Raw genomic sequence first — 57,671 nt, forward strand, 5'->3', positions numbered from 1 at the left:
TACGAGGCCAAAAGTCGTGATCGTCAGCTTAGAGCCTTACAGCGTAAGGCTACAAAGCTGGGTGTTCGATTGGTCGCGGCTTAAAAAGCTTTGGAGAACAAGGGGATGGATTTTGTTTGATGAGAGCTTGCTCCCGCTGGGCTGCGAAGCAGACCCAAAAAAAGGCGACCGCTGCGCGCTCGAGCGGGAGCAAGCTCCCTCGCCACGGTCATGAGTGAAATACCAGAAACAACAGCACTACATTCACCACCAGCGACACCAGCGCCAACGTCCGCCAGACCTTCAGCGGCTCTCTTTCCAGCAATGGCCGGGGCCTTACACTCAAGCTGCGGCGTTCGCCCTGCTCCAGCAGCAACAGCCATTCCTCGGCGGTTTCAAAGCGCTGGCCCGGGTCTGCCGCGACGGCCCGTTCCAGGCTTTGCCCGAGCCATTCGGCCAAGTCCGGCCGATAGCGGCTGGCACTGACCGGCACCCCAAAGCGCGGGCGCTGGAAGGCTTCGATCTCGCCGTAGGGATAATGCCCGGTCAACAGGAAATACAAGGTCACGCCGACGGCGTACAAATCCTGTTGCGCAGTGGGCGCGGTGCCGCCGAAGGCTTCCGGAGCAATGTAGCTGGGTGTGCCGGGCAGCACGTTGGCCTGGTCCTCGGACAAGCCCGGGCAATACGCCAGGCCGAAATCCAGCAAGCGCAATTCTCCGTCGTCGCCCAGGTGCAGGTTTTCCGGCTTGATGTCGCGGTGGTAGATCTGCCGTCGATGCAACAGGCCCACCGCCCGCACCAGCCGTTGCGCCAGGTCCTGCCATTGGGCCAGGGGCAGCGGACCGCCCTGGTTGCACACCTCGGCCAGGGTCGCGCCCGGATATTCACGCATCACGTAGTACAAATGCTGACGCTGGGGCACCCCATGGACTTCGGGAAACTGCCGTCCGGCGACGCGTTTGAGAAACCATTCCTCCGAGAGCAAGGCCTGACCGGCCCGGCTGTCGTCACGTAGCTGCACGGGCAAGGTTTTCAGCAGCCAAGGTTGGCCTTGGCCGTCGTGCACCCGGTAAAGCAATGATTGCTGGCTCTGGCCGAGCAGGCTTTCGATCTGCCAGCCCTCGAATACCTGGCCCGGTTTCAGCGCCGGCGGCAAGGGCCATTGCTGCAGCTGGATCAAGGCATCGCCAATGCTGGCTTCGCCGAGGGCATCGACCCGCACCAACAACGCACTGGCATTGTCCTGGCTACCGGCCAGGTGCGCGGCGTTGACCAGCGTCTGCGCAGCGAGGTCCAGGTCGGGTTGGTCGCGAAGGATGCCGGCGATGGCCGTGTCCCCCAAGACCGCCCAGACGCCGTCGCTGAGCAACACGAAGGTTTCGTCGGTGCGCAGTTCACCATCGAGAAAGTCGAGGATCAGGTGCTGATCCAGCCCCAGGGCCCGCTTGAGTACATGCTGCATGCCCTGCTGTTCCCAGACGTGATCTTCGCTGACCCGTTGCAGGTGATCGGCATGCCAGCGGTAGACCCGGCAATCGCCGACGTGGGCCAAGGTGAAGCGCCGGCCCCGCAGGACCAGGGCGCTCACGGTGGTGAGCAGCGGTTGCCCGCCGCCGTTGGCCTGCAGCCAGCGGTTCTGGGCCAGCAACAGCCGGTCCAGCGCCTGGGCCACGCCCCAGGTTTGCGGCGTGGAATAGTAGTCCAGGGCCAGGGCCTGCAAGGTCGAACGGGCGGCCAGCCCACCATCGGCGCATTGGCTCACGCCGTCGGCGATGGCGAACAGGTAACCCTTGCTGGCAGCCAGGGCCGGGGCGGGGGTGACCAGGCGCAGGGCGTCCTGGTTTTCTTCTCGCGGGCCGATGGCGCTGGCCTCGGCAAAACTCAATTGCAGGCTCATGGTTGCAGGTTATACCCGAGCAGCGGTGACGGCTGCCGACCCCCAAGTGGTTCTCCAGCGACGCTTGACGCCATACAGGCCGAACCAGGCCAGGACACCGAGGCTGGCGAACAACCACAGCGCCAGTTGATAGCTGCCGGTGCTTTGCTAGATCGCGCCCATGCCCGCCGCCAGGGCGAAACCACCGCTGCCGCCGGCCATGCCGATCAGCCCGGTCATCACGCCGATTTCGCGACGGAAGCGTTGTGGCACCAGTTGGAACACCGCGCCGTTGCCCGCACCCAAGCCGAGCATGGTGCAAACGAACAGGGCCAGGGCCGCATAGGAACTCGGCAGGTTGAAGCCCACCGCGGCGATGCAGACGGCCGCTACGGTGTACATGCCGAGCAAAGTGCGGATGCCGCCAAAACGGTCCGCCAGGGCGCCGCCCAAGGGGCGCATCAGGCTGCCACCGAAGACGCAGGCAGCGGTGTAGTAGCCGGCGGTGACGGGGCTCAGGCCATATTGGTCGTTGAAGTAGCCGGGCAGGGCGCTGGCCAGGCCGATGAAGCCGCCGAAGGTCACGCTGTAGAAGAACATGAACCACCAGCTGTCACGGTCGCCCAGGGCCTTGAGGTAGTCGGCCATGGATTTGGCTTTTGGTCGCTCAGGGGCATTCTTGGCCAGCCAGGCGAAGAGGACCAGCGTCAGCACCAGCGGGATCAGCGCGAAGCCGAACACGTTGGTCCAGCCGAAGGCTACGGCCATGACCGGTGCGATCAACGCGGCGAGCACGGTGCCCGAGTTGCCAGCCCCGGCGATGCCCATGGCCTTGCCCTGGTGTTGCGGCGGATACCACTGGGAGGCCAGGGGCAGGGCGACGGCGAACGAAGCGCCGGCCACACCGAGGAACAGGCCCAGCAGCAGGGCTTGTTCGTAACTGTGGATGCCCAGTTTCCAGGCGCAGAACAGCGCACCGATCACGATCACCTGGCCAACCATGCCGGCGGTCTTGGGTGAAATCCGGTCGGCCAGTAGGCCCATGAACAGGCGCAGCACGGCGCCAGCCAGGATCGGTGTCGCCACCATCAGGCCGCGTTGCTGAGTGGTCAGGTGCAGGTCGGCGGAGATCTGTACCGCCAGTGGCCCGAGCAGGTACCAGACCATGAAGCTCAGGTCGAAATAAAGAAAGGCCGCGAACAGTGTCGGGGTGTGGCCGGATTTCCAGAAGCTTGAATTCATCGCGCACCTCAGCTGTAAAAGTCTCGAGAAATGAGTCAGTGCTTGGAGCAGTGCGCCGCCTGTGGTCGCACCACCGGCCCAGAAGGGCCAAAACAAAAAAACGCCGCAACCCGGATCGCCAGAGAGGCAAGGAGGGTGTGCGACGTCTTTGTCGTAGGTGGGGCAACCGCCGTTGGTTACCTGTGGGGTTGTTTAAGCGAGATCTGTGCCAACAGGAGAGACTGGTGTGAGGGCTATCGCGAGCAGGCTCGCTCCCACAGTGGATGTGTGGCGTTCATAAATATGAAGTCCGCTCCGGCCCCCCCTGTGGGAGCGAGCTTGCTCGCGATGACGGTGGGTCAGTCGACAGTGATGTTGGATGCAAGACCGCTATCGCGAGCAAGCTCGCTCCCACAGTAGATTTGTGGTGCTCACAAATATGAAGTCCGTTCCGGAACCCCTGTGGGAGCGAGCCTGCTCGCGATGGCGCAGGCCCTGCGCTACAAGGCTTTCAGCCGAGCAACTCGTTCATGGCAATGATCTGCTCCGCCACCTGTATCAGCTTCTGCTGGCGGCTCATGGCCTGGCGGCGCATCAGGGTGTAGGCCTGCTCCTCGTTGCATTCCTTCATCTTCATCAGCATGCCCTTGGCCAGTTCGATGCGCTTGCGTTCGGCCAGTTGCTGGTCCCGGGCCAGGAGTTGGGCGCGCAGGGCCTGGTCGCTTTCGAAGCGGGCCATGGCCACGTCGAGGATCGGTTGCAGGCGCGCGGCGTGGATGCCTTCGACGATGTAGGCGCTGACGCCCGACTTGATCGCCTGGCGCATCACATTGGGGTCGTGCTCGTCGGTAAACATGACGATCGGGCGTGGCTGGTCGCGACTGACCAGCACCACTTGCTCCATCACATCGCGTCCGGGTGACTCGGTATCGATCAGGATTACGTCCGGACGCACCGTTTCGACGCGCGCCGGCAGGTCGATGGTCAGGCCGGATTCGTCGATCACTTCGAAGCCGGCTTCAATCAGGGCAGCCTTGAGGCGGCCGACTTTTTTCGCGGTGTCGTTGATCAGCAGGATACGCAGCATGGTCGTGGCTCCTGTCAGCGGCTGGCGAGAAGGGGAGCCGCATCGCTCAAGGCGTGCAGTTTGAAGCTGCGGGCGTACCCGGCCGGGTCCGAGCCGTCCCAGGTGGTGCCGTCGATCAGTTGGCTGCTGCGCATGTCCTGGCTCGGGGACGCAATGTCCAGCGCCCCACAGGCTTCACGGTACAACGTGAGTTGCTGAACGTCCCGGGCCACGGCCAGGTAATCCGGGTCTTCGCGCAGCAAGCCCCAGCGACGGAACTGGGTCATGAACCACATGCCGTCGGACAGGTACGGCAGGTTCACCTCGCCGTTGCCATGGAAGCGCATCGCGTGGGGATCCTGCCAGCTGTTGCCCAAGCCGTCGGCATAGATGCCCAGCAGGCGCGGCTCGATGCAGTCCAGCGGGGCGTCGAGGTATTCCGGTGCGCTCAACAGTTGCGCGGTGCTGCGACGGTTTTCGCTGCTTTGTTCGATGAAACGGCTGGCTTCGAGAATGGCCATCACCACCGCCCGGGCGGTATTGGGGTATTGCTCGACGAACGCACGGGTGCAGCCCAGGACTTTTTCCGGGTGGTCGGGCCAGATGGTCTGGGTGGTCGCCAGGGTAAAGCCAAGGTTCTGTTTCACCGCGCTGGCGCACCAGGGCTCGCCGACGCAAAACCCGTCGATGCGCCCGGCTTGCAGGTGCGCGATCATTTGCGGCGGCGGTACCACGACGCTGTCGACATCGGATAGAGGATGGATGCCCTGGGCCGCAAGCCAATAATAGAGCCACATGGCGTGGGTGCCGGTGGGGAACGTCTGGGCGAAGGTCAGTTTCGGGCGAGTTTGGTGCACGTGCCGTTCCAGTGCTTCAGGACTGGTCACGCCTTGGGCCTGCAAGCCATGGGACAGGTTGATGCTCTGGCCGTTCTGGTTCAGCCCCATCAGCACCGCCATGTCGGTCGGTGCGACCCCGCCAATGCCCAGGTGCACCGCATAGACCAGGCCATACAGGCTGTGGGCGGCATCGATTTCACCGCTGACCAGCTTGTCCCGCAGGTTGGCCCAGGACGCCTGGCGCTTGAGATTCAGGGTCAAGCCGTAGGGTTGGGCGAAGCCCTGGGTGGCAGCGACCACCACTGGGGCACAGTCGCTCAAGGCCATGAAGCCGAGGTTGACCGCGCTCTTTTCCGGGGCATCGCTACCGTTGACCCAGGCCAGGGGGTTGGCTGGAACTTCATTCATCACTATCACCTTCCACATGAAAAAGCGCCGGGTCCGGGCCCAGGAGACCGGACGACGACGCCGTTGTCCCTTAAAACAGTGTGGCACTCATTCCGTCGCTGGCATGGGCGCTGATGACCAAAAGGGTGCAAGGCATATGCCAGCGCTATCGTTTTGTGCGGGCGCCTCGCTTGAGCCGCCGTTGCCCGGCTATAATCGCCGCCTCATTTCTTCGCCCGAGTCAAAGCCGCCCATGTACACCCTGGCCCGTCAGCTGTTGTTCAAACTTTCCCCGGAAACCTCCCACGACCTGTCCCTGGACTTGATCGGCGCGGGCGGGCGTTTGGGCCGCAACGGTTTGCTGTGCAAGGCGCCGGCGAAAGTGCCGGTGACGGTCATGGGCCTGGCGTTTCCCAACCCGGTCGGGTTGGCGGCGGGCCTGGACAAGAATGGCGCGGCCATCGACGGCGTTGCGCAGTTGGGTTTCGGCTTTGTGGAAATCGGCACCGTCACGCCGCGTCCGCAGCCGGGCAACCCCAAGCCACGGTTGTTCCGCCTGCCACAAGCCGAGGCGATCATCAACCGCATGGGCTTCAACAACCTGGGCGTCGATCACCTGCTGGCCCGTGTGGCCGCGGCCAAGTACAAGGGCGTGCTGGGCATCAACATCGGCAAGAATTTCGACACGCCGGTGGAGCGCGCCGTCGACGACTACCTGATCTGCCTGGACAAGGTCTACGCCCACGCCAGCTACGTGACCGTCAACGTCAGCTCCCCCAACACCCCGGGGCTGCGCAGCCTGCAATTTGGTGATTCCCTCAAGCAACTGCTGGCCGACCTGGCCCAACGTCGCGCGGAACTGGCGTTGACCCACGGCCGGCACGTGCCCCTGGCGATCAAGATCGCCCCGGACATGACCGACGAGGAGACCGCCCAGGTAGCCCAGGCCCTGATCGAGACGGGTATGGACGCAGTGATCGCCACCAACACGACCCTGGGACGCGAAGGCGTCGAAGGGCTGGAGCACGGTGACGAGGCGGGTGGCTTGTCGGGCGCGCCAGTGCGTGACAAGAGCACCCACACCGTGAAGGGGCTGGCCGCTGAATTGGCGGGGCGCCTGCCGATCATTGCGGCGGGCGGGATCAGCGAAGGCCGGCACGCCGCCGAGAAGATCACCGCCGGGGCGAGCCTGGTGCAGGTTTACTCGGGCTTCATCTACAAGGGGCCGGCGTTGATTCGTGAGTCGGTGGATGCGATTGCGGCGTTGGGGTGAACCGAGGATTAAAGTTCGGCGCTGATCGTGGCGAGGGAGCTTGCTCCCGCTGGACTCTGTAGGAGCTGGCGTAGCCTGCGATCTTTTGATCTTGGTCGTTCGCTCTCGACTCAACTGTCTGGAGCAAGATCGCAGCCTCGTTGCACTCGTCAGCTCCTACAGGGCGCAGCCCAGCGGGAGCAAGCTCCCTCGCCACAATAATGTTCACAGCTCAGGCATTCGTAAGTGCCCATGAAACCCAGGCATTAAAAAGGGCTCCTCGAAGGAGCCCCCTGGGCCGTAGCCCGCCGCCCGGATGGGACGTGCGTGGTTAAATCGATTGGGATGTCAAATTGTCGAGTTCTTGAGTAATAAGCCCTGTGTCAGCCGACGGCGTGAAGTTCGTTGAGTCTGTGGATACCCGCAGTGCCGGTCATACCGTCCCAGTTGTCGCCGCGTCCTTCTCGCCAGCCATTGCTCCAGGCTTGACGTACCGACGGTAGAGTAAAGGGGCAAAGCTCACGGGATTTACCACCAACGCCATATTGGTAACCACGCAAAAATGCTCTTTCCAACGGATCACGCTTAAGTCTTCTCATAGGGTGTTGCCCTCACTTGTTGACTGTTGCTTAGCGTCGACCTCTATCGAGGCCGGGGCAGAATCATTCTGCCGTTGGTGGCTCGTTGCCGGCGTGACGAGCCGAGGTGTTGACGCCGTTGCGACGTCAACCTGTGTTGAGTTCTAACCAAAGCGTCACAGGGATGGAATGATCGTTTTGTCATAAGCACGTAACAATAAAGATGTTAGGGCGATAAGTAACTTGATGTTCGTTGACCGCTTTTGAGCAAGACCCCTGTATGATCGGCCCTGCGCCAACAGGGGCTGCCCTTTCTCGAATGAGAATGTCCACCCGTTGCACTCGGGTACTATTCGACGAAAGGGTCGAGTTTTTCACAATTTGTTGCACAGAATTTTTTATCTGCCTTCGCATCTAAGCTCTTTTAACCTGAGCGGCGAGGGCGGCACGGCACACTTTCGTGCCACGCGGGTGCTCTTGAGAAAAGCACCTGATTGAACCCGGCCCGGCAATGCGTTGCCCGGTCCACTTAGCCAAAGGCTCTGGAAATCCCATGTCCGATCGTTTCGAACTCTTCCTCACTTGCCCCAAGGGCCTCGAAGGCCTGCTGATCGAGGAAGCCGTCGGGCTTGGCCTTGAAGAGGCGCGCGAGCACACTTCGGCCGTGCGCGGCATGGCCGACATGGAAACGGCCTATCGCCTGTGCCTTTGGTCGCGCCTGGCCAACCGCGTGTTGCTGGTACTCAAGCGCTTCCCGATGAAGGACGCCGAAGACCTCTATCACGGCGTGCTGGACGTGGACTGGCAAGACCATATGCTGGCCGATGGCACCCTGGCGGTTGAGTTCAGCGGCCATGGCTCGGGCATCGACAATACTCACTTCGGTGCCTTGAAGGTCAAGGATGCCATCGTCGACAAGCTGCGCACGCCATCGGGTGAGCGGCCGTCCATCGACAAGCTCAACCCGGACCTGCGTATCCACCTGCGCCTGGACCGCGGCGAAGCGATCCTTTCCCTCGACCTTTCCGGCCACAGCCTGCACCAGCGCGGTTATCGCCTGCAGCAGGGCGCCGCGCCGCTGAAGGAAAACCTCGCCGCCGCGATCCTGATCCGCGCCGGTTGGCCGCGCATTGCCGCTGAAGGCGGGGCGCTGGCCGACCCGATGTGCGGTGTTGGCACGTTCCTGGTGGAAGCCGGCATGATCGCCGCCGATATGGCACCGAACCTGCGTCGCCAGCAGTGGGGCTTCACCGCCTGGCTCGGCCACGTGCCGGCGTTGTGGAAGAAACTCCACGAGGAAGCCTCCGAGCGCGCCGCCGCCGGGCTGGCCAAGCCACCGTTGTGGATTCGTGGCTACGAAGCCGACCCGCGGCTGATCCAGCCGGGCCGCAATAACGTCGAGCGTGCGGGCCTGAGCGAGTGGATCAAGATCTATCAAGGCGAAGTCGCCACCTTCGAGCCGCGCCCGGACCAGAACCAGAAGGGCCTGGTGATCTGCACCCCGCCGTACGGCGAGCGCCTGGGTGACGAAGCCAGTCTGCTTTACCTCTACCAGAACCTCGGCGAGCGCCTGCGCCAGGCGTGCCTGAACTGGGAGGCAGCGGTGTTCACCGGCGCGCCGGACCTGGGCAAGCGCATGGGCATTCGCAGCCACAAGCAGTATTCGTTCTGGAACGGCGCCTTGCCGTGCAAGTTGCTGCTGATCAAGGTGTTGCCGGACCAGTTCGTCACCGGCGAGCGTCGCACCCCGGAACAGCGCCAGGCCGAGCGTGAACAGGCCGCCTATGATCAAACCCCTGAAGTGCCACAAGAGCGCCAGTACAACAAGAACGGCAACCCGATCACGCCGGCGCCGGCGCCAGCCCCTGTGAACGAGCAGGCGCGGTTGAGCGAAGGCGGGCAGATGTTCGCCAATCGCCTGCAAAAAAACCTCAAGACGCTGAGTAAGTGGGCCAAGCGTGAAGGTGTGGATTGCTACCGGGTCTACGACGCCGACATGCCGGAATACTCCATGGCCATCGACCTCTACCACGACTGGGTGCACGTACAGGAATACGTCGCGCCGAAGTCCATCGACCCGGAAAAAGCCTCGGCCCGGTAGTTCGATGCCTTGGCGGCCATTCCCCAGGCGCTGAACGTGGACAAGAGTCGCGTGGTGATCAAGCGCCGCGAGCGTCAGAGCGGCACCAAGCAGTACGAGCGCCAGAGCGCCCAGGGTAAGTTCACCGAGGTCAACGAAGGCGGCGTGAAGCTGCTGGTCAACCTCACCGATTCCCTGGACACCGGGCTGGTTCTCGACCATCGGCCGATGCGCCTGCGGATCCAGAAAGAGGCGGCCGGCAAGCGTTTCCTCAACCTGTTCTGCTACACCGCGACTGCCAGCGTCCACGCCGCCAAGGGCGGTGCCCGGAGCACCACCAGTGTCGACTTGTCGAAAACCTACCTGGATTGGGCGCGACGCAACCTGTCGCTCAATGGTTTTTCCGACAAGAACCGCCTGGAGCAGGGCGACGTGATGGCCTGGCTGGAAGCCAGTCGTGACGAGTACGACCTGATCTTCATCGACCCGCCGACCTTCTCCAACTCCAAGCGCATGGAAGGTGTGTTCGATGTGCAGCGCGACCACGTCCAGTTGCTGGACCTGGCCATGGCGCGCCTGGCGCCGGGCGGCGTGCTGTATTTTTCCAACAACTTCCGCAAGTTCCAGCTCGAGGACAACCTCGGCGAGCGCTATGCAGTGGAAGAGATCACTGCCAAGACCATCGATCCGGATTTCGCCCGCAACGGCAAGATCCACCGCGCTTGGAAGATCATGGCGCGTTGAAGGAGATCGATTGGATCCACTGAGCCTTGTAGTCCAAGGCTTCTAGCCTCATTGGGGACTGGCCAAAGTGATGGCGAATAGCTATAACTTAGGCTGTGTCCGGGGCTGTGCCTATGCCTGGTACCTTTGCGAGTTGTATTTATGGCATTGCATCAGGTGCGCCCCAGGATCCTGGGCTTTATCCGCGAAGACGTTTCGGCCTGGCTGGTGGCTTCGCTGGTGCTGCTGGCCGGTACCTGCCTGAGCGGCGTGCTGAGCTGGGCGATGATGGACCTGTTCAATCGGCAATTGCGCGAGCGCTTCGAGTTGCAAGTCGAGGAGCGCTTCAGCCGCATCGAGGAACAGTTCCAGGACCAGGAGCAGTTTCTCGACAGCCTCGGGCGTTTTTTTGCCAACTCCGAAGCGGTAGCCAGCAATGAGTTCCATGGCTACGCCGACTCGCTGATGCGTCGTACCCGGGCCTTCGCCTGGGCGCCCAGGGTCCTTCGGGACGAGCGGCAAGCGTTCGAACGGCAGGCGCAGGCCGACGGTGGGGCTCAATTCATGATTCGCGAGCCGGACGGCCACGGTGGCCTGCAACTGGCCGCCGAACGGGACGAGTACGTTCCGGTGCTCTACATTCATAGTCGGAGCGCCTACGGGCCCCCACTGGGCCTGGACCTGTTTTCCGAGCCCGTGCGCCGTGCCACTGTCGAGCGGTCGCGTCAGCGTGGCGGGGTGGCGGCCTCGCAACCCCTGGATTTTATGGGGGCCGACCCGAGGTTCACTCGCGGGGTGCTGCTGTTCGCGCCGGTTATACGGGAATCGGCCAGCGAACCGTGCGGGTACGTGATGGCGGCCATCAGCATGCGTCAGTTGGCGGGCGACGGACTGCCCGCGCCCGGTCACGACAATCTGTCGATGCGTGTCGTGGACCTGTCTAGCGAAAACGGGGGGGAGGCGCTGTTCGAATCCCCAAACCCGCCGGGCCAGAGCGAGTTGTCGGCGACGCGCCTGCTACGCCTGGCCGATCGCGACTACCGGGTGGAGTTGCGGCCCCGCCGGGTGTTCCTGTCGACCAATCATTCTTCGGTCACGAGCATAGTGATACTCGGTGGTCTGCTCAGCCTGCTGCTCAGTGCCTTGCTCTATGTGCTGGTCAGCCAGCGGCAGCGAGCCTTGGCACTGGTGGAACAACGCACCGGTGAACTGCGTGCCCGGGAGCAGGAGTTGCGCGGTACCCACGGCCAGTTGCGCGGTGTGCTGGATGCCGCGACCCAGGTGGCGATCATTGCCACCGACTTGCGCGGCGTCATCACCACTTTCAATGCTGGCGCCGAGCAGATGCTCGGCTACCCGAGCTGCGACGTGCTGCAAAGCATGACCCTGGAGAGCCTGCATGTGCCGCGCGAACTCCAGGCTCGGGCCGCTCAGCTTGCCGCGCGCTTTGGTAAACCCATTCCGACCTGCCATGCGATGCTGCTCGAGGGCGGCGAGCAGGGTGGGCAGCAGGCGCGGGAATGGACCCTGGTGCGCCGCGATGGCAGTCACCTGACCGTGAACATGCTGGCCACGCCGATGCTCGATGAGCAGGGGCGGTGGGTCGGGCACCTGGCGATCTGCATCGACATCACCGAACGCAAGCGCGTCCACGAAGCCCTGGCGGCCCGCGACCTGTTGCTGAAAAAACTCAGTGCTCATGTGCCTGGGGGGATCTACCAGTTCAGGATGGATTTCAATGGTCGCTTCAGCGTGATTTATGCCAGCGACGGTATCCGCGACATCTATGAATTGGAACCCGATGTACTGGTGCAGAACGCCGAGGCGATTTTCTCGCGTATTCATCCGTTGGACAGTACGCGCGTCCGCGCTTCGATCCGTGCTTCGGCCAATACCTTGAGCCCATGGCGGGAAGAGTATCGGGTGCAATTACCCTTGCGCGGGCTGCGCTGGGTGCGCGGCGAGGCCACACCCGAGGAGCTGCCTGGCGGCGGGGTGTTGTGGCACGGCTATATCTCGGATATCTCCGACCTCAAGCGTGTGGAAGAAGAGCTGCGGGCCTTGTCCGTGACCGACGCCCTGACCGGCATTCGCAACCGCCGGTATTTCCAGGAACGCTTGACCTCGGAAATGGCCCGGGTCGAGCGCGGTTCCGGTGGGCTGGCGGTCATCATGCTCGACATCGATCACTTCAAGCGCATCAACGACCAGCACGGCCATGCGGTGGGCGACCGGGTGTTGCAGGCGGTCTGCCAGCGCATCGTCCAACGGTTGCGCCGTACCGATGTGTTCTGCCGGTTGGGTGGGGAAGAGTTCGTGGTGCTGTGCCCGGACACCGACAGTGACAGCGCATATTCCCTGGCGCTGGGGCTTTGGGAAGGCTTGCGGGCTGGGCCCATCGACGATGTCGGGGTGGTCACCGCCAGCTTCGGCATCGCCACCTGGCGCGCCGGGGAGGGCGCCGATGCGTTACTGCTCAGGGCCGACTCAGGCGTGTACGCGGCCAAGCAGGCCGGGCGGGATCGGGTCGAGACGCAGTTGGGATAGCCAGGGGATATTGAGGTCAAAGTGTGGGAGCGGGCTTGCTCGCGAAGGCGGCATGTCAGTCAACACAATGGTTGAATGTTGTACCGCCTTCGCGAGCAAGCCCGCTCCCACAGTTGATCTTCAGTGGGCACAAGATTTGTGTATGGCCCGATTCACTGTAGGAGCGAGCCTGCTCGCGATTCGGTCGGTCAGCAACATCGATGTTGAATGACATACCGCATTCGCGAGCAGGCTCGCTCCCACATTGGGTATGTGCTGGGTTAGAGCACCGAAGCCGTCTGTGGCAATTTCGGCTGGCGGTACAGGTCCAGCAGCACCTGGTCCAGCACCGACGAAGCGCCCCATGGCTTTGGATCGTTGAGGATCGCCACCACTGCCCAAGTGTTGCCGTTGATGTCGCGGCTGTAGCCAGCGATGGCGCGGACGGTGTTCAGGGTCCCGGTCTTGACGTGGGCTTCGCCGGCCATGGCGGTGGTCTTCAGGCGTTTGCGCATGGTGCCGTCGGTGCCGGCAATCGGCATCGAACTGATGAACTCCGCCGAATACGGGCTGCGCCAGGCGGCTTGCAGCATCGCAGCCATTTCCCGCGCGCTGACCCGTTCGGCGCGGGACAGGCCCGAGCCGTTCTCCATCACCAGGTGCGGTGCGGTGATGCCTTTCTTCGCCAGCCACTGGCGTACCACCCGTTGCGCAGCCTTCGCGTCGTCACCGTCGGCTTCGTTGCGAAATTGTGCGCCCAGGCTCAGGAACAGTTGCTGGGCCATGGTGTTGTTACTGTATTTATTGATGTCGCGGATGATCTCTGCCAGGTCCGGGGAGAACGCCCGGGCCAATACCTTGGCGTTGCCCGGGGTCGTGGCCAGGCGGTCCTGGCCCTGGATGCTGCCGCCCAATTCCTTCCAGATGGCCCGCACCGCGCCAGCGGTGTAGGTGGCATGATCGAGCAGCGACAGGTAGGTCTGGGAGCTGCAACCTTCACCGAGTTGGCCGCTGACAGTGACGGTCATGCTGCCATCGGCCTGGGCGACGGGGTTGTAGCGAACGCCGCCGGCACATTGCTTGCCGTTGACGGCCTTGACCACGTTTTCGATGCGAATGCTGGCAATCGGCGGCTCACCCGACACCAGCACCCGGCCGCCATCATTGCGAGCGACGAAGCGCAGGGCCTTGAGGTTGACCAGCAGCGAGTCGGGCTTGACCAGGAAGGGTTTGTTTTCGTCGTTGCCGTCGTCGTTGAACTCGGGCAGTTGCGGCTGGATGAAGAAACTGCGGTCCAGCACCAGCTCACCGGTGACCTGCTGGACGCCGTTGGCCCGCAGATCGCGCATCAGCAGCCAGAGTTTTTCCATGTTCAGCTTGGGATCGCCGCCGCCCTTGAGGTACAAGTTGCCGTTGAGGATCCCGCCGCTCAGGGTGCCGTCGGTGTAGAACTCGGTTTTCCACTGATGATTGGGACCGAGCATCTCCAGGGCCGCATAGGTGGTCACCAGTTTCATGGTGGATGCCGGATTGACCGAAACATCGGCGTTGTACAGGGTTGGCGTGCCGGGGCCGTTGAGCGGCACCAGCACCAGCGACAGGGCGTCGTTCTGCAGTTTGCTGGCCTTGAGGGCCTTTTGTACGTTGGGCGACAGGGCGGTGTTGATCGTGGCAGCGTGGGCGGTGACAGGGAGGGCCAGGGGAAGAAGAAGGCTGGCCAGAAGCAATGGACGCAAAGATTTGATCATTTGAAATAAAACCCTACAGGCGAGGGGGAAAATACGAGGACATGAAAATGAACGTCCTCAACGGGCATGAAAGTGTCGGCATTATGCCCCAAGGCGCAACGGCATGTGCCGTGCCCAAGCCCAGCGAAGCGGTATTTTTTTACCAACGGTTAACGGACTTGCCCGATGAGTCGGGCAATCGACGCACCAAACTGGTAAAGTGCCGGCCGTTATTACTTATGAGGATTGTTCCAATGGCGACTAACCGTTCCCAGCGTCTGCGCAAAAAGCTGTGCGTGGATGAATTTCAAGAGCTGGGTTTCGAACTGAACCTGGATTTCAAGGAAGATCTGGCCGATGAGGCTATTGACGCTTTCCTCGACGCGTTCCTGAAAGAAGCCATGGAAGCCAATGGCCTGGGCTACGTCGGCGGTGACGACTACGGTCTGGTTTGCCTGCAGAAGCGTGGCTCGGTCACCGAAGAGCAGCGCGCTGCCGTTGAAGCCTGGCTCAAGGCCCGTCCTGAGCTGACCAGCGTTGAAGTCAGCCCGTTGCTGGACGTGTGGTACCCGGAAAAGCCGATCAATCCGGTCGCGTGATGGTCAGAAACCGGCAGCCCTTTTGGGTGCCGGTTTTTTTGTGTCTGTCTGTTGGGTCGCTGTTGCCCTTCAGGCCGCTATCGCGAGCAAGCTCGCTCCCACAGGGGTGATGTGAACGACACACATCCCCTGTGGGAGCGAGCTTGCTCGCGATGCTTTCAATTGTTGCGCCAGTTCAGGATCAGCAACGTCAACACCCCCGCCACAATCCCCCAGAACGCCGAACCGATGGAGAACAGCGTCAGCCCCGACGCCGTGACCATGAAGGTGATCAGCGCCGCTTCCCGCTCCTTCACTTCGCTCATGGCGATGCTCAGGCCATTGATGATCGAGCCGAACAGCGCCAGGGCCGCGATGGACAGCACCAGTTCCTTGGGCAGCGCCGCGAACAATGCCGCCAGCGTCGCGCCGAACACCCCGGCAATTCCGTAGAAAATCCCGCACCAGACCGCCGCCGTGTAGCGCTTGTTGCGATCTTCGTGGGCGTGGGGCCCGGTGCAGATGGCCGCGCTGATGGCCGCCAGGTTGATGCCATGGGAGCCGAACGGTGCCAGCAGCAGCGAGGCGATGCCGGTGCTGGTGATCAGCGGCGAAGCCGGCACGTTGTAGCCGTCGGCCCGCAACACGGCGATGCCGGGCATGGTCTGCGAGGTCATCGCCACCACGAACAGCGGAATGCCGATGCTGATGGTGGCTGCCAAGGAAAAGTGCGGCGTGGTCCAGACCGGCGTCGCGACTTCCAGGGCAAAGCCGCTGAAGTCCAGCAACCCCAGCAGGCCGGAAAGCGCTGTGCCGATCAGCAGCGCCGCGAGCACCGCGTAGCGCGGCGACAGGCGCTTGACGATCAGGTAAGTAAAGAACATCCCCAGAACCAGGCCGGTGCGATGCTGGGTGGCGACGAAGATCTCGCTGCCGATCTTGAACAGATTCCCCGCCAGCAACGCCGCCGCCAGCGAGGCCGGAATGCGCTTGACCAGGCGCTCGAAACTGCCGGTCAGGCCGCAGATCGTCACCAGTACCGCGCAGGTTATATAGGCGCCGATGGCCTCGCCATAACTCACGCCGCCCAGGCTGGTGATTAGCAGCGCGGCGCCGGGTGTCGACCAGGCGATGGTGATCGGCGTGCGATAGCGCAGCGACAGCCCGATGGAGCACACCGCCATGCCGATGGAGATCGCCCAGATCCACGAGGAAATCTGCCCGCTGGTCAGTCCCGCCGCCTGTCCGGCCTGGAACATCAGCACCAGGGAACTGGTGTAGCCGGTCATCATCGCGATGAACCCGGCGACGATGGCCGAAGGCGAGGTGTCGGCCAATGGACGAAGTGGCGTGGTCGTGACTTCGGTCATGGTGGGCGGTGGTCCTTGTTATAGATTGTCTGGACTCGGGCGAGCCATTGCTTTTGTGGCAAGGGAGCTTGCTCCCGCTCGGCCGCGGAGCGGTCGTCATGCATCCTGTTGGAGGTCTGAACGAATGCGGGGGGATTGCTTCGCAATCCAGCGGGAGCAAGCTCCCTCGCCACAAAACCGAGGTTTAAGCCTAAACTCAACCCCATCATCGATTGCAATACAGCCATGCCCGCAAACAGCCGTACAGTCGTGTTGCCATCAGAGGTTGTGTACAATCGAGCTGTTTTTTACGCGATACTTGCCAGCGACCCGCTGTGCCGTATTACAGTCACGGTCAATTCGCCGCAGTTCTCCCGACTCGAGTGCCCATGAACGAACAGTTGCAGCCCCTCAAGAAACAACCGCGAGCTGGTAAAACCGGCCGCAGCGGAACTCAGGACGATATTGTCTATGCGCACATCTTCGAGGCCATCCTCGAACAACGCCTGGCGCCCGGGACCAAATTGAGCGAAGAGGCGCTGGGGGAGATTTTCGGAGTCAGCCGCACGATCATCCGCCGGGCCTTGTCCCGCCTGGCCCACGAAGGCGTGGTGTTGCTGCGGCCCAATCGCGGTGCCGTGGTGGCGAGCCCGAGTGTCGAAGAGGCCCGCCAGGTGTTCATGGCCCGGCGCCTGGTGGAAAGGGCGATCACCGAACTGGCGGTGCAGCACGCCACGGCCGAACAACTGGCTGAGCTGCGGCAGATGGTCAGCGACGAGCGCGACAGTTTTTCCCGGGGCGACCGTGGCGCTGGCATCCGTTTGTCGGGCGAGTTCCACCTCAAGCTGGCCGAAGCGGCGAAGAATGCCCCGCTGATCAGCTTCCAGCGCAGCCTCGTGTCCCAGACCTCGTTGATCATCGCCCAGTACGAAAGCGGCAACCGGTCCCACTGTTCCTACGATGAACACACCCAGTTGATCGACGCCATCGAGGCCCGCGATGCGACGCTGGCCGTGGACCTGATGATGCATCACATGGACCACATCGACAGCAAGCTCAACCTCGACGAAGAAAGCGCGTCGGATGACCTGCACGCGGTGTTTTCGCATTTGTTGCAGAGCAAGAAGCCGGGGCGGTCGACGGCCAAGCTCTGAGGGTTGAATCAGTCATACCGAGTCGCCTTCATCGCGAGCAGGCTCGCTCCCACAGTGGATTTGTGTTGTCCACACTGACCCTGTGGGAGCGAGCCTGCTCGCGATAGCGATCCAACAGGCGCTGAAATTTTAGCGCTGATGCACCAACCGACCGGCCGCATAAGTCTGCGCCACCGTCCGGTCATCCCCCAGCGTCATCAACACGAACAACCGTTCGGCAATGTCCTTGGCCTGCTTGAGGCGATAGCTCAGCAGCGGCGTGGCGTTGTAGTCCAGCACCAGGAAGTCCGCGTCCGTCCCCGGTTGCAACGTGCCGATCTTGTCCTCCAGGCGCAGGGCCCGCGCGCCGCCGAGGGTGGCCAGGTACAGCGACTTGAACGGGCTCAGCCGCGCGCCCTGCAGCTGCATCACCTTGTAGGCTTCGTTCAGGGTGTGGAGCAGCGAAAAACTGGTGCCGCCACCTACGTCGGTGCCCAACCCGACGTTCACCTTGTGCTTCTCGGCCATGGGCAGGTTGAACAGGCCGCTGCCGAGGAAAAAGTTCGAGGTCGGGCAGAAAGCGATGGCCGACCCGGCCTCGGCCAGCCGCGCGCATTCGTCATCGCATAAATGCACGCCATGGGCGAACACCGAACGCTCGCCAAGCAGTTGGTAGTGATCGTAGACGTCCAGGTAGCCCTTGCGCTCCGGGAACAGCTCCTTGACCCACTGCACTTCCTGCAGGTTCTCGCTGATGTGGGTCTGCATGTACAAGTCGGGGTATTCCCCCAGCAATTGACCGGCCAGGGTCAGTTGTTCCGGGGTGCTGGTGGGAGCGAAGCGCGGGGTCACGGCGTAGTGCAACCGGCACTTGCCGTGCCAGCGCTCGATCAGCGCCTTGCTCTCGGTGTAGCTGGATTCGGCGGTGTCGACCAGATAGTCCGGGGCGTTACGGTCCATCATCACTTTGCCGGCGATCATCCGCAGATCAAGTTTTTCGGCTACTTCAAAAAACGAATTCACCGATTGTGGGTGCACGCTGCCGAACACCAGCGCGGTGGTGGTGCCGTTGCGCAGCAACTCCTTGACGAAGATATCCGCCACCGCATCGGCGTGGGCCTTGTCGGCGAACTGGCTTTCGCAGGGGAAGGTGTAGGTGTTGAGCCAATCCAGCAATTGCTCGCCATAGGCGCCGACCATGCCGGTTTGCGGCAGGTGGATGTGGGTGTCGATCAAACCTGGCGTGATCAGTGCGTCCGGGTAATGGGCGATGTCGATGTCCGCCGCCAGGGTCGGCAACAGGTCATGGGCGTGGCCGATGGCGCTGATCTGGCCGTTTTCCACCACCAGCAGGCCGTCTTCGAAATATTCATAGGACGCTTCGATACCCACTTCGGCCGGGTCGGCGAGGCTGTGGAGAAGGGCGGCGCGGTAGGCTTTGCGTGTCAGGGGCATGGTCTGTCTCGATAAAGGGATTAACGCTGGCTGCGGCGCGAAGCTGGCAGCAACTTGGCAATGGGTTCGGCGCGCGAGGTGTGCTGGCCGAAATCCGCGTTATAGGTGGCGATGATTTCGCCGGCGATGGAGATGGCGATTTCCACAGGCAACTTGCCTTTGACTTCGCCGATACCCATCGGGCAACGTATGCGTTGCAGGGTATTGCTATCGAAACCGCGATCACGCAGGCGATGTTCGAACTTGACGCGCTTGGTCTTCGAACCGATCAGGCCGAAGTAGGCAAAGTCGTTGCGCTTGAGGATCGCGGCGCTCAGTTCCAGGTCGAGCTGATGGTTGTGGGTCATGACGATGCAGTAGCTGCCGGCGGGCAATTCGTCGACTTCATCCAATGGCTCTTCGGCCACGATCTTGCGCACACCCTGGGGCAAGTGTTCGGGAAACTCCGCTTCTCGCGAGTCGATCCAGCGCACCTTGCAGGGCAGGCTCGCCAGCAGCGGCACCAGGGCGCGGCCGACATGGCCGGCGCCGAACACGGCGATCTGCGCCTGGACCTGGCCCATGGGTTCGAACAGCAACACGGTGACGCCACCGCAGCACTGGCCCAGGCTCGCACCAAGGCTGAAACGCTCCAGATGGGTGTTCTGCTGGCCGCTGGCGAGCATTTGCCGGGCGATCTCCATGGCCTTGTATTCCAGGTGCCCGCCACCGATGGTGTCGAACGTCTGGCTGGCGCTGATGACCATCTTCGAACCGGCGTTGCGCGGGGTGGAGCCGAGCTCTTCGATGATCGTCACCAGCACGCAGGGTTCGCCGCGGGTTTGCAGGTCGGCGAGGGCGCTGATCCAGTTGTACATAATTCACCTCGACATCTCTGTTGTCTGTGGCGGCCTTATCGCGAGCAAGCTCGCTCCCACAGGGGATTTGTGAACACTGACCCAATGTGGGAGCGAGCTTGCTCGCGATTGGCCGCGCCGCGGTCTAAAGCGGAGCCAACTCAGCCCCGGCTTCCGCAGGCCTAACAGTCTTCAACTGCCGCATCTGCTCACACCCCCACAGCACCCGCTCCGGCGTCGCCGGGGCATCGATGTTCGGTTGCTGCCGGTAATCCCCCAGGCTCGCCACGGCGTCCTTGATGGCGCACCACGCGGCGATGCCGAGCATGAACGGCGGCTCACCCACGGCCTTGGAATGGAACACCGTGTCTTCAGGGTTCTTGCGGTTTTCCACCAGCTTGACCCGCAGGTCCAGTGGCATGTCCGCCACGGCGGGGATCTTGTAGCTGGCCGGGCCATTGGTCACCAGCTTGCCCTTGTCATTCCACACCAGCTCTTCCATGGTCAGCCAGCCCATGCCCTGGATGAAACCGCCCTCGACCTGGCCGATGTCGATGGCTGGGTTCAGCGAGGCGCCGACATCGTGGAGGATGTCGGTGCGCAGCATCTTGTACTCGCCGGTGAGAGTATCGACGATCACCTCGGCACACGCCGCGCCATAGGCGTAGTAGTAGAACGGCCGGCCACGGGCCTGGCTGCGGTCGTAGTAGATTTTCGGGGTCTTGTAGAAGCCGGTGCTGGACAGTGAGACCTGGGCGAAATACGCCTGCTGTACCAACGCTTCGAAGGTCAGGATGTGATCGCGCACCCGCACATGGCCGTTGTGGAATTCCACGTCTTCTTCGCTGACCTTGTATTGCCGCGCGGCAAATTCCACCAGGCGCCGCTTGATGATTTCGGCGGCATTCTGCGCCGCCTTGCCATTCAGGTCAGCGCCACTGGAAGCGGCGGTGGGCGAGGTGTTCGGCACCTTGTCGGTGTTGGTCGCGGTGATCTGCACGCGGCCCATTTCCACCTGGAACACCTCGGCCACCACCTGGGCGACCTTGGTATTCAGGCCCTGGCCCATCTCGGTGCCGCCGTGGTTGAGGTGGATGCTGCCGTCGGTGTAGACGTGGATCAAGGCGCCGGCCTGGTTGAGGAAACTGGCGGTGAACGAAATGCCGAACTTCACGGGCGTCAGCGCCAGGCCCTTCTTGAGGATCGGGCTGCCTGCGTTGTAGCGACGGATCGCTTCACGGCGTTCGGCGTACTGGCTGCTTTCTTCAAGCTCGGCGGTCATTTCCTCGAGCATGTTGTGCTCGACGGTCTGGTAGTAGTGGGTGACGTTGCGTTCGGTCTTGCCGTAGTAGTTGGCCTTGCGCACCGCCAGCGGATCGAGCCCCAGGTGCCGGGCGATGGCGTCCATCACTTCTTCGATGGCGACCATGCCCTGCGGCCCGCCGAACCCCCGGTAGGCAGTGTTCGACGCGGTGTTGGTCTTGCAGCGGTGGCCGTTGATGGTCGCATCGCCCAAGTAGTAGGCGTTGTCGGCGTGGAACATCGCCCGGTCGACGATGGAGGCCGACAGGTCCGGCGAGCAGCCGCAGTTGCCGGCCAGTTCCAGGGCGATGCCGTGCAAGCGCCCGCGGCTGTCGAAGCCGACGTCGTATTCGATATAGAAGGGATGGCGCTTGCCGGTCATCAGCATGTCTTCGACCCGAGGCAGGCGCATCTTGGTCGGCTGCCCGGTGAGGTGCGCGATGACGGCGCACAGGCACGCCGGGCTGGCGGCCTGGGTTTCCTTGCCGCCAAAGCCGCCGCCCATGCGGCGCATGTCCACCACGACCTTGTTCATCGACACGCCGAGTACTTCGGCCACCAGTTTCTGCACTTCGGTGGGGTTCTGGGTCGAGCAGTAGACGATCATGCCGCCGTCTTCGGTGGGCATCACCGAGGAAATCTGGGTTTCCAGGTAAAAATGTTCCTGGCCGCCGATATGCAGCGAGCCCTGGATACGATGCTCGGCGCTCGCCAGCGCCGTGGCCGAATCGCCGCGCTGGTGGGTGTGGCTGTCCAGCACAAAGTGCCGCTTGCGCAGGGCTTCGACCACGTCCAGTACCGGCTCCAGGTCTTCGTATTCGATGATGGCGGCCATCGCTGCCTTGCGAGCGGTCTCAAGGTCCTTGGCCGCAACAGCCAGCACCGGTTGGCCGACGAACTGCACATCATCAATGGCCAGCAGCGGATCGCCGGGCAGCAGTGGGCCAATGTCCTTCAGGCCTGGAATGTCTGCATGGGTGATGGCGATGCGCACACCGTCAAAGGCGTAGCACGGCGCGGTATCGATGCGGATGATCCGGGCGTGGGCGCGGTCCGACAGCCGGGCATAGACGTGCAACTGGTTCGGGAATTCGAGGCGATCATCGATGTACTGCGCCTCGCCGGACACGTGCTTGGCGGCGCTGTCGTGCTTGACGCTACGGCCCACGCCAGTGGTGAGGTCGCGGGCGAACAGCTCGGCCAGTTCGGCTTGGGTCTTCTCTACGGCGTGATGGTTAGACATAAGCGGTCACCCGAGTCTCGATGTGCGGCGTTTGCAGTTCGATGAAGTATTTGCGCAACAGGTTGCGGGCGCTGAGCAGGCGGTATTCCTTGCTGGCGCGGAAGTCCGACAGCGGCGGGAAGTCCTCGGCCAGGACGGCGCAGGCGCGTTCGACGGTGCTATTGGTCCACGGCGCGCCGATCAATGCGGCTTCACAATGCTTGGCACGTTTCGGTGTGGCGGCCATGCCGCCGAAGGCCACGCGGGCGTCGCGGACCACACCGTTGTCGATGCGCAGGTTGAACGCCGCGCACACGGCGGAAATATCATCGTCCAGGCGCTTGGACACCTTGTAGGCACGGAACGCCTGTTCGGCATTGGCCCGCGGCACGATGATCTTTTCGATGAATTCGCTTTCCTGGCGGGCGGTGACCCGGTAATCGATGAAGTAGTCTTCCAGGGCCAGGGTGCGGCGGGTCTGGCCCTTGCACAGCACGATTTGCGCGCCGAGGGCGATCAACAGGGGCGGCGAGTCACCAATAGGCGAGGCGTTGCCGATGTTGCCGCCCAAGGTGCCCTGGTTGCGGATCTGCAGCGAGGCGAAGCGTTGCAACAGTTCGCCGAAATCCGGGTATTCGGCTTTCAGGGCCTCGTAGCAATCGGAGAGCGCGGTGGCGGCGCCGATCTCCAGGCGGTCGTCGAAACGCTCGATGCGCTTGAGTTCGGCGACGTTGCCCACGTAGATCATCACCGGCAGGGTGCGATGAAACTGTGTGACTTCCAGGGCCAGGTCCGTACCGCCGGCCAGCAGGCGCGCCTGGGGATAGGCGTCGTAGAGATCGGCCAGGTCGGCCACGGTCAGCGGCACCAGGCAGCGTTTGTCGCCGCTGTTGAGTTCACCGGTCTCGGTGGGGGCGATGGCTTTGAGGCGGGCGATGGTCTCGGCCTCGCGGGCGTCGAACTGGTCGGGCTGCTTGCCGCAGCAGGCCTGCGCGGCGGCGGCCAGGATCGGCCGATAGCCGGTGCAACGGCACAGGTTGCCGGCCAGGGCTTCGTGGGCCTGGTGGGCGTCGGCTTGCTCGCTGTTCTTCTGCAGGGCGAACAGCGACATGACGAAGCCCGGTGTGCAGAAACCGCATTGCGAACCGTGGCAATCGACCATCGCTTGCTGAACGCTGTGCAATTGGCCCTGGTCCTTGAGGTCCTCGACGCTGATCAGTTGCTTGCCGTGCAGGGAAGAGACGAAGGTCAGGCACGCGTTGAGGCTGCGGTAGCGAATGCGTTCGCGGCCATTGGCGTCCGTTTCCAATTCGCCCACCACCACGGTACACGCGCCACAGTCGCCGCTGGCGCAGCCTTCTTTGGTGCCTGGTTTACCAACGTGTTCGCGCAAGTAGTTGAGCACGGTCAGGTTCGGGTCCAGGGCGTGCTCGCTACGGAGTTCCTGGTTGAGTAAAAACTGGATCACGGAAGGCCTCGCAGACTCATTATTGTTGTTTCGACGTGGGCCTGAATTTATCAGGTCTGACTTTTCGGTCAATGATTTTCTGACTTAAGGGTCAAGAAAATCCATCTGGTCGATGAACAACGCTTTATGGACACGTTGGAACCCTGTGGGAGCCGAGCTTGCTCGCGATGACGGCGGTACATTCAGTATGGATGCAAGCTGACAGACCGCTATCGCGAGCAAGCTCGGCTCCCACAGGTTCTCCCACAGATTCTGTTCCAGGATGAGAGCCCGGTTTTTTTGCTTATATCGTGCCAAAAACCCGCTGCAGGCCCTGCGCCATGACGTACCGAGTGCGCTACACTGCGCCGCTTGTGCAAATCGAAGAGTTTGAAGGACAACCATGACGTTCAAGGCCCCGGACAGCCTCGCCGAGCAAATCGCCCATCACCTCGCCGAACGCATCATTCGCGGCGAAATGAAACCGGGAGAGCGCATCCAGGAGCAGAAGGTCACGCTGGCGCTCAACGTCAGCCGCGGCTCGGTCCGCGAGGCCTTGCTGATCCTGGAGCGACGCCATTTGATCGCGATCCTGCCGCGCCGTGGCGCCCACGTCACCGAACTCACCGAGCACAAGGTGCGCAGCCTCTGCACCCTGATGAGCGAGCTTTACATCCTGCTGGGCAACGCCGTGGCCCATGGCTGGAAAGAACAGGCCGACATGGCGCCGTTCGTCGCGATCCAGCAGCGTCTCAACGACGCCTACGCGCGCCAGGACATCCGCACCTTCGTCGATGAAAGCTTCAGCGTGATGCGCGCCGCCTATCCCTTTGCCAACAATCCGTATTTGCAGGAAACCGTCGAGAACCTGCAACCGGCCATGAGCCGTGCCTATTTCCTGGCCCTGGACCAGCGCAAGGCGGAAATGAGTGAGTTCCTCGACCTGTTCCAGCGCCTGCTCGCCGCGGTGCTGGCCCGTGATTTGCCGCAGATCCGCATCGTGCTCACGGCCTACGCCCAGCGCAGTTGCGACCTGGTGGTTTCTGCCCTGACGGCGGCCTGACGTGCGGCTCAAGTGCATCAAGTTGGCGGGGTTCAAATCCTTCGTCGACCCGACCACGGTGAACTTCCCCAGTAACATGGCGGCGGTGGTCGGGCCCAATGGTTGCGGCAAGTCGAACATCATCGACGCCGTGCGCTGGGTGATGGGCGAAAGCTCGGCCAAGAACCTGCGCGGCGAGTCGATGACCGACGTCATCTTCAACGGCTCCACCAGTCGCAAGCCGGTGAGCCAGGCCAGCATCGAGCTGGTGTTCGATAACTCCGACGGCACCCTGGTGGGCGAGTACGCGGCCTATGCGGAAATCTCCATTCGTCGCAAAGTGACCCGCGACAGCCAGAACAGCTATTTCCTCAACGGCGCCAAGTGCCGTCGCCGGGACATCACCGATATTTTCCTTGGCACCGGCCTGGGCCCGCGCAGCTACTCGATCATCGAGCAGGGGATGATCTCCAAGCTGATCGAGGCCAAGCCCGAAGACCTGCGCAACTTCCTCGAAGAGGCCGCCGGCATTTCCAAATACAAGGAGCGCCGGCGCGAGACCGAAAACCGCATTCGTCGCACCCACGAAAACCTGGCGCGCCTGACCGACCTGCGCGAAGAACTCGAACGCCAGCTCGAACGTCTGCACCGTCAGGCCGAGGCCGCGAAGAAGTACCAGGAATACAAGGGCGAGGAGCGCCAGCTCAAGGCCCAACTGTCGGCTTTGCGCTGGCAGGCGCTGAACGAGCAGGTCGGCCAGCGCGAAGCGATCATTGGCAACCAGGAAATCAGCTTCGAAGCTTTGGTGGCCGAGCAGCGCAACGCTGACGCGGCCATCGAGCGGCTGCGCGACGGCCACCATGACTTGTCCGAGCGCTTCAATCTGGTGCAAGGGCGCTTCTATTCCGTGGGGGGCGACATCGCCCGGGTCGAGCAGAGCATCCAGCATGGTCAGCAGCGGCTGCGGCAGTTGCAGGACGACTTGAAGGAAGCCGAGCGGGCGCGCCTGGAAACCGAATCGCACCTGGGTCATGACCGCACGCTGCTGTTGACCCTCGGCGAAGAGCTGGACAGGCTGACGCCGGAGCAGGAAATCACCAGCGCCGCCGCCGAAGAGGCCGCCGCAGCCCTGGAAGAAGCCGAGCTGACCATGCATGGCTGGCAAGAGCAGTGGGACAGTTTCAACCTGACGTCGGCCGAGCCGCGGCGCCAGGCAGAAGTCCAGCAGTCGCGCATCCTGCAGTTGGAAACCAGCATGGAGCGCCTGGCCGAACGCCAGCGCCGCCTGTCCGAAGAGCGCGCCTTGCTCGCCGCGGATCCGGAAGACGCCGCGATTCTGGAACTGAGCGAGCAACTGGCGACCAGCGAAGCCACCCTCGAAGACCTGCAGGCCAGCGAAGATGCCCAGGTCGAGCGCCTTGAACAACTGCGCCAAGCCTTGCAACTGGCCTTGCAGAACCAGCAACAGGCCCAGGGCGAATTGCAGCGGCTCAATGGGCGGCTGGCCTCGCTGGAGGCCTTGCAGCAAGCGGCGCTGGACCCAGGCACGGGTACGGCTGAATGGCTGCGCGACCAGCAGTTGGCCGAGCGCCCACGACTGGCCGAGGGCCTGAAGGTCGATGCTGGCTGGGAACTGGCGGTGGAAACCGTGCTCGGCGCCGACCTGCAAGCGGTGCTGGTGGATGATTTCGCTGGCTTCGACCTGTCGGGCTTTACTCAAGGCGATCTGCGTCTGCTCAGCCCTGCCGGCGATGGCGTGCGAATTCCCGGCAGCTTGCTCGATAAGGTCGAGGCCCAGGTCGACCTGTCGCCCTGGCTCGGGCAGGTCAAGCCAGTGGACAGCCTTGAGCAGGCCTTGGCCCTGCGTGGACAATTGGCAGCCGGCGAAAGCTTGATCAGTCGTGACGGGTATTGGGTTGGCCGGCATTTTCTGCGGGTGCGCCGGGCCAGCGAAGCCGAGAGCGGCATGCTCGCCCGCGGCCAGGAAATCCAGCGCCTGGGCGCCGAGCGCGAAGAGCGCGAAGCCAGCGTCGAGGCCCTGGAAACCGAATTGCAAAACCTGCGGGCGCAACAGCGTCAACAGGAAAACGGCCGCGAACATCTGCGGCGACTATTGCAGGATGAAGCGCGCCAGCAAGGCGAGCTCAAGGCGCAGTTGTCGGCCGGCAAGGCCAAGGTCGAGCAACTGGCGCTGCGCCGCACCCGCCTGGAAGAAGAAATCGCCGAGCTGGGTGAGCAGCGGGCGTTAGAGCACGAGCAGATCGGCGAAGCGCGCTTGCAATTGCAAGAAGCCCTCGATGCCATGGCGCTGGACACCGAGCAGCGCGAACTGTTGCTGGCCCTGCGTGACAGCTTGCGCGAGCGTCTGGACCGGGTGCGCCAGGAAGCACGCCAGCACAAGGACCACGCCCATCAATTGGCGGTGCGCCTGGGCTCGCTCAGAGCCCAGCACGATTCCACGCGCCAGGCCTTGGAACGGCTGGAAATGCAGTCCGAACGCCTGACCGAAAAACGCGAGCAGTTGAGCCTCAATCTGGAGGAGGGCGAAGCGCCGCTGGAAGAGCTGCGCCTCAAGCTTGAAGAGTTGCTCGACAAGCGCATGAGTGTCGACGAGGAGCTCAAGACCGCGCAAATCGCCTTGGAGGACGCCGACCGTGAACTGCGCGACGCCGAAAAGCGCCGCAGCCAGGCCGAGCAGCAATCGCAACTGATCCGTGGCCAGATGGAACAGCAGCGCATGGAATGGCAAGCCCTGACGGTGCGGCGCAAAGCCTTGCAGGACCAGTTGCTGGAAGACGGCTACGACCTCGACGGCGTGCTCGCTACCCTGGGGGCCGGGGCGAACGAGAAGGACGCCGAGGAGGAGTTGGAGCGCATTGCCCAGCGCATCCAGCGCCTGGGGGCCATCACCCTGGCGGCCATCGACGAGTACCAGCAGCAGGCCGAGCGCAAGCGCTACCTGGACGCTCAGAACGACGACTTGGTGGAGGCGCTGGAGACCCTGGAAAACGTCATCCGCAAGATCGACAAGGAAACCCGCAACCGCTTCAAGGATACCTTTGATCAGATCAACGGCGGTTTGCAGGCCCTTTTTCCAAAAGTTTTCGGTGGCGGCAGCGCCTACTTGGAACTGACGGGCGAAGATTTACTCGATACAGGGGTGACAATCATGGCGCGTCCTCCTGGCAAGAAGAACAGCACCATCCATTTGCTCTCCGGTGGCGAAAAGGCGCTGACCGCGCTGGCCCTGGTCTTTGCCATCTTCAAATTGAACCCGGCGCCGTTCTGCATGCTCGACGAGGTCGACGCGCCACTGGACGACGCCAACGTAGGCCGTTACGCACGGCTGGTGAAAGAAATGTCTGAAACGGTGCAGTTCATCTACATCACCCACAACAAGATCGCCATGGAAATGGCCGATCAGTTGATGGGGGTGACGATGCACGAGCCGGGCTGTTCGCGACTGGTGGCGGTGGATGTGGAGGAGGCCATGGCCATGGTGGATGCCTGAACAACGGCTTGTAGGGCTTCACCTTCGAACGCTGCAGGTATTTTTTACCCCTGGGGCTGATGTTCAATTCACAGATTGGGCACAAGCCTATGCGACAGACGGTGTAAAGTTATCTTTGGTCGTGCTAGTTTAATGTCAATTTTTCGTATGCGTGGGCAAAACGCCATTCAGAACATAGAGTTGGCGCCACGTTTTAAAGCGGTTTGCAAATAGCTAAGCCCCTTATTTTTCAGCATTTTTATAGAGGCACGGGATTACATGGAAATCGGTCTGCGCGAGTGGCTGATCGTCATCGGCATCATTGTCATTGCCGGTATTCTTTTCGACGGCTGGCGTCGCATGCGCGGCGGCAAGGGGAAACTGAAGTTTCGCCTGGATCGCAGCCTGTCGAACCTGCCCGATGAGGATGATAGCGCCGAGCTGCTGGGTCCGCCGCGGGTGCTGGACGCCCACAAGGAGCCGCAGCTGGACGAGCATGACTTGCCGTCGATGAGCGCGCCTGCCCGTGAGCCACGGGAGTCGGGTTCCAAGCGTGGCAAGCGCAACAGCGAGCCGTCCCAGGGTGTTTTGAACCTGAACCTCGACCTGGATGGCGGGCCGAGCTTCAGCAGTCGCGACGGCGACTTCCCGGACGAAAACAAGGCCCCGAGCGCCGACAAGGACCAGGCCCAGGCTGAAGAAGTGCTGGTGATCAGCGTGATCTGCCGCGACCCGGCCGGCTTCAAGGGCCCGGCGTTGCTACAGAACATCCTCGAAAGCGGCCTGCGTTTTGGCGAAATGGACATTTTCCACCGTCACGAAAGCATGGCCGGTAACGGCGAGGTGCTGTTCTCCATGGCCAACGCGGTCAAGCCTGGCGTGTTCGACCTCGACGACATCGATCATTTCAGCACGCCGGCGGTGAGCTTCTTCCTTGGCCTGCCGGGCCCGCGTCATCCCAAGCAGGCATTCGACGTGATGGTGGCCGCCGCTCGCAAATTGTCCCAGGAGCTCAACGGCGAACTGAAGGACGACCAGCGCAGCGTGCTGACCGCCCAGACCATCGAGCACTACCGCCAGCGCATCGTCGAATTCGAGCGCCGGGCGCTGACCCAGAAGCGCTGATCAATGACACAGGCTCTCCCTGACCAGAGAGCTTTTTGTGGCAGGAGAGCTTTTGTGGCGAGGGAGCTTGCTCCCGCCGGGGGCGAAGCCCCCCAAAAGGTTTAAAAAGAATGAGCAGCCCAGGCTGCTCTTTTGCTTTATGAGAGAACACCCATGAACGCCGTCGAAACCCGCATCCTAGAGCTGCGCACCGAGCTGGATCAGCACAACTACCGCTACCACGTCCTCGACGAACCCACCATCCCGGACGCCGAGTACGACCGCCTGTTCCACGAGCTCAAGGCCCTGGAAGAGCAGCACCCTTCACTTGTCACCAGCGATTCCCCGACCCAGCGGGTCGGCAGCGTGGCGCTGTCGGCGTTCAGCCAGGTGCGTCACGAGATCCCGATGCTCAGCCTGGGCAACGCTTTCGACGAAACTACCCTGCGCGAATTCGACCGCCGGGTGACGGAAGGCCTCGACCTGCCCATGGGCGATTTGCTGGGCGGTGGCGCGGCAGTGGAGTACAGCTGCGAACCGAAGCTCGATGGCCTGGCGGTCAGCCTGTTGTACCAGGACGGCATGCTGGTGCGCGGCGCCACCCGCGGTGACGGCACCACGGGCGAGGACATCAGCGTCAACGTACGCACCGTGCGCAACATTCCCCTCAAGTTGCAGGGCAGTGGCTGGCCGCCGCTGCTGGAAGTGCGCGGCGAGGTGTACATGTCCAAGGCCGGCTTCGAGCGCCTCAACGCCACGCAACTGGAGGCGGGCGGCAAGACGTTTGCCAACCCGCGCAACGCGGCGGCCGGCAGCCTGCGTCAGCTTGACTCCAGGATCACGGCCAACCGTCCCCTTGAGTTCTGTTGCTATGGCATTGGCCAGGTGACGGCGGACATCGCCGACACCCATATTGGCAACCTCAAGCAACTCAAGGCGTGGGGCATGCCCATCAGCCGTGAGTTGAAGCTGGCCCACGGCGTCGACGAATGCCTGGATTACTACCGTGACATCGGCGAGCGGCGCAACGCGTTGCCCTATGAGATCGACGGTGTCGTGTTCAAGGTCAACAGCATCGCTTCCCAGCGCGAGCTTGGTTTCCGTGCCCGGGAACCGCGCTGGGCCATTGCCCACAAGTTTCCCGCCACCGAAGAACTCACCGAGTTGCTGGACGTCGAGTTCCAGGTCGGCCGTACCGGCGCGGTGACTCCGGTGGCCCGTCTCAAGCCGGTGAAAGTCGCCGGCGTAACCGTGGCCAACGCGACGTTGCACAACATGGACGAAGTGGCGCGCCTGGGCGTGATGATCGGCGATACGGTGATCATCCGCCGTGCCGGGGACGTGATCCCGCAGGTGGTTCAGGTCGTCACCGAGCGCCGTCCGGAAAACGCCCGCCCGGTGGAAGTGCCCCAGCAATGCCCGGTCTGCGGCTCCCACGTCGAGCGCACGCAGCTGATCAAGCGCAGCAAGGGCCGCGAAACCGTCAGCGAAGGCGCGGTTTACCGCTGCGTCGGTCGCCTGGCCTGTGGCGCGCAGCTCAAGCAGGCGATCATCCATTTCGTCTCGCGTCGGGCCATGGACATCGAAGGCTTGGGCGAGAAGAGCGTCGAGCAACTGGTGGATGAGGGCCTGGTGGGGTCGCCTGCCGACCTGTATGCGCTGACCTTCGAGCAGGTGGTCGACCTGGAAGGCTTCGCCGAACTGTCGAGCAAGAACCTGCTGGCCGCCATCGTCGACAGCAAGCAGCCGAGCCTGGCGCGTTTCATCTATGCCCTGGGCATCCCGGACGTGGGCGAGGAGACCGCCAAGGTCCTGGCCCGCTCCCTCGGTTCGCTGGAGCGTGTGCAGGCGGCGTTGCCCCAAGTGCTCACGTACTTGCCTGATGTCGGCCTGGAAGTCGCCCACGAGATCCACAGCTTCTTCGAAGACCCGCACAACCGCCAGGTGATCAAGGACCTGTTGCGCCATGGTCTGGAGATTCAGGACCAGGGCGAGTTGGGCGCCGAATTCTCCGCCAGTACGACCCTGGGCGGCTTTCTCGACAAGTTGCACATTCCCTCGGTGGGGCCGGGTGGGGCGCAGAAGCTGGCGGACAAGTTCGGCTCGCTCGAAGCGGTCATGAACGCCGACTGGCTGGACATGCGCCAGGCCCTGCCGGAAAAACAGGCCAATGCCGTGCGCGAGTTCTTTGCCATCGCCGCCAACCGTCAGCAGGCCGAAGCGGCGGAGCAGCAGTTGCGCGACTTTGGCATGCACTGGCAGAGCGAGAAGAAGGTCGTCGAAGGCTTGCCCGAGGCGGGGCACACCTGGGTGCTGACCGGTTCGCTGGAACTGATGAGCCGTGACGTCGCCAAGGATAAGTTGGAGAGCCTGGGGGCGAAGGTCGCGGGGTCCGTGTCGGCGAAAACCCACTGCGTGGTCGCCGGGCCGGGTGCTGGTTCGAAGTTGACCAAGGCCAACGAGCTGGGGCTCAAGGTGCTCGACGAACAAGCCTTTGTCGATTTCCTGACACGGCATGGCATCGCCCTCTGAGGGGGGCTAGGCTTTTTGTGGCGAGGGAGCGTGCTCCCGCTGGGTGGCGCAGCCGCCCCAATCGGGGCGACGCAATTCTCCTGGTAGACCCCATGAGCCGGTTTTTGCGACGGCTGCGCCACCCAGCGGGAGCAAGCTCCCTCGCCACGGTTGATCGGCGCTATGACGCAACGCGTTGGAACGATCATGAGCGTAAGGTGATCTAGTCTTGCAGGCTCCAGGGAGAGATCGCCATGTACCGCTTCTTCGAACAGCTGAGCTCACGCATCGCTGCGCCGTTCCTGGGTGATCGGTCACGTAACAGCAAGGTCTGGCCGTGCCGCTGCGGCCAGTCATTGTTCTTTCGCAACAGCCAGTGCCTGGCCTGTCTGGCGGCGCTGGGTTATCAGCCTGAGCGGAGCCGCCTGTCCTCCCTGCAACCCGGTGAGCAACCCGACACCTGGACGCTGGATGCCGATCCGCACGCGGGGCTGTTTCGCCGTTGCGCCAACCTCGACACCCCGGCGGCCTGCAATTGGCTGCTGCCGGACAATGGCCACGATACCCTGTGCATCGCCTGTAGCCTGAATCGCACCATTCCCGACCTGTCGATTCCGGAAAATCCTGAACGTTGGCGCAAGGTCGAGACCGCCAAGCGTCGACTGGTCGCGCAACTGATCACCTTCGGCTTGCCGGTCATCCCGAAAACCGTCAATGAAGACATCGGCCTGGCGTTCGATTTCATCGGCGTCGATCCAGATGGCACGCCGCCGACCACGGGTCACGCCAGCGGATTGATCACCCTCGACATCAAGGAGGCGGACGATGCCCATCGCGAGCATGTGCGCCAGCAGATGCACGAACCGTATCGCACCTTGCTCGGGCATTTTCGCCATGAGGTGGGGCACTACTACTGGGACCGGTTGATTGCCAACAGCCACTGGCTCGAGGCTTTTCGCGAACTGTTCGGCGACGAGCGCGCCAGCTATGCCGACGCCCTGGATCGGCATTACCAGCAAGGTGCGCCGCTGGATTGGCAAAGCCGCTACGTCAGTGCCTACGCCACCATGCACCCATGGGAGGACTGGGCGGAAACCTGGGCCCATTACCTGCACATGATGGACGCGGTGGACACTGCCCTGGGCTTTGGCATGAGTGCTCGGGAGATGGATTTCGACTACCAGCCGTTCCCGCCCGAGACCTTGTACGACGCCGAACATGCAGGCGGCGCGGCTTTCCTTTCGTTCGTCAACGCCTGGATCGAACTGGCCGGCATGCTCAACGAACTGTCCCGCAGCATGGGCCAACCGGACTTCTACCCGTTCGTCGTACCGGCCGCCGTCATTACCAAGCTGCACTTCATCCATCTGGTGATCCAGGAGGAGGGCGGTCGGGCGGATGAGGTGCTGTTGTAGAGGCACAGATCCCCTGTGGGAGCGAGCTTGCTCGCGATAGCGACCGGTCAGCTTGTATCGATGCCGAATGTACCGACGCCTTCGCGAGCAAGCTCGCTCCCACACTGGCTCTCGGCTGTCCACAGCTCCTGCGTCAGGCACAGAACCCCGTGGGAGCGAGCCTGCTCGCGAAAGCGGTGGATCAACTTGCATCCATGCCCGATGTGCCAACGTCATCGCGAGCAAGCTTTGCTCCCATGGCAAGTGCTTGAACGCCTTCAGTTTTTAATCCGACACGAACGGTTGTAACTTCTTGCCAGATAGGTACAATGGCGCGGCTCGCCGTCAGGCGGGCGTCGTTATGGTGACCCCATCGGTCCCCCCGCAACGATTACCCGTGAACCTGGTCAGATCCGGAAGGAAGCAGCCACAGCGGGAACATTGTGTGCCGGGGTGTGGCTGGTGGGGTTGCCTCCATAACGCCCAAGCCTTCGTTCGCAAGGTTTGCCATATTCAAAATTTCTTTTTGTTTCACTGATCGATACTGATCGGTGCTTTCTGCTGTCCAGGTTTTTGCTGGACAGGGCAAGTGAGTGTCAAAGAGAAGCCTGGCCTGTCTCGCATCGACAGGCCAGGCTTCTCTTCCATTGCATCAAGGCTTGGACAAGGCCTGGTCGACCGCCGCAATCAGCTTTCCAAGATCCTTCGGGGTGGCTTTGTGTATGACACCGAACAGGTACGCCCGCTGTTCGTCTTCATCGGTCATGTCGGCAAAAAAAGCCTTCAGTTGCACATCCAGCACATTGGCAAGCAGGAACAAGGCTTCGACGCTGGGGGTGTAGGTGCCGGTTTCGAAGCGGCTGATGGTTTTAGGGTCAAAACCGGTTTTTTCGCCTAGTTCAGCCTGAGTAAGCCCCGCTACTTTGCGGTAGCGTCTGATGGCCGGACCCAAACTTGAAATTTGCATCGCTTAATTCCCATTTAGAATCAAGAACTTAACGATAGATTTTCGCTTTAGGCAACCGCGTGATCCATCACCTTGCTTTGCAAAGTGTGATGTGTTTCGTAGAATCGGCCTTTGGCACGGGTATTTGGTGACCCGCTTTGCGAAGCCGAGGGGTGTGCAAAGACCGGGCCTTGTGTTTCTTGCCACGATACAAGGCAAGGGCTGAGCCCTCCCTGGGCGCCGCCAGGGCCCGCGCTCCAGCTTCCTCAAAGTGTTTGAGCCTAGTTGATTTTCGCCTGTCTTGAAGGCGGTGCAACCGCGCGCGACAAATGAGCCTGACTCATGGATGACTGCTTCGATGGATAAGAAGTACCGCAGGGCCGTTGACGCCGCCGCGATTTTTTCCGAGACCGATCTGAGCGGGCGCATCACTTACGTCAACGATCAATTTTGCAGCCTTTTTGGTTACCGGCGCGATGAGTTGCTGGGCGCGAACCATCGCCTACTCAATTCCGCTCAGCACCCCGGCGAGTTCTTCAGCGCCATGTGGCGCACCATTGCCTTGGGGCAGGTCTGGAAAGGGGAAATCTGCAACCGGGCCAAGGACGGCACGCTGCATTGGGTCGACACCACCCTGGTGCCGGTGATCGACGATGAAACCGGGCAAATCGAGCGCTACCTGGCGATTCGCTTCGACGTCAGTGAAAAGCGTCGCTTGCTGCATTCGCTGCAATGGCGGGTCGGTCACGATGTGCTGACCGGACTGCCCAATCGCACTTATCTGTCGGACCTGCTGGACCAGGCCCTGGAATTTTCCCGCACGGAGAACCTGCCCCTGGCGGTGTGCATGCTCGATCTCGATGGTTTCAAGGCCGTCAACGACGGCTATGGTCATGCCAGCGGTGATCGGCTGTTGGTGGAGGTTGCCAGGCGCCTGCGCAGCATCGTGCGTGGCGAGGACGTGGTGGCGCGGCTGGGCGGGGACGAGTTCGTGCTGGTGCTGCGCCATGTGCGTGGAATGGAAGAACTGCATGCCGCGTTGAACCGGGTGTTGATCGCCGTCTCCATGCCGTATGGCATTGATGGCAAGGACATCAAGGTCTTCGCCAGTATTGGCGTCACGCTGTTCCCGTGGGACAACGAAGACGCCGAGACCCTGCTGCGTCACGCCGATCAGGCGATGTATGTGGTCAAGCAAAGTGGGCGCAATCGTTTCCACTTGTTCGATGTGTCCCGGGACAAGGAGGTGCGGGCCACTTACCAGACCGTCGAACGGGTCCGCCAGGCACTGGCCGATAACGAGCTGCGGCTGCATTTCCAGCCCAAGGTCAACATGCGCCATGGCACCGTGGTCGGCCTGGAGGCGTTGCTGCGCTGGAAGCATCCGCAACGTGGCCTGGTGCCGCCTCGGGAGTTCCTGCCCTTGGTGGAGGAGACTGACCTGATCGTCGAGATCGGCGAGTGGGTCATGGAACAGGTCTTGACCCAGTTGCAGCAATGGCAGCAAGTGGGGCAAGGCTGGCCAGTGAGCATCAATATCTCGGCACGGCATTTCCAGCGGGCGGATTTTGTCGAGCGGCTGCGGCAGGTGTTGGAGCGGCACCCGGCGGTGCCGCCACGGCTGTTGGACCTGCAGATTGTCGAGTCCGTCGCCGTGGAGCACCTGGCCCACGTCAGCGCCTGCCTCCAGGCATGCCAGGCGCTGGGCGTGGGGTGTTCCCTGGGTGGTTTTGGCACGGGCTACTGCTCGCTCACCGACCTCAAGCACCTGCGCACGCAAACCATCAAGATCGACAAGACCTTTGTCCGCGACATCCTCGATGACCGCGACGACCTGGCACTGACTGAAGCGGTGATCGGCCTGGCCCGGGCCTTTGGTCGCGAGGTGGTCGCCGAGGGGCTGGACAGCCTGGAGCACGGCCAACTGCTGCTGAGCCTGGGCTGCGAGGTGGCACAAGGTTATTTCATCGCCCGGCCCATGCCGCCCGAACAGATACCCGACTGGGTTCAGGGGTTCATTCCGCCGTCCCAATGGCAACAGCGGCCCGGCGATCAGGGCGAAGGCACCTCGCTCCTGCCCCGCGATGTTTCACTGCGGCCGGTGTAAAGCTGGATGATCGCGTCGATTTCCCCGGACGTTTTCATGTTCAGCAATGTCCTCAGAATGCGTTGTGCGGGAATGTCCGGATCGTTGCGCACGTAACAGCTCAACTGCTGTTCCTGCAGGACAGTCACCTCATGGAGCTGGCGATCAGCGGCATGCCGTTGATTGAACCAGTCCAGCGCCCATTGGTTGGTGACCCCATAGCGATAACGCCCGGCCAGCAGTTTCGCCAGCACTTGTTCCTGGCTACGGGCATCGTCGCGGTGCAGTTGACCGGTGTCGAACAAGGGTTGCAGGGTCGGGTAGCTATAGCCGAGCACGGTGCCGATGGCTTGGTGCGAAAGCGTTGCTGGCGTGACCGTCGCCGGTGCGCTGGTCGGGGCGACGAGCAGGTCGCGCTGGAAAAACAACGGGATGCTCCACAGATAATCGCCATTGTCCTTCACCCAGTCAGGGCTGACATAGCAACGTATATCGATTTCGCCGTGTTTCATGGCAGCGTCGAGCCGGGCGCGGGACAGGACGTGGAATTGCGCCGGCCTTCCCACTTGGGTCGCCAGGCTGGTCATGATATCGGGAAGGATGCCCTGGATCGGGCGGCCTCGTTCGATCTGTACCATGGGCATTGCCCAGCCGTCGGTAATGGCGAAACGCAAAGGGACTTCTTCGGCGAAACAACCGGTACCCAACAACAGCAAAGCCCCCATGGCTGAGCGCATAAACTCTCCCTGACTGTGTAAAACTGCGTCGACAACCCAAGCTTAGTCAGATTAGACGAGCACACCGGATGCAATTTCGCCCCTGCTCCGCTAGCATTAGCCGCTTATGTTCCTTCGTTGCGACGGTTTTCGATGAGTTATCAGGTTCTTGCACGTAAATGGCGTCCGCGCTCGTTCCGCGAAATGGTCGGCCAGACCCATGTGCTCAAGGCTCTGATCAATGCCTTGGACAGCCAGCGGTTGCACCATGCCTACCTGTTCACCGGGACCCGGGGCGTGGGCAAGACCACCATCGCGCGGATCATCGCCAAGTGCCTGAACTGTGAAACCGGCATCACCTCGACGCCTTGCGGCGAGTGTTCGGTCTGCCGGGAAATCGATGAGGGCCGCTTCGTCGACCTGATCGAGATCGACGCCGCCAGCCGCACCAAGGTCGAGGACACCCGCGAACTGCTCGACAACGTGCAGTACGCCCCGAGCCGTGGGCGCTTCAAGGTCTACCTGATCGACGAAGTGCACATGCTCTCCAGCCATTCCTTCAATGCGCTGCTCAAGACCCTTGAAGAACCGCCGCCCTACGTCAAGTTCATCCTGGCGACCACCGATCCGCAGAAACTTCCTGCAACGATTCTGTCGCGGTGCTTGCAGTTCTCCCTGAAGAACATGACGCCGGAAAGGGTGGTCGAGCACCTGACCCACGTATTGGGTGTCGAGAACGTCCCGTTCGAAGACGATGCGCTGTGGCTGCTGGGCCGCGCCGCCGATGGTTCGATGCGTGACGCCATGAGCCTGACTGACCAGGCCATTGCCTTCGGTGAAGGCAAGGTCATGGCCGCCGATGTCCGGGCCATGCTCGGCACCCTCGACCATGGCCAGGTCTATGACGTCTTGCATGCGCTGATCGAAGGCGATGCCAAGGCGCTGCTCGAGGCGGTGCGTCACCTGGCCGAGCAGGGCCCGGACTGGAATGGCGTGCTCTCGGAAATCCTCAACGTGCTGCACCGTGTCGCCATCGCCCAGGCCCTGCCTGAAGGCGTCGACAACGGCCACGGTGACCGTGACCGCGTACTGGCCCTGGCCCAGGCGCTGCCGGCCGAAGACGTGCAGTTCTATTACCAGATGGGCCTGATCGGCCGGCGCGATCTGCCCCTGGCGCCGGATCCGCGCGGCGGCTTCGAAATGGTCCTGTTGCGAATGCTGGCGTTCCGGCCAGCCGACACGGCGGATGCGCCGAGGCAAGCGCTAAAGCCAGTGGGGATCAGCCAAGCCACAGCTGATTCCGCCAAGCCAGTGGCTGCCGCGCCTGTCGTTGCGCCGGCAGTGGCTTCGGCTCCGGCCGCAGTGGTGCCTGTCGCCCAGCCGATGCCGGCGCCTGTTGTCGCGACGCCTGAGCCGGAACCCGAACCGGTCGTCGAGGCGCTGCCCGAGCCCGTTGTTGAAGAAGTCATCGACCTGCCGTGGAACGACCCGGTCGAGCCGGAAGTTGTCCAGCAGCCGGTCGTCGAGCCCGTATTGGAAACCGTTGCCGAGCAGCCTGAGTTGCCGCCAATGCCGCTGCCAACGCCCGACAGCGTGGTGCCCGATGCGCCAGAGTGGGTGGCCGCGCCGGTGCCCGAGCCGACGGTGGCCGATGTCGATGTCGCCACGCCGGGCATCGACCTGGACGACGAGCCGCCGCTGGACGAGGACTACATCGAGCCGGACATGGATTCGGCCTATAGCTATCTGGATGACCTGGCCAGCGAGCACGCCGCTGAACCGGCCCCGGAGCCCGAGCCCGAACCGGCGGCGATGCCAGCCACAGGCCTGGCGCTGCAATGGCTGGAACTGTTCCCTAAATTGCCGATCAGCGGCATGACCGGCAGCATCGCCGCCAACTGCACGCTGATGGCCGTGGAAGGCGACCACTGGCTGCTGCACCTGGATCCGGCACACAGTGCACTGTTCAACGCGACCCAGCAGCGTCGCCTCAACGATGCGCTGAACCAGTACCACCAGCGTAACCTGACGTTGACCATCGAGCTGATCAAGCCCGAGCAGGAGACCCCGGCCCAGGCCGCGTCCCGCCGTCGTGCCGACCGTCAGCGCGAAGCCGAGGAGTCGATCCACGGCGATCCATTCATCCAACAGATGATGCAACAGTTCGGCGCCGTGGTCCGTCACGATACTATCGAACCTGTCGAGGCCCCGGTCACCCAGGGCTCATAACTGAAGGCGCCGGGCCGAACGGGCCGGGCGCGTTGTTTATCCAAGTACTTTCGAGGTGATTCCCATGATGAAAGGTGGCATGGCCGGCCTGATGAAGCAGGCGCAGCAGATGCAGGAAAAGATGGCCAAGATGCAGGAAGAACTGGCCAACGCCGAAGTCACCGGCAAGTCCGGCGGCGACATGGTGACCGTGGTCATGACCGGTCGCCATGACATCAAGCGCGTCAGCATCGACCCAAGCGTGGTCGAAGGCCTGAGCGAAGACGACAAGGAAATGCTCGAAGCCCTGTTCGCCGCCGCCGTCAATGACGCGGTGCGCAAGATCGAAGCCAACAGCCAGGACAAGATGTCCGGCATGACGGCAGGCATGCAATTGCCGCCGGGCATGAAACTGCCGTTCTGATTCGCCATCCCGGTCGGGATGGGCTACACACAATGCCAGGCATCGCGCCTGGCATTTTTGTTTCTGGTCCAAATACTTCGGTGGATGTCAGGCCGCTATCGCGAGCAAGCTCGCTCCCACAGGGTTCATGAGTGAGCACAAATCTTGTATTCACCACAGTCCACTGTGGGAGCGAGCTTGCTCGCGATGCGGTCACTGCGGTCCAACCGAACAAACATCGAACGCCGCCCCCTCGGCAATGGTCTGCTTCCTATACGTGTCCGCTCAACGAACAAGGAGACGCCTCCATGTCATCGATTTCCAACCAGCGCATTGTCCTGGCCTCCCGTCCCCAAGGTGCGCCCACCCCTGAAAATTTTCGTCTTGAACATGTGACACTGCCGGATCTGGCAGAGGGACAGATCCTGCTCAAGACGTTGTTCCTGTCCTTGGACCCCTACATGCGCGGGCGCATGAGTGATGCGCCTTCCTACGCTGCTCCGGTGGAAATCGATGAGGTGATGACCGGCGGCGCTGTCAGCCGCGTGGAGCGTTCGACGCACCCGAAATTCCATGAGGGCGATTTGGTGGTTGGCGCTACGGGTTGGCAAACCCACAGCATCAGTGACGGGCGCAACGTGATGCCCATTCCTTCCGGGCTACCCAGTCCGTCGATGGCCCTGGGGGTGTTGGGCATGCCGGGCCTGACCGCCTACATGGGGCTGATGGACATTGGCCAGCCCAAGGCCGGGGAAACCCTGGTGGTCGCGGCAGCCTCGGGTGCCGTGGGCTCGGTGGTCGGCCAGGTGGCAAAAATCATGGGCCTGCGGGTGGTCGACGAGCTGGGCTTTGATGCCTGTGTCGATCACAAGAGCGCCAATTTTGCCGAGGAATTGGCGCGGGCCTGTGACAAGGGCATCGACATTTATTACGAAAACGTCGGCGGCAAGGTCTTCGATGCCGTCGTGCCGTTGCTCAACGCCAAGGCACGAATCCCGCTTTGTGGCCTGATCGCGGCCTATAACGATCATCAGGCGCCGAGTGGTCCGGATCGTTTGCCGCAACTGCAGCGCACCTTGCTGACCAAGCGCGTGCGGATCCAGGGGTTTATTGTGTTTGACGACTACGGTGACCGTCAGCCGGAGTTCGTCAGTGCCATGGCGCCTTGGGTGCGCGATGGCAAGGTCAAGTTCCGCGAGGACGTGGTCGACGGCCTGGAAAATGCGCCACAGGCGTTTATCGGCCTGTTGGAAGGGCGCAACTTCGGCAAGTTGGTGGTGCGGGTCGCGCAGGATTGAGTATTTGACGCTAATCGGAGGCGCGGGTATAAACCGCGTCTCGTTGTTATGTCGGACATTTCCTCCATGAGCTTCAGCCCTTTGATTCGCCAACTGATCGATGCCCTGCGAACGTTGCCGGGTGTAGGTCAGAAAACTGCCCCGCGCATGGCGTTGCAATTGCTTGAGCGTGATCGCAGCGGCGGTTCACGCCTGGCCCAGGCCCTGAGCCAAGCCATGGAGGGCGTAGGGCATTGCCGTTTATGCCGCACCCTCACCGAAGACGACCTCTGCCCGCAATGTGCCGACCCGCGTCGCGACGACAGCCTGCTCTGCGTGGGGGAGGGGCCGATGGATGTGTATGCGGTGGAGCAGACCGGTTTCCGTGGCCGTTATTTCGTGCTCAAGGGCCATTTGTCTCCGCTCGATGGCTTGGGGCCTGAAGCCATTGGCATCCCACAGTTGATCGCGCGGATCGAAGAGGCGGGCACGTTCACGGAAGTCATCCTCGCCACGAATCCGACGGTCGAAGGCGAAGCCACCGCCCACTACATCGCCCAATTGCTGAGCAACAAAGGCTTGGTCGCCTCCCGTATCGCCCACGGCGTGCCGCTGGGTGGGGAGCTGGAATTGGTGGACGGCGGGACGCTGGCGCATTCGTTTGCGGGGCGTAAGCCGATCGCCTTGTAACAGCCACAACATATAACCCCTGTGGGAGCGAGCTTGCTCGCGATAACAGTGTGTCAGCCAGCATAGATATTGGCTGATCCATCGCTATCGCGAGCAAGCTCGCTCCCACAGGAGGCTTACTCGACCATTATTTCTCGCTAAGGGAAAACTGCGTCAGGCAGAACGTCGGGATCCCCATGTCTTCCAGACGCTGGGAGCCGAGCAGTTCCGGCAGGTCAATGATCGCCGCGGCTTCGTGGACTTTGGCGCCCATGCGGCGGATCAGGTTGGCGGCGGCGATCAGCGTGCCGCCGGTGGCGATCAGGTCATCGAACATCACCACTGAATCACCTTCGCACAGGCTGTCGGCGTGCACTTCAAGGAAGGCTTCACCGTATTCGGTCTGGTAACCCTCGGCCAGCACGTCGGCCGGCAGCTTGCCTTGTTTGCGGAACAACACCAGTGGCTTGTTCAACTGATAGGCCAGGATCGAGCCGATCAGGAAGCCGCGAGCATCCATTGCGCCAATGTGAGTGAACTCAGCCTCGACATAGCGGTGGGCAAAGCTGTCCATGACCAGGCGCAGGGCGGTCGGGGATTGGAACAGTGGGGTAATGTCGCGAAAGATCACGCCGGGCTTGGGGAAGTCGATCACGGGGCGGATCAGGGATTTGATGTCGAAGGAGTCAAAGACCATCGTCGAGGTGTCCTGGCAGGGCTGCAAACGCGGCAGTATAGCGCGGCGAGGCCAATCCCTCAGCCGCGCAGGTTCATCAGCCGTCGATCGAGCCGCCAGCCAGGGCGCAGAGCTGGATCGGGTCGAGAATGTGAATTTCCTTGCCTTCGGCGGCAATCAGCTCGTTCTGCTGGAAACGCGTGAATACCCGGGACACGGTTTCCACCGCCAGGCCCAGGTAGTTGCCGATTTCGTTGCGCGACATGCTCAGGCGGAACTGGTTGGCCGAGAACCCGCGGGCGCGGAAGCGTGCCGAGAGGTTGACCAGGAACGTGGCGATCCGCTCGTCGGCGGTTTTTTTCGAGAGCAGCAACATCATCTGCTGATCGTCACGGATTTCCCGGCTCATGACTCGCATCAACTGGCGACGCAGTTGCGGCAGCTGTATGGCCAGCTCGTCCAGGCGATCGAAGGGGATTTCGCACACCGAGGTGGTTTCCAGCGCCTGGGCCGAGACCGGATGGGTCTCGGTGTCCATGCCCGACAGGCCCACCAGTTCGCTGGGCAAGTGGAAACCGGTGAGCTGTTCTTCGCCGCCGTCGCTCAAGTTGAAGGTTTTCAAGGCGCCCGAGCGCACGGCATAGACGGAATCGAACGCGTCGCCCTGGCGAAACAGGAATTCACCTTTTTTCAACGGGCGGCCTCGTTTGACGATGTCGTCCAGCGCGTCCATGTCCTCCAGATTCAACGAAAGTGGAAGGCAGAGGGGGGCCAGGCTGCAATCCTTGCAATGGGCCTGGGTGTGGGCGCGCAGTTTGACTGGCTCGGACATTTCTTAAATCCTTGTGGGAAATCACACATAAGGCGTAAGGGTACCCCAGAGCAGACGCTCCGGCCAGTGCGGTTGACTCGTCAAATTGTCGCGCTCAAATGACCCGGGAGAAACGTTGGCGATTGTGCTGTTCCAAATAGGCATCGAACACCATGCACACGGATCGCACCAGCAGGCGCCCAGCAGGTAATACCCGGATGTGGGTGTCATCCAACTCGATCAGCCCATCCTCGGCCATGGCCTGCAATTGCGGCCACAGCGGCGCGAAGTAACCGCGAAAATCGACATTGAAACGGTGCTCTATGTCCGCGAACGCCAGGTGGAAATGGCAGATCAATTGCTGGATCACCGCACGTCGCAACCGATCGTCGGCCGTGCAGGTCAGTCCTCGACTGGTTGCCAGTTGCCCGTCGGCGAGGGTGTTCTGGTAATGGTTCAGGTCACTGCTGTTCTGGCAGTACAGGTCGCCGATCTGGCTGATGGCGGACACGCCGAGGCCGATCAGGTCGCAATGGCCATGGGTGGTGTAGCCCTGGAAATTGCGCTGCAACGTGGCCTCTTCCTGAGCGATGGCCAGCTCGTCGTCGGGCAGGGCGAAGTGGTCCATGCCGACGTAGCGGTAGCCGGCGGCGGTCAACTGTTCGATGGTGCCTTGCAGCATCGCCAGCTTCTGCTCCGGGTTTGGCAAGTCCTGGCTGTTGATGCGCCGCTGCGGCATGAAGCGTTCCGGCAGGTGGGCGTAGTTGAACACCGAGAGGCGGTCCGGTTGCAAGTGGATCACTTCTTCGACGGTGCGGGCGAAATTGTCCGGAGTCTGCTTGGGCAGCCCGTAGATCAGGTCGATGTTGATCGAACGGAACTGCAAGGTCCGGGCAGCCTCGACCACCGCGCGGGGTTCTTCCAGGCTTTGCAGGCGATTGACGGCGCGTTGCACGGCCGGGTCCAGGTCTTGCAGGCCGATGCTGACCCGATTGAAACCCAGTTCACGCAACAAGCCCATGGTCGACCATTCGGCTTCCCGGGGATCGATCTCGATGCTGTAGTCGCCGGATTCGTCGTCCAGCAGGTTCAGGTGCTTGCGCAACGAGGCCATCAATTGCCGCAGTTCGTCATGGCTGAGGAACGTCGGGGGGCCGCCGCCAAAGTGCAATTGTTCGACGCGCTGGGTCGGGTCCAGGTGGCAGCCGATCAGCTGGACTTCCTGGTCCAGGCGTTGGAGGTAGGCGGGGGCGCGGCCCCGGTCCTTGGTAATGACCTTGTTGCAGGCGCAGTAGTAGCAAATGTTTGCGCAGAACGGTACGTGCACATACAGCGACAGCGGCCGCCGGGCCTTGCGGCTGTCACGCAGGGCATGGAGCAGGTCGAAGGTGCCCACCTGGCCGCCGAACTGCGCCGCAATCGGGTATGAGGTGTAGCGTGGTCCCGCCAGGTCGTAGCGGCGGATCAGGTCTGAGTCCCAACGGATGGCGTCGAGCATGCGGGTGTTCCCCGGATAGGCTGGCATGGGGCGAGTCTAGGGGGCTGTGGGCGAGGCTGTTTTGATTTGCGTCAACGGCGCATCGGAGCTGTCGATGATGTTAGTCCAGACAACTCAAAAACCGTGGCGAGGGAGCTTGCTCCCGCTCGGCTGCGCAGCAGTCGCAATATCAGCTAATGCGTTCTACCTGAGGAGTGTTGGGGCCTGCTTCGCAGGCCAGCGGGAGCAAGCTCCCTCGCCACAGGGTTTTGAGTTGTCTGGACTGACATCATCAATGCCCCATGAGCCAATGCTGATGCGGCCCCGGCAGTGTCCAGAGGCCAAAGACCATCACCAACAACCCGCCGGTCATCCGCACGCTGCGTTTGCGCAACAGGGCGGTGATGCGCTCGGCGGCCAGGCCGGTGGCGAGCAGCACCGGCCAGGTGCCCAGGCCGAAGGCAAGCATCAGCAAGGCACTGTCCAAGGCATTGCCCTGGCTGGCGGACCAGAGCAGGGTGCTGTAGACCAGCCCGCACGGCAGCCAGCCCCACAGGGCGCCGAGCAGCAAGGCCCGGGGCAGGCTCGACACCGGCAGCAAGCGGTTGGCGACGGGTTGGATGTGCCGCCACAAGCCACGCCCCACGCTTTCGATGCGGGTCAGGCCGCTCCACCAGCCCGCCAGGTACAGGCCCATGGCGATCAACAGCAAGCCGGCCAGCACCCGCATGATCATCGCGGCCGGGCTGTTGGACACGGCCCATCCCGCCAGGCCGATCAGCAGCCCAGCGGTGGCGTAGCTCAGGATCCGCCCCAGGTTGTACGCCAGCAGTAACCGAAAGCGCCGACTGCGCTGTTCCTTGGGGATCGCCAGGGTGAGGGCGCCCATCAGGCCACCGCACATGCCCAGGCAATGGCCGCCACCGAGCAGGCCAAGAATGACCGCCGATACCAGCAATGGCGCCAGGTCAAGCATGGGGCGGGGCCTTGTCGTCCGGCTTGCGGGCCTCGCCACTGGCTTCGTCCACCGCTGCCTTGTGGTTCGGGTCCTGGGCGTCGAACAGAATGCTGTGGGCCGGACCGTCGAGATCGTCGTACTGGCCGCTGTCCACGGCCCAGAAAAAAATGTACACGGCGATGGCCACGATCAGCAGCGCGGCCGGAATCATCACGTAGAGAGCTGGCATGTCGGAACTCCATGTCCGCGCGGCTCAGGCCGGCAGCGGACGGGTATCGGGCGTGGCGGCGAACACCTGCGCCTTCGGTTGGCGGGTCAGCCTCAAGGCATTCAACACCACGGTCAACGAACTGATGGACATGCCGACCGCGGCCCACACCGGCGTAATCCAGCCGAGGGCGGCGAACGGCAACATGAGGCCATTGTACAGCCCTGCCCACACCAGGTTCTCGACGATCACCCGGCGCGTGCGTCGGGCCAGGGCGAAGGCGTGGACCAGGGCGTCGAGGCGGTTGGACAGCAGCACGGCGTCGGCACTGGTCTTGGCCAGGTCGGTGGCCGAGCCCATGGCGACACTGATGTCCGCCGCCGCCAGGACCGGCACATCGTTCACGCCATCGCCGAGCATCAACACCTTGCGGCCTTGTTGGTGTAGCTGCTGCAACACCGCCAGCTTGTCGTCTGGACGCAGGCCGCCGCGGGCCTCATCGATGCCCAGCTCGGCCGCGACACTGGCGACCATCGGTGAGCTGTCGCCCGACAGCAGCAGCGTTCGCCAGCCTCGTGCCTTGCAGGCCGCCAACAGGGCCGGGGCATCGACGCGCAAGCGGTCATCGAGGACGAACCAGGCCAGCGGCCCGATCTCATCGCCCAGCAACAGCCATTGCCCGGCTTCCTCCGGCATTTGCGGTACGGGGGCGTCACTCAGCTCGCAGACAAAACCGGGCTGGCCGATGCGCAGGCGCTGTTCCGCCACTTGGCCTTCCAGCCCCAGCCCCGGGGTGCTGTGCACCTGCTCGGCGGCCAACGGCGCGCGGCCAAACGCCCGGGCGATGGGGTGTTCCGAGCGGTTTTCCAAGGCCGCGGCCAAGCCCAGGCACTGATCGCTGTCGAGGCCCGCCAGTGGCCGAATGGCGCGCAAGGCCAAGCGGCCTTCGGTGAGGGTGCCGGTCTTGTCGAAAATCACCGTGTCGATCTGATTCAGGCCCTCCAGCACATGGCCGCGCGTCAGCAGCAGGCCAAGTTTGTGCAAGGTGCCGGTGGCCGCAGTCAGGGCGGTCGGCGTGGCGAGGGACAACGCGCAGGGGCAGGTAGCGACCAGCATCGCCAGGACGATCCAGAAGGCCCGCGAGGCGTCCAGTTGCCACCACAGCAAGCCGATGGCCGCAGCCGCGACCAGGGAGAACAACAGGAACCATTGGGCGGCGCGATCGGCGATTTCCGCCAGTCGCGGTTTTTCGGCCTGGGCCCGCTCCAGCAGACGCACGATGGCCGACAGCCGGGTGTCTTGCCCGAGGGCCAGCACTTCGACGGTCAAGGCGCCTTCGACATTCAGCGTGCCCGCGGTGACCGCATCGCCCACTTGCCGAGGCTGTGGCAGGTATTCACCGGTCAGCAGCGATTCGTCGATGCTGGATTGACCCTCAAGGATCTTGCCATCGGCCGGCAGGACCGCCCCGGGATGTACCAGCACCCGGTCGCCGGTGCGCAATTCGTTGAGCAGGATACGTTCGCTCTGGCCGTCATCCGCCAGGCGCAGGCACGAGGCCGGCAACAGATTGACCAGCTGGGCGGTGGCGGCCGCCGTGCGCTCCCGGGCCCGGCGCTCCAGGTAACGGCCGGCCAGCAGGAACAGGGCGAACATGCCCACGGCATCGAAGTACAACTCGCCGACGCCGGTGATCGATGTCCAGATACCCGCTATGTAGGCGCTGCCGATGGCCAGGGACACCGAAACGTCCATGGTCAGGTGGCGGGTGCGCAGGTCGCGCATGGCACCTTTGAAGAACGGCGCACAGCTGTAGAAGACGATGGGCGTGGTGAGAAACAGGGCGACCCAGCGCAGGATGGTGTGCATCTCCGGGCTCAGGTCGATGTTGAATTCCGGCCAGGTGGCCATGGTCGCCATCATCGCCTGGAACCACAACAGGCCGGCCACGCCCAATTGGCGCAGGGCCAGGCGGTTTTGTGCGGCGAGTTGTTCACAGGCCTGGTCGGCCTGGTACGGGTGCGCTACGTAGCCGATCTGGCGCAATTCGGCGAGCAGCGTGCTCAGCGGCAATTGGGCATCGGCCCAGCGCACATGCAGGCGATGGTTGGACAGGTTCAACCGCGCCTCGGCCACGGCCGGCAGGCTGCGCAGCTGTTTTTCGATCAACCAGCCGCAGGCGGCGCAACTGATGCCTTCCATCAACAGGGTGGTTTCGGCCAGTTCGCCTTCATGGCGCACGAATGATTGCTGTACGTCAGGGCGATCGTACAGCGCCAGTTCATCGGTCAACTGGACGGGCAAGGTTTCAGGATTGGCCGATGCTTCACTGCGATGCTGGTAATAACTTTCCAGGCCGCCGGCGACAATGGCTTCGGCCACCGCCTGGCAGCCCGGGCAGCACAGCTCGCGGGTTTCACCGAGGACAACGGCGGTGAAGCGACTGCCGGGGGGAACGGGCAGGGCGCAGTGGTAGCAGGGCTGTGGAGTGGTCATGGGTATCGCATGAAGGCCTTTGTGGAAGGAGCTTGCTACAAGTGAGGGCGCTTTTTGTGGCGAGGGAGCTTGCTCCCGCTGGCCTGCGTAGCAGGCCCAAAGCAGCCGACACGATGGAGCCTGATAGCGCCGGGACTCAGGCTTCAGGGCCGCTTCGCAGCCCAGCGGGAGCAAGCTCCCTCGCCACAACAGCAGCTTATTTTTTCAGGTCTTCAGCGCCTTGCAGCGGTTCATCGCCCAGCAGGATGGCCTGGTCGTGGTTGATCTGCTCTTCTTCGAACAGGCGCCAGGTCTTGTCGTGCTCCATCCCCAGCAATTCGACAAAGCGCCGGCCTTCGATCTTGTCCGTCAACTGGCCGACGTAGCGCCCCGGCGCACTGTCGTTGCGGGTCAGGACGATCTTGCGGTCCTTCTCCGGTTGGGTCGGCGAGATCAGGCTCAGTTCCAGGGTCTGGGGACGGCTGTCGCCGTTCAGGCGCAGGTTGACTTCGCCGGTCACGTCATCCAGTTGCACATTGGCATGCAGTTGCAGGGTCTGGGCCAGCAATTCGCGCTCCAGCGAGCGGTTGATGCCCTTGCCGGCTTCGTAATAGTTGTCATTGACCAAGTTGTCGGGGTGGTTCACCGCAATGGTCACCATCGTCAGGCTCAGTGTCACCGAACAGCTCAGGATCGCAATGATGATCCACGGCCAGAGGTGCTTGTACCAAGGGCTGGTGGCAGTTGCTGCAGGCATGTTCATTTCTCTCAACGAGTTTGTGGGCCGATGAACCGGCTCTTGGCTTCGATATGTACGCTTTCGTCATCGGCGTCCTTGAGGATGAACGTCACCTCGTTGGCGCTCGATGGCAGTTGTTCCGGTGCGCTGGACAGCTCGACCGGCTGGCTGTAGATCTCGCCGGCCGCGACCTTGATTTCCCGGCGACCTTGCAGCTTGAGGTCGGGCAGGCCAACGGCGTCCAGGACGTACGTATGGTCGCGTTGGTCTTTGTTCATGATCTTCAGGCTGTAGACGTTCTCGATCCGGCCTTCGGCGTTTTCACGGTACAGCACGCGATCCTTGCTGACATCGAACCCCACCAGCGAGCGCATGAAGAACGCCGCCGCCAGCAGGCTGATCATCGTCAGCAACACCAGCGCATAACCGATCAGGCGTGGGCGCAGTTTATTGGTTTTCTGCCCCGAGAGGTTGTGTTCGGTGGTGTAGCTGATCAGGCCGCGGGGATAATCCATTTTGTCCATGATGTTGTCGCAGGCGTCGATGCAGGCCGCGCAGCCGATGCACTCGACCTGCAGGCCGTCGCGGATGTCGATGCCGGTGGGGCAGACCTGGACGCACATGGTGCAGTCGATGCAGTCGCCAAGACCCAGGGCCTTGTAGTCCACGCCCTTCTTGCGCGGGCCACGGCTTTCACCACGACGCGGGTCGTAGGACACGATCAAGGTGTCCTTGTCGAACATCACGCTTTGGAAACGCGCGTAAGGGCACATATAGATGCACACCTGTTCACGCAGCCAGCCGGCGTTGCCGTAGGTGGCGAGAGTGAAGAAGCCGATCCAGAAATACGACCAGCCATCGGCCTGGCCGGTAAAGAACTCGAACACCAGTTCGCGGATCGGCGTGAAGTAACCGACGAAGGTCACACCGGTGACGAAACCGATCAGCAGCCACAGGCTGTGCTTGGCGAACTTGCGCAGGAATTTGTTGGCACCCATGGGCGCCTTGTCGAGCTTGATGCGCTGGTTGCGGTCACCTTCGGTGACTTTTTCGCACCACATGAAGATCCAGGTCCACACGCTTTGTGGACAGGTATAGCCGCACCACACCCGTCCGGCATAGACCGTGATGAAGAACAGGCCAAACGCGGCAATGATCAGCATCCCGGAAAGCAGGATGAAATCCTGGGGCCAGAACGTCGCCCCGAAAATGAAGAATTTGCGTTCCGGCAGGTTCCACCAGACGGCCTGATGGCCGCCCCAGTTCAACCAGACCGTACCGAAATACAGCAGGAACAGGAGCGCTCCGCCCACCATCCGCAGGTTGCGAAACAGGCCGGTGAAGGCGCGGGTGTAGATTTTTTCCCGAGAGGCATACAGGTCGACGCTTTTGTTAGCGTCCTTGGCAGGCGGGGTAACGTCATGTACCGGAATCTGGTTGCTCATCAATTGCATCCCACGGCAGTGGAAAAGTGCCGGGGCCAGTACGTGCCGACCTCGGTCAGAAAGGGTGTTGCAGTGGCGCAATGATACGCCTGTCGCTCTGGCTCAAGGGTGCGACCTTTGGTCGCGTTGGGCGTCTGGGTCGAATGGTGTAGCGGATGTAACAAGTCATGATCCAGATCAATTGACTATAGACAGTCGATGGCGTTGGAGAAAAACGAAAGGGAGCCGGACAGGCAAATTGGTAGGTTGGAAAACTCGCCGTCAGTGCAAGCAAATACTTCGATCAGGCATAAACCTGCGCTTTGTGGCGAGGGGATTTATCCCCGTTGGGCTGCGAAGCAGTCCTGAAGCCTGTCACCACGGTGTGTCAGATTGATGCGATCAGCCTTTTGGGGCTGCTTCGCAGCCCAGCGGGGATAAATCCCCTCGCCACAGGACCGCATGAAGTCTCAGGATGGATCTGACCAAGGATTGAGCACCGCCACGCCGCAGCTCTGGAAATCACTCACGTTGCGGGTCACCACGGTCAACCCATGGACCAGCGCGGTCGCGGCAATCAATGCATCACATTCATTGCTGCGGTCAGGCACATGCAGGCGAGCGCAGCGCAGCGCGACGGCACGGTCCACGGCCAGGATCCTGCCAGCAAAGGCCGGCAGCACATGATCATCCAGCCAGGCCCGCAAGCGGCTGCCTTGCGTCGGGTCCTTGCGTTCGAAGCGCAGCACGCCGGTTTCCAGTTCCAATACGGTAATCGCCGAAACGTACAGGCTGGGCGCGGGAACGCTGCGCGCCCAGGCCTGGACGTTCTTGTCTGCCTGGGATTTGCGCAGTTCGGAAATGACGTTGGTATCGAGTAGAAACATTCAGGACAGGTCCACCGAGCGAGGCGTGATGACGGCGCGCTCGGTCTCGAAGTCGATGTCCGGCGCATCGGGCATGACCAGCAGCTCGACAATGCTGGTGCCGAGGCCGGTCAGTTTCTGGTACTCCTCAATGCTTAGCAGCACATGGGCCGGCTTGCCACGGTCGGTGATGATCACCGGCCCTTCGCGGGTGGCTTTTTTGGCACCACTTGTGTCGTGGTTGAATTCACGGCTGGAGAGGGTGGTGATGGACATGGGCGTGCCCTCATGTTTAGTTCGAATGTAGGCACGTTACTACTGGTATGGATAGGCCGCAAGCGCAACAGCTTTGCCCAGGTTTTTTCTGCTGTAACAAAAAGGCCCCGCCAATCGGATTGGCGGGGCCTTTCGTGTATCAGCGACTTGTCTTACTGGGCGTCAGCGGCCGGAGCCTTTTCGCCGTGAGACAGGCTGTAGACATAGGCCGCCAGCAGGTGGACCTTGTCGTTGCCTTGCAGGTCGGCCTGGGCCGGCATCTGGCCCTGGCGACCGTAGCGGATGGTCTGCTGCAGTTGAGCGAAGCTCGAACCGTAGATGAACCCCGCTGGATGCGTCAGGTCAGGTGCGCCCATGGCGGGCGTGCCCTTGCCGGCAGGACCGTGGCAGGCCACGCAGTTGGCCGCGAACAGTTTCTGGCCGTTGGCCGGATCGGCCTTGGCGCCTTCGGGCAGCTTGCGACCGAGCAGGCCGGTCACCAGGTAGGCGGCCACATCGGCCACGCCTTGTTCGCCCACCACGGCAGCCCAGCCCGGCATCACGGCGTGACGGCCACCCATGATGGTGGTCTTGCTGGTTTCCGGCTCACCGCCCCAGCGCCAGTCGGCGTCGGTCAGGTTCGGGAAGCCGTAGGCACCCTTGGCGTCGGAACCGTGGCAAACCGAGCAGTTGGAGGCGAACAGGCGGCCACCCATCTTCAGGGCTTGCGGGTCCTTGGCGACTTCTTCGATCGGCATGGAGGCGAACTTGGCGAAGATCGGACCGAACTTGGCGTCCGAGCGCGCCATTTCCTTTTCCCACTCATGAACGCCTGTCCAGCCGGTCTGGCCGTTGGCGAAGGCGGTCTGCTTTTCGGTGTCCAGGTAGTTATAGCCTGGCAGCAGGCCTTTCCAGTTGCCCAGGCCAGGGTAGAGCACCAGGTAACCGAGGGCGAAAATGATGGTGCCCACGAACAGCATGAACCACCATTTCGGCAGCGGGTTGTCGTACTCCTCGATCCCGTCGAAGGAGTGGCCAACCGTCTCTTCGGTGGCTTCGCTGCGCTGGCCCTTGCGGGTCGACAGCAGCAGCCAGGTCAGGGCGAAGATCGTTCCCAGGCTGAGGACTGTGACGTACAGACTCCAGAATGTAGTCATTCTTTGTTACTCCTAGAAGCTTGCTCGACGTGCTTGATGGCTTCGGGATCATCCGCGAACGGCAGCAAGGTCGCGTCGTCAAACTCCGACTTGCGCTTGGGGCTGAATACCCACAGCGCCAGGCCGATGAAGGCCACCATCACGACGACGGTGCCCAGGCCACGAATCATCCCGATATCCATCTAAATCACCGTTTGCTTTTGATGATGGTGCCCAGGCCTTGCAGATAGGCCACCAGCGCGTCCATTTCAGTCTTGCCCTTGACGGCATCCCTGGCACCGGCGATGTCTTCATCGGTGTAAGGCACGCCCAAGGCACGCAGGACTTCCATTTTCTTGGCGGAGTCTTTGCCGTCGAGCTTGTTTTCTACGAGGAACGGGTAGGCCGGCATTTTCGACTCAGGCACCACGTTGCGCGGGGTGTACAAGTGCGCACGCTGCCAGTCGTCGGAGTAGCGGCCGCCAACGCGGGCCAGGTCCGGGCCGGTACGCTTGGAGCCCCACAGGAACGGGTGGTCCCAGACGCTTTCGCCGGCAACGGAGTAGTGGCCGTAGCGTTCGGTCTCGGCGCGGAACGGACGGATCATCTGCGAGTGGCAGCCGACACAGCCGTTGGCGATATAGATGTCACGACCTTCCAGTTCAAGGGCGGTACGCGGCTTCATGCCTTCGACCGGCTTGTTGGTCACGTCCTGGAAGAACAGCGGAACGATCTGGGTCAGGCCGCCGATGCTCACGGCGATGACCATGAAGAAGGCCAGCAGGCCGATATTCTTCTCTACTGCTTCGTGCTTCATCAGTGAGCTCCAACTACGGCGATCTTGGCGGCGGCTTCAGCTTCAGCCGGGTCAGAGGCACGAACGGTGCGGTACACGTTGTAGGCCATGAACAGCATGCCGCTGGCGAAGAACGCGCCGCCCAGGGCACGCACGATGAAGCCAGGGTGGCTGGCTTGCAGCGCTTCGACGAACGAATAGGTCAGGGTGCCGTCGTCGTTGATCGCACGCCACATCAGGCCTTGGGTGATGCCGTTGACCCACATCGAGGCGATGTAGAGCACGGTGCCGATGGTCGCGAGCCAGAAGTGCGCGTTGATCAGGCCGGTGCTGTGCATCTGCGCACGACCGAACAGTTTCGGGATCATGTGGTAGATGGCGCCGATGGAAATCATCGCAACCCAACCGAGTGCACCGGCGTGTACGTGGCCGATGGTCCAGTCGGTGTAGTGGCTCAGGGAGTTGACGGTCTTGATGGCCATCATCGGGCCTTCGAAGGTCGACATGCCGTAGAACGCCAGCGAGACGACCAGGAAGCGCAGGATCGGGTCGGTGCGCAATTTATGCCAGGCACCCGACAGGGTCATCATGCCGTTGATCATGCCGCCCCAGCTTGGCGCCAGCAGGATGATCGACATCGCCATGCCCAGGGATTGTGCCCAGTCTGGCAGTGCGGTGTAGTGCAGGTGGTGCGGGCCGGCCCAGATGTACAGGGTGATCAGCGCCCAGAAGTGGACGATGGACAGGCGATAGGAATAGATCGGACGCTCGGCCTGTTTCGGCACGAAGTAGTACATCATCCCCAAGAAGCCGGTGGTCAGGAAGAACCCCACGGCGTTGTGGCCGTACCACCACTGGATCATCGCGTCGGTCGCACCCGAGTAGGCCGAGTACGACTTGAAGAAGCTGACCGGCAGGGAGGCGTGGTTGACGATGTGCAGCATGGCGGTCACGACGATGAAGGCACCGTAGAACCAGTTACCGACGTAGATGTGCTTGGTCTTGCGCTTGACGATGGTGCCGAAGAACACCAAACCGTAGGTCACCCAGACGATCGCCAGCAGGATAGCCAGTGGCCATTCCAGTTCCGCGTATTCCTTGGTAGTGGTGAAACCCATTGGCAAGGTCACGATCGCGCCGACGATCACCGCTTGCCAACCCCAGAAGGTGAAGGCGGCGAGGCTGTCGGAAATCAGTCGCGTTTGGCAGGTTCGCTGCACGACGTAGTAAGAAGTGGCAAACAACGCACAACCAACGAAGGCGAAGATCCCCAGGTTGGTGTGCAGCGGGCGCAGGCGTCCAAATGTCGTCCATGGCAGATCGAAGTTCAACTCCGGCCAGACCAGTTGCGAGGCGATGAAGACACCGAGCCCCATGCCAAGGATCCCCCAGACCACCGTCATGATGGCGAACTGGCGGACTACCTTATAGTTATAAGCAGTCGGACTGATTGCTGTGCTCATTCTAAGGTTCCACGGTTTGGGTGTTTTATTAGGATAAAAATCGGTCGCAAGTATGGAGAAAGCGGGGGGTCATTGCAACGCGCCATGACCTGGGTCAATGCTTTCCAAAGCTGATTCTGCGGCCTTTCCATGTTCGGTGTAGGGACAAAATTGGCCCTCGGCAAAATGTCGCAACGAAGGAAAGAGGCGAGGGGGTCAGGTCGGTTGTAACGGGGTGTGTTCGAACACGGCGTTCGGGTGATGCCAGGCAACTGTCGCAACAGCCGGTATTCACCTGCCTTTGCGGCCTTTTTGTCGAACGATTGTCGAACGCATCGGGTCGGATCGACCTGAAACCGGCAGTCGCCAGCGCACGCAAAGGCAAGCTTAGACCTGATTCAGGGGAACCGAAAGAAAGACCATGGGAGGGTGCGACAATGAGTCGCGCAGGGGCACGGAACAGCCGCATCCAGATGAATGCGGCTGTTCGTGTGGTCAGGATTTATTCGCTTTTGTGTTCCGCTTGCAGGCGCTCGGTGCCGACACCCTGGGACAGGCTGTAGACGTAAGCCGCGAGCAGTTGCACCTTGTCATTGCCCAGCAACTCATTCTGTGCCGGCATGTGGCCTTGGCGTCCGTGGCGAATGGTCTGCTGCAACTGGGTCAGGCTGGTGCCGTAGATGAAGCCGGCCGGTTGCGTCAGGTTCGGCGCCCCCATGGCTTCGGTGCCCTGGCCGTTGGCGCCGTGGCAGGCAACGCAGGTGGTGTTGAAGGCCTGCTGGCCGGCTTGCAGGTCGGCACCGCTGTCCGCTGGCAAAGGCAGGCCGGCCAGGTCGTGGCGAACATAGGCGGCCACGTTCTTGACCCCGGACTCCCCCAGCACTTCGCCCCAGGCCGGCATCGCCGCCATGCGCCCGCCCATGATGGTCGCCTTGATGGTCTCGGCGGCGCCGCCCCAGCGCCAGTTGCTGTCGGCGAGGTTCGGGAAGCCGAAGGCACCCTTGGCGTCCGAGCCGTGGCAGACCGAGCAGTTGGAGGCGAACAGGCGGCCACCCATCTTCAAGGCCTGTGGGTCCTTGGCGACTTCTTCCACGGGCATGGCAGCGAACTTGGCGAAGATCGGCCCGAACTTGGCGTCGGCCTTGGCCATTTCCTTTTCCCATTCATGGGCGCCGGTCCAGCCGTTCTCGTACCCGGGCAAGATGCCTTTCCAGTTGCCCAGGCCTGGGTAGAGAACCAGGTAACCGACGGAAAACACCAGGGTGCCGGCGAACAACAGGAACCACCACTGCGGCAGTGGGTTGTCGTATTCCTCGATGACGTCGAAGCTGTGGCCCATGGTCTGGTCGACGCTGCCCTTGGTCTCGCCCTTGCGGGTGCCGATCAGCAGCCAGGTCAGGCCGATGAGGCTGCCGAGGGTCAGTACGCAGATCCACGTACTCCAGAAGGTGGTCATGGCCGGGTACTCCTTGTCGCAGGGTCTTGGGGGGTGAGGTCGGCGGGTGGCTCGTCGGCGAACGGCAGCAGGCGCGCCTGGGCGAACTCCGGTCCGCGCTTGCTGCTGAACACCCACAGGATCAGGCCGATGAAGGCGATGAACACCACGACGGTGCCCAGCCCACGGATCATTCCAGTGCTCATTTCAAAGAACATCAGGCTCACCTCTTGCTCTTGATGGCAGTGCCGAGCACTTGCAGGTAGGCCACCAGCGCGTCCATTTCGGTCTTGCCCTTGAGCGAGGCCACGCTGCCTGCGATGTCGTCGTCGGTGTACGGCACGCCGAGGGTGCGCATGGCGCGCAGCTTGCCTTCGGTGTGGCTGCTGTCCACCGCCTGGGCCACCAGCCAGGGGTAGGCCGGCATTTTCGACTCCGGCACTACGTTGCGCGGGTTGTACAAGTGGGCGCGGTGCCAATCATCGGAGTAGCGCGCGCCGACCCGTGCCAGGTCCGGCCCGGTACGCTTGGAACCCCACAGGAACGGGTGATCCCAGACACTTTCGCCAGCGACGGAGTAGTGGCCGTAGCGCTCGGTCTCGGCGCGGAACGGACGGATCATCTGCGAGTGGCAGCCGACGCAGCCTTCACGGATGTAGATGTCGCGGCCTTCCAGTTGCAGGGCGGTGTAGGGCTTCATGCCGTCCACCGGCTTGTTGGTCACGTCCTGGAAGAACAGCGGCACGATCTGGGTCAGGCCGCCAATGCTCACGGCCAGGACCATCAGCAGCATCAGCAGGCCGACGTTTTTTTCGATTGTTTCGTGTTTCATGGCGGACTCCTCAGGCCATCTGCGCGGCAGCGGCGGCTTCGGCAGGCTGGTAGGCCCGCACGGTGCGCCAGGTGTTGTAGGCCATCAGCAGCATGCCGATGAGGAAGATCGCCCCGCCCGCCAACCGCACGACGAAGCCTGGGTGGCTGGCCACCAGGGTTTCGACGAAGGAATAGGTGAGCGTGCCGTCCTCGTTCACCGCCCGCCACATCAGGCCCTGGGCGATGCCGTTGACCCACATCGAGGCGATGTAGAGCACGGTGCCGATGGTCGCGAGCCAGAAGTGCGCGTTGATCAGGCCGATGCTGTGCATCTGTGGCCGGCCGAAGACTTTCGGGATCATGTGGTACAGCGCGCCGATGGAAATCATCGCCACCCAGCCGAGCGCGCCGGCATGCACATGGCCGATGGTCCAGTCGGTGTAGTGGGAGAGGGCGTTGACGGTCTTGATCGCCATCATCGGACCTTCGAAGGTCGACATGCCGTAGAACGCCAGGGACACGACCAGGAACCGCAGGATCGGGTCGCTGCGCAACTTATGCCAGGCGCCCGAGAGAGTCATCATGCCGTTGATCATGCCGCCCCAGCTCGGTGCCAACAGGATCAGCGACATCACCATGCCCAGGGACTGTGCCCAGTCTGGCAGGGCGGTGTAGTGCAGGTGGTGCGGGCCGGCCCAGATGTACAGGGTGATCAGCGCCCAGAAGTGGACGATG

The 57,671-nt window shown here is 62.4% G+C and carries 45 protein-coding genes, 1 other RNA gene and 2 pseudogenes (1 of these 48 running past the window's edge); 17 read left to right on the forward strand and 31 right to left on the reverse strand.

Features of this window, described 5'->3' with window-relative positions:
- Positions 1 to 214: hypothetical protein (locus HGO40_RS08640; protein ID WP_250962651.1), on the forward strand; the 214-nt coding region annotated here is incomplete at its 5' end.
- Here the strand turns inward: HGO40_RS08640 and HGO40_RS08645 are convergent.
- From HGO40_RS08645 to HGO40_RS08660, 4 genes and pseudogenes are all read right to left on the reverse strand, one after another.
- Positions 209 to 1,879, reverse strand: a complete 1,671-nt coding sequence (locus HGO40_RS08645) for a bifunctional protein-serine/threonine kinase/phosphatase (RefSeq protein ID WP_250962652.1) — start codon at positions 1,877 to 1,879, stop codon at positions 209 to 211. The two genes, HGO40_RS08640 and HGO40_RS08645, sit on opposite strands and share 6 nt — an antisense overlap.
- Positions 1,880 to 1,888: 9 nt before the next feature.
- Positions 1,889 to 3,100 (reverse strand): annotated as a pseudogene (locus HGO40_RS08650) (nitrate/nitrite transporter).
- Positions 3,101 to 3,590: 490 nt separating this feature from the next.
- Positions 3,591 to 4,166 carry an ANTAR domain-containing response regulator gene (locus HGO40_RS08655; RefSeq protein WP_003199539.1) on the reverse strand — a complete coding sequence of 192 codons (576 nt, stop codon included), beginning with the start codon at positions 4,164 to 4,166 and terminating at the stop codon, positions 3,591 to 3,593.
- 14 nt (positions 4,167 to 4,180) lie between these two features.
- A complete protein-coding gene (locus HGO40_RS08660) occupies positions 4,181 to 5,392 on the reverse strand; it encodes a CmpA/NrtA family ABC transporter substrate-binding protein (protein ID WP_250962653.1) in 1,212 nt (403 codons plus the stop codon).
- A 232-nt stretch (positions 5,393 to 5,624) separates the two neighbouring features.
- Here HGO40_RS08660 and HGO40_RS08665 point away from each other — a divergent pair, with 232 nt between their 5' ends.
- Positions 5,625 to 6,644 carry a quinone-dependent dihydroorotate dehydrogenase gene (locus HGO40_RS08665; protein ID WP_250962654.1) on the forward strand — a complete coding sequence of 340 codons (1,020 nt, stop codon included), beginning with the start codon at positions 5,625 to 5,627 and terminating at the stop codon, positions 6,642 to 6,644.
- A 362-nt stretch (positions 6,645 to 7,006) separates the two neighbouring features.
- On the opposite strand, the gene rmf is transcribed toward HGO40_RS08665, so the two are convergent.
- Positions 7,007 to 7,222: a ribosome modulation factor gene (gene rmf, locus HGO40_RS08670; protein ID WP_250962655.1), complete on the reverse strand. Its 216-nt coding sequence runs from the start codon at positions 7,220 to 7,222 to the stop codon at positions 7,007 to 7,009.
- 532 nt (positions 7,223 to 7,754) lie between these two features.
- Here rmf and rlmKL point away from each other — a divergent pair.
- Positions 7,755 to 10,025, forward strand: a pseudogene (gene rlmKL / locus HGO40_RS08675) (bifunctional 23S rRNA (guanine(2069)-N(7))-methyltransferase RlmK/23S rRNA (guanine(2445)-N(2))-methyltransferase RlmL).
- A 141-nt stretch (positions 10,026 to 10,166) separates the two neighbouring features.
- A complete protein-coding gene (locus HGO40_RS08680) occupies positions 10,167 to 12,551 on the forward strand; it encodes a sensor domain-containing diguanylate cyclase (protein ID WP_250962656.1) in 2,385 nt (794 codons plus the stop codon).
- Positions 12,552 to 12,811: 260 nt separating this feature from the next.
- Here HGO40_RS08680 and dacB read toward each other — a convergent pair whose 3' ends face one another.
- Positions 12,812 to 14,278, reverse strand: coding sequence for a D-alanyl-D-alanine carboxypeptidase/D-alanyl-D-alanine endopeptidase (dacB, locus tag HGO40_RS08685; protein ID WP_250962657.1), 1,467 nt, complete (start codon positions 14,276 to 14,278; stop codon positions 12,812 to 12,814).
- Between the two features lie 233 nt (positions 14,279 to 14,511).
- Here dacB and HGO40_RS08690 point away from each other — a divergent pair, with 233 nt between their 5' ends.
- A complete protein-coding gene (locus HGO40_RS08690; protein ID WP_186705268.1) occupies positions 14,512 to 14,856 on the forward strand; it encodes a YggL family protein in 345 nt (114 codons plus the stop codon).
- 158 nt (positions 14,857 to 15,014) lie between these two features.
- Here HGO40_RS08690 and HGO40_RS08695 read toward each other — a convergent pair whose 3' ends face one another.
- Complete coding sequence (locus HGO40_RS08695; RefSeq protein WP_250962658.1) at positions 15,015 to 16,205, reverse strand: benzoate/H(+) symporter BenE family transporter; 1,191 nt, start codon at positions 16,203 to 16,205, stop codon at positions 15,015 to 15,017.
- A 368-nt stretch (positions 16,206 to 16,573) separates the two neighbouring features.
- On the opposite strand from HGO40_RS08695, the gene HGO40_RS08700 reads away from it, so the two are divergent.
- Positions 16,574 to 17,338: a GntR family transcriptional regulator gene (locus HGO40_RS08700; protein ID WP_186705267.1), complete on the forward strand. Its 765-nt coding sequence runs from the start codon at positions 16,574 to 16,576 to the stop codon at positions 17,336 to 17,338.
- 129 nt (positions 17,339 to 17,467) lie between these two features.
- Here the strand turns inward: HGO40_RS08700 and guaD are convergent, their stop codons facing one another.
- The 4 genes from guaD to xdhA form a co-directional block, all read right to left on the reverse strand.
- On the reverse strand, positions 17,468 to 18,772 hold the full coding sequence (gene guaD, locus HGO40_RS08705) for a guanine deaminase (protein ID WP_250962659.1): 1,305 nt from the start codon (positions 18,770 to 18,772) through the stop codon (positions 17,468 to 17,470).
- A 20-nt stretch (positions 18,773 to 18,792) separates the two neighbouring features.
- Complete coding sequence (xdhC, locus tag HGO40_RS08710) at positions 18,793 to 19,629, reverse strand: xanthine dehydrogenase accessory protein XdhC (protein WP_250962660.1); 837 nt, start codon at positions 19,627 to 19,629, stop codon at positions 18,793 to 18,795.
- 124 nt (positions 19,630 to 19,753) lie between these two features.
- Complete coding sequence (xdhB, locus tag HGO40_RS08715) at positions 19,754 to 22,153, reverse strand: xanthine dehydrogenase molybdopterin binding subunit (protein ID WP_250962661.1); 2,400 nt, start codon at positions 22,151 to 22,153, stop codon at positions 19,754 to 19,756.
- On the reverse strand, positions 22,146 to 23,600 hold the full coding sequence (gene xdhA / locus HGO40_RS08720; protein WP_250962662.1) for a xanthine dehydrogenase small subunit: 1,455 nt from the start codon (positions 23,598 to 23,600) through the stop codon (positions 22,146 to 22,148). The genes xdhB and xdhA overlap by 8 nt, the downstream gene beginning before the upstream one ends.
- Before the next feature lie 382 nt (positions 23,601 to 23,982).
- On the opposite strand from xdhA, the gene HGO40_RS08725 reads away from it, so the two are divergent.
- The 6 genes from HGO40_RS08725 to ffs all read left to right on the forward strand — a co-directional run bounded on the left by HGO40_RS08725 (position 23,983) and on the right by ffs (position 33,588).
- Positions 23,983 to 24,642, forward strand: a complete 660-nt coding sequence (locus HGO40_RS08725; protein ID WP_186705262.1) for a GntR family transcriptional regulator — start codon at positions 23,983 to 23,985, stop codon at positions 24,640 to 24,642.
- Position 24,643: 1 nt separating this feature from the next.
- On the forward strand, positions 24,644 to 28,132 hold the full coding sequence (smc, locus tag HGO40_RS08730) for a chromosome segregation protein SMC (RefSeq protein WP_250962663.1): 3,489 nt from the start codon (positions 24,644 to 24,646) through the stop codon (positions 28,130 to 28,132).
- A 258-nt stretch (positions 28,133 to 28,390) separates the two neighbouring features.
- Positions 28,391 to 29,236: a cell division protein ZipA gene (gene zipA / locus HGO40_RS08735; RefSeq protein WP_250962664.1), complete on the forward strand. Its 846-nt coding sequence runs from the start codon at positions 28,391 to 28,393 to the stop codon at positions 29,234 to 29,236.
- 153 nt (positions 29,237 to 29,389) lie between these two features.
- Positions 29,390 to 31,747, forward strand: a complete 2,358-nt coding sequence (gene ligA / locus HGO40_RS08740; protein WP_250962665.1) for an NAD-dependent DNA ligase LigA — start codon at positions 29,390 to 29,392, stop codon at positions 31,745 to 31,747.
- Positions 31,748 to 31,980: 233 nt separating this feature from the next.
- Positions 31,981 to 33,141: a zinc-binding metallopeptidase family protein gene (locus HGO40_RS08745; RefSeq protein ID WP_250962666.1), complete on the forward strand. Its 1,161-nt coding sequence runs from the start codon at positions 31,981 to 31,983 to the stop codon at positions 33,139 to 33,141.
- Positions 33,142 to 33,491: 350 nt separating this feature from the next.
- An RNA gene (gene ffs, locus HGO40_RS08750) (signal recognition particle sRNA small type) lies at positions 33,492 to 33,588 on the forward strand.
- A 184-nt stretch (positions 33,589 to 33,772) separates the two neighbouring features.
- On the opposite strand, the gene HGO40_RS08755 is transcribed toward ffs, so the two are convergent.
- On the reverse strand, positions 33,773 to 34,087 hold the full coding sequence (locus HGO40_RS08755; protein WP_186705257.1) for a helix-turn-helix domain-containing protein: 315 nt from the start codon (positions 34,085 to 34,087) through the stop codon (positions 33,773 to 33,775).
- A gap of 337 nt (positions 34,088 to 34,424) precedes the next feature.
- Here HGO40_RS08755 and HGO40_RS08760 point away from each other — a divergent pair, with 337 nt between their 5' ends.
- Positions 34,425 to 36,173 (forward strand): putative bifunctional diguanylate cyclase/phosphodiesterase, encoded by a 1,749-nt coding sequence (locus HGO40_RS08760; protein ID WP_250962667.1) that lies wholly within the window; start codon positions 34,425 to 34,427, stop codon positions 36,171 to 36,173.
- Here HGO40_RS08760 and HGO40_RS08765 read toward each other — a convergent pair.
- Positions 36,119 to 36,889 carry a substrate-binding periplasmic protein gene (locus HGO40_RS08765; RefSeq protein ID WP_250962668.1) on the reverse strand — a complete coding sequence of 257 codons (771 nt, stop codon included), beginning with the start codon at positions 36,887 to 36,889 and terminating at the stop codon, positions 36,119 to 36,121. The genes HGO40_RS08760 and HGO40_RS08765 overlap by 55 nt on opposite strands.
- Positions 36,890 to 37,021: 132 nt before the next feature.
- Here HGO40_RS08765 and dnaX point away from each other — a divergent pair, with 132 nt between their 5' ends.
- The 4 genes from dnaX (at position 37,022) to recR (ending at position 41,446) form a co-directional block, all read left to right on the forward strand.
- Entirely contained in the window at positions 37,022 to 39,097 is a 2,076-nt protein-coding gene (dnaX, locus tag HGO40_RS08770) for a DNA polymerase III subunit gamma/tau (RefSeq protein ID WP_250962669.1), read from the forward strand.
- 64 nt (positions 39,098 to 39,161) lie between these two features.
- Positions 39,162 to 39,500, forward strand: a complete 339-nt coding sequence (locus tag HGO40_RS08775; protein WP_003183512.1) for a YbaB/EbfC family nucleoid-associated protein — start codon at positions 39,162 to 39,164, stop codon at positions 39,498 to 39,500.
- Between the two features lie 287 nt (positions 39,501 to 39,787).
- The gene (gene curA / locus HGO40_RS08780; protein WP_250962670.1) at positions 39,788 to 40,777 is read left to right on the forward strand and encodes an NADPH-dependent curcumin/dihydrocurcumin reductase; all 990 of its coding nucleotides are present in this window, start codon (positions 39,788 to 39,790) and stop codon (positions 40,775 to 40,777) included.
- 66 nt (positions 40,778 to 40,843) lie between these two features.
- Complete coding sequence (gene recR / locus HGO40_RS08785; RefSeq protein WP_250962671.1) at positions 40,844 to 41,446, forward strand: recombination mediator RecR; 603 nt, start codon at positions 40,844 to 40,846, stop codon at positions 41,444 to 41,446.
- 127 nt (positions 41,447 to 41,573) lie between these two features.
- On the opposite strand, the gene HGO40_RS08790 is transcribed toward recR, so the two are convergent.
- From HGO40_RS08790 to ccoN (HGO40_RS08875), 18 genes are all read right to left on the reverse strand, one after another.
- Positions 41,574 to 42,122: an adenine phosphoribosyltransferase gene (locus HGO40_RS08790; RefSeq protein WP_003183509.1), complete on the reverse strand. Its 549-nt coding sequence runs from the start codon at positions 42,120 to 42,122 to the stop codon at positions 41,574 to 41,576.
- A 76-nt stretch (positions 42,123 to 42,198) separates the two neighbouring features.
- Entirely contained in the window at positions 42,199 to 42,933 is a 735-nt protein-coding gene (gene fnr, locus HGO40_RS08795; RefSeq protein ID WP_250962672.1) for a fumarate/nitrate reduction transcriptional regulator Fnr, read from the reverse strand.
- A gap of 94 nt (positions 42,934 to 43,027) precedes the next feature.
- Positions 43,028 to 44,410, reverse strand: a complete 1,383-nt coding sequence (hemN, locus tag HGO40_RS08800) for an oxygen-independent coproporphyrinogen III oxidase (RefSeq protein WP_250962673.1) — start codon at positions 44,408 to 44,410, stop codon at positions 43,028 to 43,030.
- 271 nt (positions 44,411 to 44,681) lie between these two features.
- Positions 44,682 to 45,365: a sulfite exporter TauE/SafE family protein gene (locus HGO40_RS08805; protein ID WP_250962674.1), complete on the reverse strand. Its 684-nt coding sequence runs from the start codon at positions 45,363 to 45,365 to the stop codon at positions 44,682 to 44,684.
- Entirely contained in the window at positions 45,358 to 45,576 is a 219-nt protein-coding gene (ccoS, locus tag HGO40_RS08810) for a cbb3-type cytochrome oxidase assembly protein CcoS (RefSeq protein WP_250962675.1), read from the reverse strand. Before ccoS ends, HGO40_RS08805 begins: the two co-directional genes overlap by 8 nt.
- A gap of 24 nt (positions 45,577 to 45,600) precedes the next feature.
- Entirely contained in the window at positions 45,601 to 48,051 is a 2,451-nt protein-coding gene (locus HGO40_RS08815) for a heavy metal translocating P-type ATPase (protein ID WP_250962676.1), read from the reverse strand.
- Positions 48,052 to 48,247: 196 nt separating this feature from the next.
- Complete coding sequence (locus HGO40_RS08820; RefSeq protein ID WP_250962677.1) at positions 48,248 to 48,787, reverse strand: FixH family protein; 540 nt, start codon at positions 48,785 to 48,787, stop codon at positions 48,248 to 48,250.
- A gap of 11 nt (positions 48,788 to 48,798) precedes the next feature.
- The gene (gene ccoG, locus HGO40_RS08825) at positions 48,799 to 50,214 is read right to left on the reverse strand and encodes a cytochrome c oxidase accessory protein CcoG (RefSeq protein ID WP_250962678.1); all 1,416 of its coding nucleotides are present in this window, start codon (positions 50,212 to 50,214) and stop codon (positions 48,799 to 48,801) included.
- A 449-nt stretch (positions 50,215 to 50,663) separates the two neighbouring features.
- Positions 50,664 to 51,080: a type II toxin-antitoxin system VapC family toxin gene (locus tag HGO40_RS08830; protein WP_250962679.1), complete on the reverse strand. Its 417-nt coding sequence runs from the start codon at positions 51,078 to 51,080 to the stop codon at positions 50,664 to 50,666.
- Positions 51,081 to 51,335, reverse strand: a complete 255-nt coding sequence (locus HGO40_RS08835; RefSeq protein WP_250962680.1) for a type II toxin-antitoxin system Phd/YefM family antitoxin — start codon at positions 51,333 to 51,335, stop codon at positions 51,081 to 51,083. It abuts the gene before it with no gap.
- A gap of 152 nt (positions 51,336 to 51,487) precedes the next feature.
- Entirely contained in the window at positions 51,488 to 52,471 is a 984-nt protein-coding gene (ccoP, locus tag HGO40_RS08840; RefSeq protein WP_250962681.1) for a cytochrome-c oxidase, cbb3-type subunit III, read from the reverse strand.
- Entirely contained in the window at positions 52,468 to 52,653 is a 186-nt protein-coding gene (locus HGO40_RS08845; RefSeq protein ID WP_003183474.1) for a CcoQ/FixQ family Cbb3-type cytochrome c oxidase assembly chaperone, read from the reverse strand. The genes ccoP (HGO40_RS08840) and HGO40_RS08845 overlap by 4 nt, the downstream gene beginning before the upstream one ends.
- 5 nt (positions 52,654 to 52,658) lie before the next feature.
- Positions 52,659 to 53,267, reverse strand: coding sequence for a cytochrome-c oxidase, cbb3-type subunit II (ccoO, locus tag HGO40_RS08850; RefSeq protein ID WP_250962682.1), 609 nt, complete (start codon positions 53,265 to 53,267; stop codon positions 52,659 to 52,661).
- Positions 53,267 to 54,709, reverse strand: coding sequence for a cytochrome-c oxidase, cbb3-type subunit I (ccoN, locus tag HGO40_RS08855; RefSeq protein WP_250962683.1), 1,443 nt, complete (start codon positions 54,707 to 54,709; stop codon positions 53,267 to 53,269). The genes ccoO (HGO40_RS08850) and ccoN (HGO40_RS08855) overlap by 1 nt, the downstream gene beginning before the upstream one ends.
- Positions 54,710 to 55,190: 481 nt before the next feature.
- Positions 55,191 to 56,144 (reverse strand): cytochrome-c oxidase, cbb3-type subunit III, encoded by a 954-nt coding sequence (ccoP, locus tag HGO40_RS08860; RefSeq protein WP_250962684.1) that lies wholly within the window; start codon positions 56,142 to 56,144, stop codon positions 55,191 to 55,193.
- Positions 56,141 to 56,341, reverse strand: a complete 201-nt coding sequence (locus HGO40_RS08865; protein WP_186705243.1) for a cbb3-type cytochrome oxidase subunit 3 — start codon at positions 56,339 to 56,341, stop codon at positions 56,141 to 56,143. Before HGO40_RS08865 ends, ccoP (HGO40_RS08860) begins: the two co-directional genes overlap by 4 nt.
- 5 nt (positions 56,342 to 56,346) lie before the next feature.
- Positions 56,347 to 56,955: a cytochrome-c oxidase, cbb3-type subunit II gene (ccoO, locus tag HGO40_RS08870; protein ID WP_053120686.1), complete on the reverse strand. Its 609-nt coding sequence runs from the start codon at positions 56,953 to 56,955 to the stop codon at positions 56,347 to 56,349.
- 10 nt (positions 56,956 to 56,965) lie between these two features.
- A protein-coding gene (gene ccoN, locus HGO40_RS08875; RefSeq protein WP_250962685.1) for a cytochrome-c oxidase, cbb3-type subunit I crosses the window boundary here: on the reverse strand, positions 56,966 to 57,671 show its 3' end. The gene runs 719 nt beyond the window's last position; only the last 706 of its 1,425 coding nucleotides appear in the window; the start codon falls outside the window, past its right edge; its stop codon occupies positions 56,966 to 56,968.

It is taken from the genome of Pseudomonas sp. CG7, from assembly GCF_023701885.1.
In the GTDB taxonomy this organism is placed as follows: domain Bacteria; phylum Pseudomonadota; class Gammaproteobacteria; order Pseudomonadales; family Pseudomonadaceae; genus Aquipseudomonas; species Aquipseudomonas zanjanensis.

Coding starts and splice junctions, on each gene's coding strand:
- HGO40_RS08645 (WP_250962652.1), bottom strand. CDS start 1,879: ATGAGCCTGCAATTGAGTTTTGCCGAGGCCAGCGCCATCGGCCCGCGA.
- HGO40_RS08655 (WP_003199539.1), bottom strand. CDS start 4,166: ATGCTGCGTATCCTGCTGATCAACGACACCGCGAAAAAAGTCGGCCGC.
- HGO40_RS08660 (WP_250962653.1), bottom strand. CDS start 5,392: ATGAATGAAGTTCCAGCCAACCCCCTGGCCTGGGTCAACGGTAGCGAT.
- HGO40_RS08665 (WP_250962654.1), top strand. CDS start 5,625: ATGTACACCCTGGCCCGTCAGCTGTTGTTCAAACTTTCCCCGGAAACC.
- rmf (WP_250962655.1), bottom strand. CDS start 7,222: ATGAGAAGACTTAAGCGTGATCCGTTGGAAAGAGCATTTTTGCGTGGT.
- HGO40_RS08680 (WP_250962656.1), top strand. CDS start 10,167: ATGGCATTGCATCAGGTGCGCCCCAGGATCCTGGGCTTTATCCGCGAA.
- dacB (WP_250962657.1), bottom strand. CDS start 14,278: ATGATCAAATCTTTGCGTCCATTGCTTCTGGCCAGCCTTCTTCTTCCC.
- HGO40_RS08690 (WP_186705268.1), top strand. CDS start 14,512: ATGGCGACTAACCGTTCCCAGCGTCTGCGCAAAAAGCTGTGCGTGGAT.
- HGO40_RS08695 (WP_250962658.1), bottom strand. CDS start 16,205: ATGACCGAAGTCACGACCACGCCACTTCGTCCATTGGCCGACACCTCG.
- HGO40_RS08700 (WP_186705267.1), top strand. CDS start 16,574: ATGAACGAACAGTTGCAGCCCCTCAAGAAACAACCGCGAGCTGGTAAA.
- guaD (WP_250962659.1), bottom strand. CDS start 18,772: ATGCCCCTGACACGCAAAGCCTACCGCGCCGCCCTTCTCCACAGCCTC.
- xdhC (WP_250962660.1), bottom strand. CDS start 19,629: ATGTACAACTGGATCAGCGCCCTCGCCGACCTGCAAACCCGCGGCGAA.
- xdhB (WP_250962661.1), bottom strand. CDS start 22,153: ATGTCTAACCATCACGCCGTAGAGAAGACCCAAGCCGAACTGGCCGAG.
- HGO40_RS08725 (WP_186705262.1), top strand. CDS start 23,983: ATGACGTTCAAGGCCCCGGACAGCCTCGCCGAGCAAATCGCCCATCAC.
- zipA (WP_250962664.1), top strand. CDS start 28,391: ATGGAAATCGGTCTGCGCGAGTGGCTGATCGTCATCGGCATCATTGTC.
- ligA (WP_250962665.1), top strand. CDS start 29,390: ATGAACGCCGTCGAAACCCGCATCCTAGAGCTGCGCACCGAGCTGGAT.
- HGO40_RS08745 (WP_250962666.1), top strand. CDS start 31,981: ATGTACCGCTTCTTCGAACAGCTGAGCTCACGCATCGCTGCGCCGTTC.
- HGO40_RS08755 (WP_186705257.1), bottom strand. CDS start 34,087: ATGCAAATTTCAAGTTTGGGTCCGGCCATCAGACGCTACCGCAAAGTA.
- HGO40_RS08760 (WP_250962667.1), top strand. CDS start 34,425: ATGGATAAGAAGTACCGCAGGGCCGTTGACGCCGCCGCGATTTTTTCC.
- HGO40_RS08765 (WP_250962668.1), bottom strand. CDS start 36,889: ATGCGCTCAGCCATGGGGGCTTTGCTGTTGTTGGGTACCGGTTGTTTC.
- dnaX (WP_250962669.1), top strand. CDS start 37,022: ATGAGTTATCAGGTTCTTGCACGTAAATGGCGTCCGCGCTCGTTCCGC.
- HGO40_RS08775 (WP_003183512.1), top strand. CDS start 39,162: ATGATGAAAGGTGGCATGGCCGGCCTGATGAAGCAGGCGCAGCAGATG.
- curA (WP_250962670.1), top strand. CDS start 39,788: ATGTCATCGATTTCCAACCAGCGCATTGTCCTGGCCTCCCGTCCCCAA.
- recR (WP_250962671.1), top strand. CDS start 40,844: ATGAGCTTCAGCCCTTTGATTCGCCAACTGATCGATGCCCTGCGAACG.
- HGO40_RS08790 (WP_003183509.1), bottom strand. CDS start 42,122: ATGGTCTTTGACTCCTTCGACATCAAATCCCTGATCCGCCCCGTGATC.
- fnr (WP_250962672.1), bottom strand. CDS start 42,933: ATGTCCGAGCCAGTCAAACTGCGCGCCCACACCCAGGCCCATTGCAAG.
- hemN (WP_250962673.1), bottom strand. CDS start 44,410: ATGCTCGACGCCATCCGTTGGGACTCAGACCTGATCCGCCGCTACGAC.
- HGO40_RS08805 (WP_250962674.1), bottom strand. CDS start 45,365: ATGCTTGACCTGGCGCCATTGCTGGTATCGGCGGTCATTCTTGGCCTG.
- ccoS (WP_250962675.1), bottom strand. CDS start 45,576: ATGCCAGCTCTCTACGTGATGATTCCGGCCGCGCTGCTGATCGTGGCC.
- HGO40_RS08815 (WP_250962676.1), bottom strand. CDS start 48,051: ATGACCACTCCACAGCCCTGCTACCACTGCGCCCTGCCCGTTCCCCCC.
- HGO40_RS08820 (WP_250962677.1), bottom strand. CDS start 48,787: ATGCCTGCAGCAACTGCCACCAGCCCTTGGTACAAGCACCTCTGGCCG.
- ccoG (WP_250962678.1), bottom strand. CDS start 50,214: ATGAGCAACCAGATTCCGGTACATGACGTTACCCCGCCTGCCAAGGAC.
- HGO40_RS08830 (WP_250962679.1), bottom strand. CDS start 51,080: ATGTTTCTACTCGATACCAACGTCATTTCCGAACTGCGCAAATCCCAG.
- HGO40_RS08835 (WP_250962680.1), bottom strand. CDS start 51,335: ATGTCCATCACCACCCTCTCCAGCCGTGAATTCAACCACGACACAAGT.
- ccoP (WP_250962681.1), bottom strand. CDS start 52,471: ATGACTACATTCTGGAGTCTGTACGTCACAGTCCTCAGCCTGGGAACG.
- HGO40_RS08845 (WP_003183474.1), bottom strand. CDS start 52,653: ATGGATATCGGGATGATTCGTGGCCTGGGCACCGTCGTCGTGATGGTG.
- ccoO (WP_250962682.1), bottom strand. CDS start 53,267: ATGAAGCACGAAGCAGTAGAGAAGAATATCGGCCTGCTGGCCTTCTTC.
- ccoN (WP_250962683.1), bottom strand. CDS start 54,709: ATGAGCACAGCAATCAGTCCGACTGCTTATAACTATAAGGTAGTCCGC.
- ccoP (WP_250962684.1), bottom strand. CDS start 56,144: ATGACCACCTTCTGGAGTACGTGGATCTGCGTACTGACCCTCGGCAGC.
- HGO40_RS08865 (WP_186705243.1), bottom strand. CDS start 56,341: ATGTTCTTTGAAATGAGCACTGGAATGATCCGTGGGCTGGGCACCGTC.
- ccoO (WP_053120686.1), bottom strand. CDS start 56,955: ATGAAACACGAAACAATCGAAAAAAACGTCGGCCTGCTGATGCTGCTG.